The sequence below is a fragment of the Pseudomonas sp. Z1-29 genome (genome assembly GCF_051131995.1).
GTDB lineage: Bacteria > Pseudomonadota > Gammaproteobacteria > Pseudomonadales > Pseudomonadaceae > Aquipseudomonas.
Map to the genome: position 1 here is coordinate 5,358,955 of NZ_CP071645.1, position 55,227 is coordinate 5,414,181.

General features: G+C 62.1%; 56 protein-coding genes (2 of these 56 cut by a window edge). 35 read left to right on the forward strand and 21 right to left on the reverse strand.

Annotation, left to right across the window (positions count from 1 at the left end):
* The 4 genes in view from cobJ to cobG are tightly spaced (each overlapping or abutting the next) and all read right to left on the reverse strand, a layout consistent with a single transcriptional unit that may run on beyond the window.
* On the reverse strand, positions 1–732 hold the 5' portion of the coding sequence (cobJ, locus tag J3P84_RS24430) for a precorrin-3B C(17)-methyltransferase (RefSeq protein ID WP_434626316.1). Its footprint begins 966 nt before the window's first position; only the first 732 of its 1,698 coding nucleotides appear in the window; the start codon lies at positions 730–732; the stop codon falls past the left edge of the window.
* A complete protein-coding gene (locus J3P84_RS24435) occupies positions 729–1,460 on the reverse strand; it encodes a precorrin-2 C(20)-methyltransferase (RefSeq protein WP_305501368.1) in 732 nt (243 codons plus the stop codon). The genes cobJ and J3P84_RS24435 overlap by 4 nt, the downstream gene beginning before the upstream one ends.
* Positions 1,460–2,086, reverse strand: coding sequence for a precorrin-8X methylmutase (locus J3P84_RS24440; RefSeq protein ID WP_434569945.1), 627 nt, complete (start codon positions 2,084–2,086; stop codon positions 1,460–1,462). The genes J3P84_RS24435 and J3P84_RS24440 overlap by 1 nt, the downstream gene beginning before the upstream one ends.
* A complete protein-coding gene (gene cobG / locus J3P84_RS24445; protein ID WP_434626318.1) occupies positions 2,079–3,398 on the reverse strand; it encodes a precorrin-3B synthase in 1,320 nt (439 codons plus the stop codon). The genes J3P84_RS24440 and cobG overlap by 8 nt, the downstream gene beginning before the upstream one ends.
* A gap of 324 nt (positions 3,399–3,722) precedes the next feature.
* Here cobG and cbiE point away from each other — a divergent pair, with 324 nt between their 5' ends.
* The 12 genes from cbiE to J3P84_RS24505 all read left to right on the forward strand — a co-directional run bounded on the left by cbiE (position 3,723) and on the right by J3P84_RS24505 (position 13,542).
* Positions 3,723–4,934: a precorrin-6y C5,15-methyltransferase (decarboxylating) subunit CbiE gene (gene cbiE / locus J3P84_RS24450; protein ID WP_434626319.1), complete on the forward strand. Its 1,212-nt coding sequence runs from the start codon at positions 3,723–3,725 to the stop codon at positions 4,932–4,934.
* Positions 4,927–6,024 (forward strand): cobalt-precorrin-5B (C(1))-methyltransferase, encoded by a 1,098-nt coding sequence (locus J3P84_RS24455; RefSeq protein ID WP_434626320.1) that lies wholly within the window; start codon positions 4,927–4,929, stop codon positions 6,022–6,024. Before cbiE ends, J3P84_RS24455 begins: the two co-directional genes overlap by 8 nt.
* Positions 6,021–6,746 carry a cobalt-precorrin-6A reductase gene (locus tag J3P84_RS24460; protein ID WP_434626321.1) on the forward strand — a complete coding sequence of 242 codons (726 nt, stop codon included), beginning with the start codon at positions 6,021–6,023 and terminating at the stop codon, positions 6,744–6,746. Before J3P84_RS24455 ends, J3P84_RS24460 begins: the two co-directional genes overlap by 4 nt.
* A gap of 56 nt (positions 6,747–6,802) precedes the next feature.
* Positions 6,803–7,138, forward strand: a complete 336-nt coding sequence (locus J3P84_RS24465; protein ID WP_434626322.1) for a type II toxin-antitoxin system RelE/ParE family toxin — start codon at positions 6,803–6,805, stop codon at positions 7,136–7,138.
* 4 nt (positions 7,139–7,142) lie between these two features.
* Positions 7,143–7,466 (forward strand): DNA-binding protein, encoded by a 324-nt coding sequence (locus J3P84_RS24470; RefSeq protein ID WP_434626323.1) that lies wholly within the window; start codon positions 7,143–7,145, stop codon positions 7,464–7,466.
* Positions 7,467–7,661: 195 nt separating this feature from the next.
* Complete coding sequence (locus J3P84_RS24475) at positions 7,662–8,060, forward strand: DUF2946 domain-containing protein (RefSeq protein WP_434569951.1); 399 nt, start codon at positions 7,662–7,664, stop codon at positions 8,058–8,060.
* A gap of 46 nt (positions 8,061–8,106) precedes the next feature.
* Positions 8,107–8,586 (forward strand): copper chaperone PCu(A)C, encoded by a 480-nt coding sequence (locus J3P84_RS24480; RefSeq protein ID WP_434626324.1) that lies wholly within the window; start codon positions 8,107–8,109, stop codon positions 8,584–8,586.
* A gap of 12 nt (positions 8,587–8,598) precedes the next feature.
* Positions 8,599–9,018, forward strand: a complete 420-nt coding sequence (locus J3P84_RS24485) for a DUF2946 domain-containing protein (RefSeq protein WP_434626325.1) — start codon at positions 8,599–8,601, stop codon at positions 9,016–9,018.
* Positions 9,019–9,224: 206 nt separating this feature from the next.
* Positions 9,225–10,604, forward strand: coding sequence for a PepSY-associated TM helix domain-containing protein (locus J3P84_RS24490; protein WP_434626326.1), 1,380 nt, complete (start codon positions 9,225–9,227; stop codon positions 10,602–10,604).
* Positions 10,605–10,802: 198 nt separating this feature from the next.
* Positions 10,803–11,591, forward strand: a complete 789-nt coding sequence (locus tag J3P84_RS24495) for an ABC transporter ATP-binding protein (protein ID WP_434626327.1) — start codon at positions 10,803–10,805, stop codon at positions 11,589–11,591.
* Positions 11,588–12,535 carry an ABC transporter substrate-binding protein gene (locus tag J3P84_RS24500; RefSeq protein ID WP_434626328.1) on the forward strand — a complete coding sequence of 316 codons (948 nt, stop codon included), beginning with the start codon at positions 11,588–11,590 and terminating at the stop codon, positions 12,533–12,535. The genes J3P84_RS24495 and J3P84_RS24500 overlap by 4 nt, the downstream gene beginning before the upstream one ends.
* Positions 12,532–13,542: a FecCD family ABC transporter permease gene (locus J3P84_RS24505; RefSeq protein WP_434626330.1), complete on the forward strand. Its 1,011-nt coding sequence runs from the start codon at positions 12,532–12,534 to the stop codon at positions 13,540–13,542. Before J3P84_RS24500 ends, J3P84_RS24505 begins: the two co-directional genes overlap by 4 nt.
* On the opposite strand, the gene J3P84_RS24510 is transcribed toward J3P84_RS24505, so the two are convergent.
* Complete coding sequence (locus tag J3P84_RS24510) at positions 13,517–15,055, reverse strand: class I SAM-dependent methyltransferase (RefSeq protein WP_434626331.1); 1,539 nt, start codon at positions 15,053–15,055, stop codon at positions 13,517–13,519. The two genes, J3P84_RS24505 and J3P84_RS24510, sit on opposite strands and share 26 nt — an antisense overlap.
* Positions 15,056–15,327: 272 nt before the next feature.
* Here J3P84_RS24510 and urtA point away from each other — a divergent pair, with 272 nt between their 5' ends.
* The 11 genes from urtA (at position 15,328) to ureC (ending at position 25,611) form a co-directional block, all read left to right on the forward strand.
* Positions 15,328–16,593, forward strand: coding sequence for an urea ABC transporter substrate-binding protein (urtA, locus tag J3P84_RS24515; protein WP_025211599.1), 1,266 nt, complete (start codon positions 15,328–15,330; stop codon positions 16,591–16,593).
* A 177-nt stretch (positions 16,594–16,770) separates the two neighbouring features.
* Positions 16,771–18,273, forward strand: coding sequence for an urea ABC transporter permease subunit UrtB (gene urtB / locus J3P84_RS24520; protein WP_434626333.1), 1,503 nt, complete (start codon positions 16,771–16,773; stop codon positions 18,271–18,273).
* Positions 18,273–19,349, forward strand: coding sequence for an urea ABC transporter permease subunit UrtC (gene urtC, locus J3P84_RS24525; protein ID WP_434626335.1), 1,077 nt, complete (start codon positions 18,273–18,275; stop codon positions 19,347–19,349). Before urtB ends, urtC begins: the two co-directional genes overlap by 1 nt.
* Positions 19,349–20,221, forward strand: a complete 873-nt coding sequence (gene urtD / locus J3P84_RS24530; protein WP_434626336.1) for an urea ABC transporter ATP-binding protein UrtD — start codon at positions 19,349–19,351, stop codon at positions 20,219–20,221. The genes urtC and urtD overlap by 1 nt, the downstream gene beginning before the upstream one ends.
* Before the next feature lie 132 nt (positions 20,222–20,353).
* Complete coding sequence (gene urtE, locus J3P84_RS24535; protein WP_434626337.1) at positions 20,354–21,052, forward strand: urea ABC transporter ATP-binding subunit UrtE; 699 nt, start codon at positions 20,354–20,356, stop codon at positions 21,050–21,052.
* A 30-nt stretch (positions 21,053–21,082) separates the two neighbouring features.
* On the forward strand, positions 21,083–21,925 hold the full coding sequence (locus J3P84_RS24540; RefSeq protein ID WP_434626338.1) for an urease accessory protein UreD: 843 nt from the start codon (positions 21,083–21,085) through the stop codon (positions 21,923–21,925).
* 154 nt (positions 21,926–22,079) lie between these two features.
* Positions 22,080–22,382, forward strand: a complete 303-nt coding sequence (gene ureA / locus J3P84_RS24545) for an urease subunit gamma (protein ID WP_003197350.1) — start codon at positions 22,080–22,082, stop codon at positions 22,380–22,382.
* Positions 22,383–22,391: 9 nt separating this feature from the next.
* Entirely contained in the window at positions 22,392–22,925 is a 534-nt protein-coding gene (locus J3P84_RS24550; protein WP_434626339.1) for a GNAT family N-acetyltransferase, read from the forward strand.
* Between the two features lie 5 nt (positions 22,926–22,930).
* Complete coding sequence (locus J3P84_RS24555; RefSeq protein WP_434626340.1) at positions 22,931–23,464, forward strand: GNAT family N-acetyltransferase; 534 nt, start codon at positions 22,931–22,933, stop codon at positions 23,462–23,464.
* Positions 23,461–23,769: an urease subunit beta gene (locus J3P84_RS24560; RefSeq protein ID WP_434569966.1), complete on the forward strand. Its 309-nt coding sequence runs from the start codon at positions 23,461–23,463 to the stop codon at positions 23,767–23,769. The genes J3P84_RS24555 and J3P84_RS24560 overlap by 4 nt, the downstream gene beginning before the upstream one ends.
* A 141-nt stretch (positions 23,770–23,910) precedes the next feature.
* Positions 23,911–25,611, forward strand: coding sequence for an urease subunit alpha (ureC, locus tag J3P84_RS24565; RefSeq protein ID WP_434626341.1), 1,701 nt, complete (start codon positions 23,911–23,913; stop codon positions 25,609–25,611).
* Between the two features lie 143 nt (positions 25,612–25,754).
* Here the strand turns inward: ureC and J3P84_RS24570 are convergent, their stop codons facing one another.
* Both J3P84_RS24570 and J3P84_RS24575 read right to left on the reverse strand, forming a co-directional pair.
* The gene (locus tag J3P84_RS24570; protein ID WP_030140113.1) at positions 25,755–26,054 is read right to left on the reverse strand and encodes a chaperone modulator CbpM; all 300 of its coding nucleotides are present in this window, start codon (positions 26,052–26,054) and stop codon (positions 25,755–25,757) included.
* Positions 26,055–26,105: 51 nt separating this feature from the next.
* On the reverse strand, positions 26,106–27,044 hold the full coding sequence (locus J3P84_RS24575; RefSeq protein WP_434626342.1) for a DnaJ C-terminal domain-containing protein: 939 nt from the start codon (positions 27,042–27,044) through the stop codon (positions 26,106–26,108).
* 292 nt (positions 27,045–27,336) lie between these two features.
* On the opposite strand from J3P84_RS24575, the gene J3P84_RS24580 reads away from it, so the two are divergent.
* Positions 27,337–28,611 (forward strand): Hsp70 family protein, encoded by a 1,275-nt coding sequence (locus J3P84_RS24580; protein ID WP_434626343.1) that lies wholly within the window; start codon positions 27,337–27,339, stop codon positions 28,609–28,611.
* A gap of 132 nt (positions 28,612–28,743) precedes the next feature.
* Here the strand turns inward: J3P84_RS24580 and J3P84_RS24585 are convergent, their stop codons facing one another.
* From J3P84_RS24585 to J3P84_RS24600, 4 genes are all read right to left on the reverse strand, one after another.
* On the reverse strand, positions 28,744–29,757 hold the full coding sequence (locus J3P84_RS24585) for an AI-2E family transporter (RefSeq protein ID WP_305497122.1): 1,014 nt from the start codon (positions 29,755–29,757) through the stop codon (positions 28,744–28,746).
* Between the two features lie 157 nt (positions 29,758–29,914).
* A complete protein-coding gene (locus J3P84_RS24590) occupies positions 29,915–30,211 on the reverse strand; it encodes a PsiF family protein (RefSeq protein WP_305497125.1) in 297 nt (98 codons plus the stop codon).
* 200 nt (positions 30,212–30,411) lie between these two features.
* The gene (locus J3P84_RS24595; RefSeq protein WP_434626344.1) at positions 30,412–31,302 is read right to left on the reverse strand and encodes an alpha/beta fold hydrolase; all 891 of its coding nucleotides are present in this window, start codon (positions 31,300–31,302) and stop codon (positions 30,412–30,414) included.
* Positions 31,303–31,437: 135 nt separating this feature from the next.
* Positions 31,438–32,076: an FMN-dependent NADH-azoreductase gene (locus J3P84_RS24600; protein WP_434626345.1), complete on the reverse strand. Its 639-nt coding sequence runs from the start codon at positions 32,074–32,076 to the stop codon at positions 31,438–31,440.
* 128 nt (positions 32,077–32,204) lie between these two features.
* Between J3P84_RS24600 and J3P84_RS24605 the strand changes: the two genes are divergently transcribed.
* Complete coding sequence (locus J3P84_RS24605; protein ID WP_434626346.1) at positions 32,205–33,173, forward strand: LysR substrate-binding domain-containing protein; 969 nt, start codon at positions 32,205–32,207, stop codon at positions 33,171–33,173.
* Positions 33,174–33,575: 402 nt separating this feature from the next.
* On the opposite strand, the gene J3P84_RS24610 is transcribed toward J3P84_RS24605, so the two are convergent.
* A complete protein-coding gene (locus tag J3P84_RS24610) occupies positions 33,576–35,645 on the reverse strand; it encodes an AsmA family protein (protein ID WP_434626347.1) in 2,070 nt (689 codons plus the stop codon).
* A gap of 389 nt (positions 35,646–36,034) precedes the next feature.
* On the opposite strand from J3P84_RS24610, the gene J3P84_RS24615 reads away from it, so the two are divergent.
* From J3P84_RS24615 to J3P84_RS24645, 7 genes are all read left to right on the forward strand, one after another.
* Complete coding sequence (locus tag J3P84_RS24615) at positions 36,035–36,544, forward strand: hypothetical protein (RefSeq protein ID WP_434626348.1); 510 nt, start codon at positions 36,035–36,037, stop codon at positions 36,542–36,544.
* A gap of 156 nt (positions 36,545–36,700) precedes the next feature.
* A complete protein-coding gene (locus J3P84_RS24620) occupies positions 36,701–37,333 on the forward strand; it encodes a TetR family transcriptional regulator (RefSeq protein ID WP_305497134.1) in 633 nt (210 codons plus the stop codon).
* Positions 37,334–37,610: 277 nt separating this feature from the next.
* Entirely contained in the window at positions 37,611–38,111 is a 501-nt protein-coding gene (ureE, locus tag J3P84_RS24625) for an urease accessory protein UreE (protein ID WP_434626349.1), read from the forward strand.
* A complete protein-coding gene (locus J3P84_RS24630) occupies positions 38,108–38,782 on the forward strand; it encodes an urease accessory protein UreF (protein WP_434626350.1) in 675 nt (224 codons plus the stop codon). The genes ureE and J3P84_RS24630 overlap by 4 nt, the downstream gene beginning before the upstream one ends.
* A 9-nt stretch (positions 38,783–38,791) precedes the next feature.
* Positions 38,792–39,406, forward strand: coding sequence for an urease accessory protein UreG (gene ureG / locus J3P84_RS24635; RefSeq protein ID WP_305497140.1), 615 nt, complete (start codon positions 38,792–38,794; stop codon positions 39,404–39,406).
* A gap of 30 nt (positions 39,407–39,436) precedes the next feature.
* Positions 39,437–40,009: a HupE/UreJ family protein gene (locus J3P84_RS24640; RefSeq protein WP_434626351.1), complete on the forward strand. Its 573-nt coding sequence runs from the start codon at positions 39,437–39,439 to the stop codon at positions 40,007–40,009.
* Positions 40,010–40,237: 228 nt separating this feature from the next.
* A complete protein-coding gene (locus J3P84_RS24645) occupies positions 40,238–41,371 on the forward strand; it encodes an AGE family epimerase/isomerase (RefSeq protein WP_434626352.1) in 1,134 nt (377 codons plus the stop codon).
* 60 nt (positions 41,372–41,431) lie between these two features.
* Here the strand turns inward: J3P84_RS24645 and J3P84_RS24650 are convergent, their stop codons facing one another.
* The 8 genes from J3P84_RS24650 to amaB form a co-directional block, all read right to left on the reverse strand.
* Positions 41,432–42,196 (reverse strand): SDR family oxidoreductase, encoded by a 765-nt coding sequence (locus J3P84_RS24650; RefSeq protein ID WP_434626353.1) that lies wholly within the window; start codon positions 42,194–42,196, stop codon positions 41,432–41,434.
* Between the two features lie 849 nt (positions 42,197–43,045).
* Positions 43,046–43,762, reverse strand: a complete 717-nt coding sequence (locus J3P84_RS24655) for an ABC transporter ATP-binding protein (protein ID WP_305497148.1) — start codon at positions 43,760–43,762, stop codon at positions 43,046–43,048.
* Complete coding sequence (locus J3P84_RS24660) at positions 43,759–44,631, reverse strand: ABC transporter ATP-binding protein (RefSeq protein WP_434569982.1); 873 nt, start codon at positions 44,629–44,631, stop codon at positions 43,759–43,761. Before J3P84_RS24660 ends, J3P84_RS24655 begins: the two co-directional genes overlap by 4 nt.
* On the reverse strand, positions 44,628–45,908 hold the full coding sequence (livM, locus tag J3P84_RS24665; RefSeq protein WP_434569983.1) for a high-affinity branched-chain amino acid ABC transporter permease LivM: 1,281 nt from the start codon (positions 45,906–45,908) through the stop codon (positions 44,628–44,630). Before livM ends, J3P84_RS24660 begins: the two co-directional genes overlap by 4 nt.
* A 2-nt stretch (positions 45,909–45,910) precedes the next feature.
* Positions 45,911–46,825 carry an ABC transporter permease subunit gene (locus tag J3P84_RS24670; RefSeq protein WP_039592565.1) on the reverse strand — a complete coding sequence of 305 codons (915 nt, stop codon included), beginning with the start codon at positions 46,823–46,825 and terminating at the stop codon, positions 45,911–45,913.
* Positions 46,826–46,987: 162 nt separating this feature from the next.
* Positions 46,988–48,124: a branched-chain amino acid ABC transporter substrate-binding protein gene (locus tag J3P84_RS24675; protein ID WP_434626354.1), complete on the reverse strand. Its 1,137-nt coding sequence runs from the start codon at positions 48,122–48,124 to the stop codon at positions 46,988–46,990.
* Positions 48,125–48,494: 370 nt separating this feature from the next.
* A complete protein-coding gene (gene amaA, locus J3P84_RS24680) occupies positions 48,495–49,778 on the reverse strand; it encodes an L-pipecolate oxidase (RefSeq protein WP_434626355.1) in 1,284 nt (427 codons plus the stop codon).
* Between the two features lie 167 nt (positions 49,779–49,945).
* Positions 49,946–51,436, reverse strand: a complete 1,491-nt coding sequence (gene amaB / locus J3P84_RS24685) for an L-piperidine-6-carboxylate dehydrogenase (protein WP_434626356.1) — start codon at positions 51,434–51,436, stop codon at positions 49,946–49,948.
* A 189-nt stretch (positions 51,437–51,625) separates the two neighbouring features.
* Here amaB and J3P84_RS24690 point away from each other — a divergent pair, with 189 nt between their 5' ends.
* The 3 genes from J3P84_RS24690 to nadE all read left to right on the forward strand — a co-directional run bounded on the left by J3P84_RS24690 (position 51,626) and on the right by nadE (position 54,828).
* Positions 51,626–52,534, forward strand: a complete 909-nt coding sequence (locus J3P84_RS24690; RefSeq protein WP_434626357.1) for a LysR family transcriptional regulator — start codon at positions 51,626–51,628, stop codon at positions 52,532–52,534.
* A gap of 235 nt (positions 52,535–52,769) precedes the next feature.
* Positions 52,770–53,996 carry a nicotinate phosphoribosyltransferase gene (gene pncB, locus J3P84_RS24695; RefSeq protein WP_305497159.1) on the forward strand — a complete coding sequence of 409 codons (1,227 nt, stop codon included), beginning with the start codon at positions 52,770–52,772 and terminating at the stop codon, positions 53,994–53,996.
* Between the two features lie 4 nt (positions 53,997–54,000).
* Positions 54,001–54,828 carry an ammonia-dependent NAD(+) synthetase gene (gene nadE / locus J3P84_RS24700; RefSeq protein WP_434626359.1) on the forward strand — a complete coding sequence of 276 codons (828 nt, stop codon included), beginning with the start codon at positions 54,001–54,003 and terminating at the stop codon, positions 54,826–54,828.
* 184 nt (positions 54,829–55,012) lie between these two features.
* On the opposite strand, the gene azu is transcribed toward nadE, so the two are convergent.
* Positions 55,013–55,227 carry the end of an azurin gene (azu, locus tag J3P84_RS24705; protein ID WP_434631516.1) on the reverse strand. Its footprint extends 232 nt past the window's final position, so 215 of the gene's 447 nt are visible here — the last part of the coding sequence; its start codon lies beyond the right edge, outside the window; its stop codon occupies positions 55,013–55,015.

Below are 55,227 nucleotides of genomic sequence, written 5' to 3' on the forward strand. Positions count from 1 at the left end.
GTCCGCCGCCAGCAGGCACGCCAGCGATTGCACGGCGAGGCCGGTTCGGTGCAGCGCGTCGCTGACCGCAGTCGACACGTCCGGCGTGCCGGCACTCACCGCGACCACCACGTTGCGCGGATAGATCCGCAATTCGTCCGGCGCGGGTACACCCGCGGCGCTGTCGATGCGTATCGCCAACCGTGCCTGCGCATCCTGGGGCAATTGCGCCTGGTCCAGCCACGGCGCCGCACCTTCGACCCGCACCGGCTCGCCGGCGAGCAGGTCGGACACGAAGCGCTTGCCCTGTTCCAGGTCGCCGAGGCTGTAGCCGCTCGGTGGATTGAGCAGGCAGGTGCCAAAACGCAACTCGCCGCTGGTGGTGATCGCCGGGGCGACTTGCAGCGCTGTCGCGATTTCCCGGGCCATGACATTCACGCCGCCCAGACCGCCCAGCAGCGGCACCACGGCGCTGCCATCCTCGGCCACCGCCAGCACCGGCGGCTCGACGCCTTTTTCCAGCAACAGCGGCGCGAGGGTGCGAATGACGATGCCCGCCGCGCACAGCGCAATGATCGGCGTGTCCTGTTGATAGAGCTCGCGCAACGTGGTGCCGAACTCAAGGTATTGCCGATCGCCGTCGACCCGCCCGACGAGGCCATGGATCAGCGCATCGGGATAGCACTGCTGGATTCGTCGGGCCGTCGCGAGACTGCCCGGGCCGAGGATGACAATTGCCGCCGGTTTCCTCATCCCTGCCACCGCTCGCCCGGGACGATGATCAGCGAGAAGTACGGCGAAGACATCGGCTCGACTTCATCCAGCGGCACGATTTTCTGGTTGGCCATGGTCGCGCGCTCGACGTACAGCGCCCGCCCGTCCATGCCCAATTCCTCAAGCACCTGCCGAACCTTGGGAAAATTGCGCCCCAGCTTCATGATCACCGCCGCATCGGCATCGGCCAGCCGACGCTTGAGATCGTCGTGGGGCAGGACGCCGGAGAGCACCGACAGGCTCTGGTTGCGATAAACCAGCGGGGCTCCCAGCACCGAGGCACCACCGAGCATCGAACACACGCCGGGAATGACCTCGGCCTCGTAGCGCTCGGCCAGGCGGTCGTGCAAGTACATATAGGAGCCGTAGAAAAACGGATCGCCCTCGCAGATCACCGCCACGTCGCGACCGGCATCCAGGTGCACGGCGAGTTGCTCGGCGGCGGTGTCATAGAAGTCGGCGATTACCTCTTCATAGGACAACGGCGCCGGCAGCACTTCGGTAGTGACCGGGTAGACCAGTGGCAGCAGGGTTTGCGCGTCCTGCAAATGGGCCTCGATGATGCCGAAGGCATTGCCTTTCTTGCCCTTGGCGACGAAGTACGCCACCACCGGCGATTCCCGCAGCAGGCGCAGGGCCTTGACCGTGATCAGTTCCGGGTCACCCGGCCCTACGCCGAGGCCGATCAAGCGTCCAGGCTGCTGCATCATTCAACCTCCGTGGCGAGGGCATTGACGGCGGCGGCGGCCATGGCGCTGCCGCCCAGGCGGCCTTGCATGATCACGAACGGCACGCCACGGCTGTCAGCCGCCAGCGCCGCCTTGGACTCGGCGGCGCCGACAAAACCCACCGGGAAGCCAAGGATCAGGGCCGGTTTCGGCGCGCCGGCATCGAGCATTTCCAGCAGATAGAACAGCGCGGTCGGTGCGTTGCCGATGACCACGACGCTACCTTCCAGGTGTGGACGCCACAGCTCCAGCGCGGCCGCCGAGCGAGTGTTGCCCAGCTCGCGGGCCAACGCTGGCACGCTGTCGTCGCGCAAGGTGCAGATCACCGGATTGTTGGCCGGCAGGCGCGCCCGGGTCACGCCCTCGGACACCATCCGCGCATCACACAGGATCGGCGCACCGGCCGCCAGTGCCTGGCGCCCCGCCGCGCCTGCGCCTGCGGAAAACTGCAGGCCATCGACCGCCTCGACCATGCCGCAGGCGTGGATCACCCGCACCGCTAGTTTTTCCAGATCGGCAGGAATGCGCGCCAGATTGGCCTCGGCGCGGATGATCGCGAAGGAGTTGCGATAGATCTCCTGACCGTCGCGGATGTAATCAAGCATCAAGGGGGCTCCGGGGATGAGCGTCGAGCCAGTGGCCGAGCGCTTCGATTGTCAGATTGTGTGCTTGCAGCGCGCCGAAACCCGGCAACGCGGCATCACGAAAATAGAGGTCATAACGACCGGGGGCGACCGCCAGCAACGTCGCCGGGGCGATGTGGGCCGCCGCGCACGATCGCTGGCAGCCGGACAGATGAATGCTCAAAGCCTGGCCCCGACGTTGCAGCAGATCCGCCAACTGGCGGGCATCGCCCTTGGTATCGGCCAGGCCTTTGCCACAGCCACTGGAGCCGGTGCAGGCGATGAGTTGCGCCAGGCAGTGATCGAGCGAACACAACAGGCCCAGCGCGTCGAGCTGGGTCAACACGGCATCCGCATTTTCGCGGCGCACGTTGGGCAGCAACAGGCTTTGCCAGGGAGTGAAGCGAAGATTGCCGTCGCCCTTCTCCCGCGCCAACTGCGCTGCGCCGCGCAGCATGACCGTATCAAGCCGGCCGAGGGGCGCCGCCGCGCCGACATAGACCCGTTCGTCGTGCTGGGAATGAATACCGATGTGCAGGCCGCCGGGCGACGCACTCCGCCGCCAGTCAAGGCAAGGTTGCAGCGGCACGCGGCCGGCTAACCGGGTCATGAATTCATCCACGGCACATTCAGCCAGCAGTTGGCGCATGCGGTTCTGGTCCGGGCGGGCCAGTTCGAGAAACAGCTCCAGCACCGCTACCACCAGGGCATGCCCTTGGGCCAGGGGCACCTTGCCCGCCGGCGTGTCCAATGGCGAACCGGCCAGGCCAAAGGCAAGCCAGGGCTCGCCGTGCTGGACAAGCGCCGATAGCCACAGGTCATGGTGATGCTCGAGCATCGCCAAGGCTTCGCCACCGTCCAACTGCACGGCGAACTTGGCCGAGAGTTCGTGGAAGCGTTCATGGGTTTGCAGGGTGAAGAGGATCTGCGCGGCCAGCGGACGGGTGTCGAACAGCATCTGCCGGTCGAGCCCCGCAGAGGGGCTGAGCATCAGGTTGCGCACGTCATCGCCGGCCGCCTTGCGCGGGCCAAGCCCGGCGGCCAGCAACGGCTCGATCAACGCATCCGGCTCAGGGCCGATACCGCGGATCTGCAAGTTGCCGCGGTTGGTGGCCTCGATCACGCCCCCGGCGAACTGCTCGGCCACCCACGCGACGGTTTCGGCCTGATCCGCGTGGATGACGCCGCCATCGAGCTTGATTCGGCAGATTCCTCCGTCCAGTGCCTGGACGACACGCAGCAACCCCGGACAACCCGAGGGGCGAATGACGTTGGAAGAGGGACGTTCGTTCAAGGCAGAACCGGTAAATAGAAAACGCCGCAGCGGCGAGGGCCGCCATTATGCCTGCTTTGCCTGCGGTCATGAAAAGCTTGCCGGTCGGATTGCTGACAGCGAGCCCCGACTTCCGCACGCCTGTTATCCAAAACGGTGGGAGCGAGCCTGCTCGCGAATGCGGTCTGCCTGAACAGAAAATGTTGAGTGGACCGACGTCTTCGCGAGCAGGCTCGCTCCCACAGGGGATGGTTCACGTCAGACCTGTCGAGGCACGGTATGATGGCGACCCGGTTCGCGGCGGCAACAAGCCTGGCGATCAACCCATTTATTCGAGGAACAGAGATGACCCCCTGGCTGACCGTAGTGGGCATCGGTGAAGAGGGCTTCAAGGGCCTGGGCCGAACGGCTCGCCATGCATTGCTGCGGGCGTCGCGGATACTGGGCAGCGCCCGTCAGTTGGAACTGCTGCCGCTGTGCATCCGCGGCGAGCGGGTGCTGTGGCCCAGCCCGTTCTCCCTGGAACCGCTGCTGGCTCGACGGGGCGAGCCGGTGTGCGTGCTGGCCAGTGGTGATCCGATGTTCTATGGCGTCGGCGCCAGCCTGGCGAAACAGCTGCCGGCCGAGGAAATGCAGGTCGTCCCCGCGCCGTCCTCCTGCTCACTGGCGGCGGCGCGCATGGGCTGGCCTTTGCAGGACGCGGTCACGCTATCGCTGGTGGCCCGCCCCCTGGCAGCGCTCAATGCGCACTTGTCCAGTGGCGTCAGGCTGTTGCTGCTGAGTAACGACCGCCACAGCCCCAGCGCCGTGGCGATGCTGCTGCGCGAGCGCGGATTCGGCTCGAGCGCCATGACCGTGCTGGAGCATTTGGGCGGTGCGGCAGAACGACGGATCGACGGTTGCGCTGCGCACTGGTCCGATGAAGCGGTCGCCGATCTGAACCTGATCGCCATCGAATGCCGGGCCGATCCGTCGACGCAGCGCCTGTCACGCCTGGCCGGCCTGCCGGACAGCGCTTTCGAGCATGACGGCCAGCTGACCAAGCGCGACGTGCGTGCCGTCACGCTGGCTCGCCTCGCCCCGACCCCCGGCGAGCTGCTCTGGGACGTCGGCGCCGGCAGCGGCTCGATCGGCATCGAATGGATGCGCGCCCACCCCAGTTGTCGAGCCCTGGCCATCGAAGCCGACGAAGGCCGCCAAGCCTTGATCGAACGCAACCGCGACACCCTTGGCGTGCCCGGCCTCCAATTGATTCGCGGCAGCGCCCCGCAGGCGCTGGAGAATCTGGAGCGTCCGGACGCGGTGTTCATCGGTGGCGGCGTCACCCGCGAAGGCGTGCTTGATGCCTGTTGGGCCCGGCTCAAGCCTGGCGGTCGGCTCGTCGCCAATGCCGTGGCCCTGCAAAGCGAGATGACACTGATGAGCTGGCGCGAACGCCACGGCGGTGAGCTGACCCGCATCCATGTCGCCCAGGCCCAGCCTTTGGGCGCATTCGATACCTGGCGCCAAGCCTTGCCCATCACCTTGCTGGACCTGACGAAACCTCTCGATGCGTGACGAAACCGCCGAGCAACCCGCCCCCCTGCGCAGCGGCCTGACCACCGGCAGCTGCGCCACGGCCACCAGCCTGGCGGCGGCGCGACTGCTGCTGTGCGGCACCGAGGCCGATGCCGTGGAAATCGTCCTGCCCAAGGGCAAGCAGGTGCAGATGCGCCTGGAGTTCTGCCGGCTGACCGAACAAGGTGCCGAGGCCGGAACGATCAAGGACGCTGGTGATGACCCGGACGTGACTCATGGCGCGCTGTTGTTTTCCCAGGTGCGCCTGATTGCCGAACCTGGCGTGCGTTTTGTTGCCGGTCGTGGCGTCGGCACGGTGACGCGACCGGGACTGGTCCTGGCTGTCGGTGAGCCAGCGATCAACCCGGTGCCGCGCAAAATGATCAACGATCACCTGGGTCGCCTGGCCGAGGAAAGCGGTTATGCCGGGGGGTTCGAAGTCACAGTCAATGTCGAGGGCGGCGAAGCCCTGGCGCTGAAAACCATGAACCCGCGACTGGGGATCCTCGGCGGTCTGTCGATCCTCGGCACCAGCGGCATCGTCCGGCCGTTTTCCTGCGCAGCCTACATAGCGTCGATCCACCAGGGCATCGACGTGGCGAAAACCAACGGCTACCTGCACATCGCCGCGTGCACCGGCAATGCCAGCGAAGACACCATGCGCCGGGTCTACAACCTGCCGGAAATCGCCCTGATCGAAATGGGCGACTTTGTCGGCGCCGTGCTCAAGCATGTGCGCAAGGTGCCGGTGGAAAAGCTCAGTCTTTGCGGCGGCTTCGGCAAGATCAGCAAACTCGCCGCCGGGCATATGGACCTGCACAGCCGCCACTCAAGCATCGACCTGCCACAACTGGCCAAATGGGCGACGGCAATCGGTGCCGATGAGAAGTTGCAGCACGACATTCGTCAAGCCAACACCAGCCAGCAAGCCCTCGCGATGGCCAGCGCCGTCGGCATCGCCCTCGGTGATGCCGTGTGCGAGCACGCCCTGGCCTTCGCTCGCAGCGTGGTCCCGGCCCAGGTCCAGGTCGAAGTCTTCGCCATCGACCGTCAGGGCGCAATCGTCGGCCACGCTGGAGCCTTTAAATGAAACGCATCCTGCTCCTCGGTGGCGTCACCGAGGCCCTGGCCATCGCTCGCACGCTCGGCCCCGAGCACATCTACAGCTTGGCGGGCATCGGTCGCGTCCCCACCGACCTGACCTGCCAGGTACGTGTCGGCGGCTACGGCGGCGCCGAAGGCCTGGCGCAATTCATTCGCGCCGAGGGCATCGACCTGCTATTGGACGCAACCCACCCCTACGCCGCGCAAATCAGCTACAACGCCGCCCGTGCCGCCCGCGCCTGCGCCATCCCCTGCTGGGCCCTGCGCCGTCCGGCCTGGCGCCCACGGGCCGGCGATGACTGGCGCGAAGTGGCCGACTGGGCCGAACTGATCCAGGCCTTGCAGCCTTTTCGCCGCCCCTTGTTCACGCTGGGCCGGGAGCCGCTGCAGCATCTGCATGAAATCCCCGCCGAACAGTTCTGGACGCTGCGAGCACTGGACGTTTACCCCGGCAACGGACGCTGCGAAGTCATCGGCGCCCGTGGGCCGTTTCACATTGACGGTGAACGCGAACTGTTCGAACGGCGACGAATCGATGTGCTGGTCAGCAAGAACAGCGGCAGCACGGCCACCGAGCCGAAGCTGGAGGTGGCCCGGGAGCGGGGGGTGCCGGTGCTGGTGTTGAAGCGGCCGGTGTTGGCGGGGGTGGATCGGGAGTTTTGGACGCTTGAAGCAACACTTGAGGCGTTGGCGCTTCCGAACGGATGAGACAAGATCGCTGCCTTGCATGAACAGTAACCTATTTGTTACCTTCAGGGCCGCGCATGATCAAACTCGAAGAATATTTGCAAGACAACGACACTAGCCCTTTCAAGCGTTGGTTTTCCAGCCTGGACGCCCAAGCGGCCTTCAAGGTCTCTAACGCATTGATGCGCCTGGAGCTGGGCAACACGTCAAATATCAAGTGGTTCGACGGATTGGGCGAGTTCCGTATCAACTGGGGTCCAGGTTATCGGATTTACCTGATCCAAGAAGGAAAGCGCCTGATCATCCTGTTTGGCGGGGGTGACAAGTCCAGTCAGAAAAAAGACGTCAAGCAGGCGAAAACGCTTGTTGCCGAATTCCAGGTCCGAAAAAAAGCAGAAAGGCACACGAGGTAACGCAATGGCTCTCACACGCAGCTACAAACATACAATTGCCGAACGCGCCCAGCGAGATCCTGAGTTTGCCCAGATCCTGCTGGACGAGGCCGCAACCTTGTTTTTAAACGGAGAACCCGAGATGGCGAGGATGATTCTTCGCGATCTTGTTAACGCCACCGTGGGATTCGAAGAACTGGCAAAGGAAACGTCCAGACCCAGTAAAAGCCTGCACCGGATGCTTTCAGCCAAAGGTAATCCAAGCATGGATAACCTGGCCGCGATATTTGCGGTCATCCGTACCACTTTGGGAGTCGACATGCAGGTACATGCCGTACCGGCGCATTGAGACTGCCCGAACGGGAGGCATCGGGTGTGTCCCAAACCAGAAGCAAGACTACTTATCTAAAAAGCACCCATTTGAAAATCCATTGCTACTGTTAACACCAGCCCTGCGACCCTACACCGCACGTGGCCTTTTTACTTCTGGACACCGATCAGGCTAAATACCGCCACCTGATCGCCCAACCGAGCGGATTGCCCCATGTCCCGACAACGGCTTGCATTTGCCTGGATCGCCTGCTTCGCAGTGCTGTTCAACATGCTTGCCATGCCGCTTTCCAATAGCGCCGGTGCAGCCGCCAGTACGCCAGCGGAACAAATGCTGTGGGGCAGTTTCTGCTCATCCAGCGGCACGAAGATGCTGGCGGTTTCCCTCGGCAAGCTGGAACAAGGCACGCCACAGAAAGACAATCACTCGACGATGCAGCATTGCTGGTGCTGCTCAGGCCCGGCACCGCTGATGGCGCTCGCCGGGCACGCCCCGCAGTTGTATCTGGACGCACAACGGGCCGATCGCGGTACGGCCCACGCAAAGCTCGACAGCCCGACCCCGCGCCAGCAATGGCCCAGCCTCAATCCCCGTGCTTCGCCTCTGGCCTGATTCTTCCCGCATGAAACTGCGTCCTGAATCGTTCCGGAGAATTGCCATGTTGAACAGACTCATCCTGCTGGCCGCCCTGCTGCTCCCGGTTGGCTTCGCCCAGGCTCACCAGTACAAGGCCGCCGAGCTTGAGATCGCCCACCCGTGGTCCCAGGAGTTGCCGCCCAACGCGCCAACCGTGGCCGCGTACTTCGTGATTCACAACGGCGGCGCCACCGCCGACAAACTGCTCGGCGTCGACTCGCCGATTGCCGGCAAGGCCGAGCTCCATGAGCATGTGATGCAAAACGACCTGATGAAAATGCAAGCGGTGCCCGTCGTCGCCATCGCCCCCGGTGCGACCGTCACCTTCGCGCCGATGGCCTATCACGTGATGTTGCTGGACCTGAAGGACCGCAGCTTGCTCAGCGACGGCAAACGTTTCCCCATGACCCTGCATTTCGAAAAGGCCGGGGACGTGACGGTGGATGTCGCGGTGCAGAAAAAAGCACCCGACGGCACCAAGACACACCAGCACGCCCAGTAGACGTAGCCGCCCATGCAACCTCGTCGCGCCAGCCCGTCCAGGCACCGCCGTCAGCCCATGAGCCTGACACGCGGCAGTTGGATCAGCCTGTTCGCCATGCTGATGATCTTTATCGGACCACTGGTTTCCCAGTTGATGCCGATGGATCAGCGCATGTCCATGCCTGTGTCCATGAGCATGGATATGGATATGAGCATGGACATGCCGGCGCAAGAACACTGCGCGCCCCAGAGCGAACACCACGCGTTATGGGAAAAATGCGGTTATTGCAGCCTGCTGTTCAACTGCCCGGCGCTGCCCGGCGGCCACACATTCGCCGTCTTCGACACCCCTCCCAGCCACACCTACACCAGCCCTTCCCCGCGCCTGGGTCATGCCCGGACGGCGTTCTTTCCGGGCGCCCGCACCCGCGCACCGCCACTCGACGCGTAAGCCCGCACCTGCTCACCCGGTCGCAAAGGACAGCCCAACGCTGCCCTGGACACGGATGAGTGCCTGACATCTGGGTCGAAGCAAACATAAAACCCGTGGGAGCGAGCCTGCTCGCGAAAGCTTTCGCGAGCAGGCTCGCTCCCACAGAGGTTGCATCGCTCAGCCGATATTTGAAGAACCGAATTTGCCCTGCGGAGCGCTTTGCAATGAGCCAACCGAAACCCAATTTCTACAACCTGGCCTGGCGCTGGCATTTTTATGCCGGGCTGTTCGTGGCGCCGTTCATGGTGATGCTGGCCCTGACCGGGATCATCTACCTGTTCAAGCCGCAACTCGATCCATTGATGTACGGCAACCTGCTGAACGTACCGGCCGGGCATCACACCCTGGCGGCGGACGACCTGCTCAAGCAGGTCCGCCAGGCCTACCCCGAAGGCCAGGTCAAACAGTACCTGCCGCCGATCAACGCCGAGCGCAGCGCGCAATTCGTGGTGATCGACAAGGGTCGGGAGCTGAATGTGTTCATCGACCCGTACCACGGCGACGTGCTCGGCGAGCAGGACGCGAAAGACAACCTGCAAGCCATGGCCCGGGCGATTCACGGTGAATTGCTGATCGGCACCGTCGGTGACCGGCTGGTGGAAATGGCTGCCGGTTGGGGCGTGGTGCTGGTGGTTTCCGGATTGTACCTGTGGTGGCCGCGCGGGCAATCCTCGGCCGGTGTGCTGTGGCCGCGCTGGAGCGCTCGCGGTCGGGTGTTCTGGCGCGACTTGCACATCGTTGTCGGTTTCTGGGGCGCGGCGTTCCTGTTGGTGATGCTGCTCAGCGGCATGACCTGGACCGGCTTCTGGGGCAAGCAGTACGCGGACCTGTGGAACCGCTTTCCGGCGGCGATGTGGAACGACGTACCGAAGTCCGACATCGAGGCCGGCAGCCTCAACAATGCCCATCGCCAGACCGTGCCCTGGGCGGTAGAGAACACGCCAATGCCGATGTCCGGCGACCACGCCGAACACATGGCCCACGGCGGCATGCACGAAGGCCCCGCCGCGCCGACCGTCAGTTTGCAAGCGGTGCAGGACATCGCCACCGAGCGCAAGGTCGAGCCCGGCTACAGCATCACCCTGCCAACGACCGCCTCGGGCGTATTCACCATCGCCGTGTTTGCCGATGACCCGCGCAACGACGCGACCTTGCACGTGGACCAGTACACCGGAAAAGTCCTGGCCGACGTGCGCTGGGAGCACTACAACCTCGTTGCCCGCGCCACTGAAACCGGGGTGATGCTGCACGAAGGCAAGATGTTCGGTCCGGTGAACCAGATCATCGTCCTGCTGATCTGCCTGATGATCCTGCTCAGCGCCGTGAGCGGAATGGTGATCTGGTGGAAACGCCGGCCCCAGGGCAAGTTCGGCGTGCCGCCACTGCGCCACGACCTGCCGACGTGGAAGACCGGTGTGTTCATCATGTTGGCCCTGGCGGTGGTGTTCCCGTTGGTGGGGGCGTCGCTGGTGGTGGTGTGGCTGTTGGACCGGCTTGTTACCCGGTTCAATCGCCAGCCTGAGGCCGCTTCATCTTCAAGCTGAGAATTGCGCGTTAACGGAAAGCGGCGCGAAAGCTCTACAATCGCGCCCGCCTTCCAAACCTAAACACCATCCCTGTGGGAGCGAGCTTGCTCGCGATGGCGGCAGTACTTCAACAATGATGCAAGCTGAACCACCGCTATCGCGAGCAAGCTCGCTCCCACAAGGGACCCGCGCGCCGCCCATGATTCGAGTAAATGCATGACCTCGCTAACCCTCTCCCACCTCGCCTGGACCCCGCTGGGCCATGGCCACTGCCATCACCAGTTCCAACTGCGTGATGCCACGTTGCAGGTGGCGACCGGGGAGTTTGTCGGGTTGATCGGGCCCAACGGCAGCGGCAAGACCAGCCTGTTGCGCTGCGCCTACCGCTTCAGCCGGCCAGAAAGCGGTGAGGTCAGACTCGAACACCACAACGTCTGGAAACAGCCCTCGCGCTGGTGCGCCCAACGCATCGCCGTGGTGCTGCAAGAGTTTCCCGACGCCTTCGGCCTGACGGTGGATGAGGTGGTCGCGATGGGGCGCACGCCGCACAAGGGTCTGTTCGATGGTGACAATCAGGAAGATCGCCGACTGGTGCTCCAGGCATTGGAGTCGGCCGGGCTTGCAGGCTTTGGCGACCATGCATTCGCCACGCTCTCGGGCGGTGAGAAGCAACGGGTGATCCTCGCACGCGCCCTGGCCCAGCAGCCGCAGTTGCTGATCCTCGACGAACCGACCAATCACCTCGACCCGCGCTATCAATTGCAGTTGCTGCAACTGATCAAGGGCCTGGGCATCGGCACCCTCGCCAGCATTCATGACCTGAACCTTGCCGCCGCGTTCTGCGACCGCCTGTACGTGATCGAACACGGGCGCATCGTCGCCAGCGGCACGCCCAGGGACGTCCTCACTGTCGACCTGTTGCGCGAAGTGTTCGGCGTCGCGGCCCTGGTGGACGAACACCCGCTGGCCGGCTACCCACGAATCACCTGGATAACCCAACCATGATCCTGCGTCCCCTGCTGTTGCTTCCGTTATTGCTGGCAAGTTTGCATGTCCAGGCCGAGGCCAGCCGCTACCCGCTGACGATCCAGAGCTGCAACCGCCAAGTGGTGTTCAACGAGGCCCCTCGGCACGCCCTCAGCCATGACATCAACATGACCCAGATGATGCTGGCCCTGGGGCTAAAGCCACGCATGGTTGGCTACAGCGGCATCAGCGGCTGGAAATCGGTGACGCCGGACATGGCCAAGATCCTCGATGGCCTGCCGGAGCTGGCCGCCAAATATCCCTCGGTGGAAACCCTGCTCGACGCCAACGTCGATTTCTTCTTCGCCGGTTGGGACTACGGCATGCGCGTCGGCGGCGACCTGACTCCGCAGACCCTGCAACCGCTGGGCATCAACGTCTACGAACTGACCGAGTCCTGCGCGTTCGTGATGAAACGCCCGGCGGCCTCGCTGGAGGACACCTACAACGACCTGCGCAACCTTGGGAAAATCTTCGACGTGCAGGATCGCGCCAACGCGCTGATCGCCACGATGCAGGCCCAGGTGGCCGAAGTGCGCAAGCACCTGCCAACCCGACAACCGCGGGTATTCCTGTATGACAGCGGCGAAGACCGGGCCATGACCTCCGGCCGCCTGGGCATGCCCGAGGCCCTGATCGACGCGGCCGGCGGGCGCAACATTCTGGATGACGTGGATACCAGTTGGACCCGCGTCAACTGGGAGAACGTGGTAGAGCGCAATCCCCAGGTCATCGTGATCGTCGATTACGGCGAAGTCAGTGCCGAGCAGAAACAGCAATTCCTGTTGAACAACCCGGCCCTGCAATCAGTCGATGCGATCAAGCACCGGCGCTTCGTCGTGATCCCTTACGTGCAGGCCACGCCGGGTATCGATAACGTGCTGGCGGTGCAAACCCTGGCGCGGGGTTTCCACGGCCAATGAACGATCGTCGCTATGGTGCACTGCTGCTACTGCTCGGCGCGCTGCTACTGGTGTCGTGCGTGGTGTCGCTGGGTTTCGGGCCGGCACGGATTCCAGTGGCGGTGGTCTGGGATCTGCTGCTGCACAAGGCCTTCGGTGTCGGCGAGGTGCATTGGACAGCCGGCCAGGAGCATATCGTCTGGCTGATCCGCGTCCCGCGCCTGCTGCTCGGGGCGCTGGTAGGCGCAGGGTTGGCGTTGATCGGCGCGGTGCTGCAAGCGGTGACACGCAACCCGCTGGCCGATCCGCACCTGCTTGGCGTCACCTCCGGCGCCACCCTCGGGGCGGTCATCGTGGTGTTGCATGTCGGCGAGATCATCGGCGTGCTGACCCTGCCGCTGGCCGCCTTCATCGGCGCGCTGTCGAGTATGTTGCTGGTGCTGGCCATCGCTGCCCGCCAGGGCCGCCTGGAGAGCGATCGCCTGCTGCTCTGCGGCGTAGCGGTGTCGTTCGTGATGATGGCGGCGGCCAACCTGCTGCTGTTCCTCGGTGACCATCGCGCCAGTTCGGCGGTGATGTTCTGGATGCTCGGCGGCCTGGGCCTGGCACGCTGGGAACTGCTCGCGGTGCCAGCCGCCAGTGTATTGCTGGGGCTGGTGTTGCTGCTGGGCATGGCCCGGCCGTTGAACGCGCTGATGGCCGGGGAGCAGACCGCCGTGACCCTGGGGCTGAACGCGGCAAAGGTGCGATTATGGATCTTCCTGATTGCGTCGCTGATGACCGGCGTACTGGTGTCCATCAGCGGCTCGATCGGTTTTGTCGGGCTGATGGTGCCCCACATCGCGCGACGCCTGGTGGGCGCCGAGCATCGTCGGCTGCTGCCGGCCTGCGTGCTGCTGGGCAGCCTGTTCCTGGTATGGGTGGACGTGGCGGCTCGCACGCTGATCGCGCCGGAGGATTTGCCGATCGGGGTCGCTACAGCCGCTATCGGTGGGCTGTTCTTTATTGGTCTGATGCGCCGTCGCTGAAAAGATGCTTCCTCTTGTACACGCCGAATAGCTCGGTACCAAGGCCGCCATTTCGAAAATGCTCCAGCTCCGCTCGAACCATATCAATGACCAACGCCCGGTCCTCGGCCTTTGCAAGATTAAAATTTCCACTGTAGGCGAGATTGACCATTCGCCAGAGGAAGCAGTTGGTACGGTAAACATCTACCGGCTTGAGCCAACGTTCGAGGAGCGCGGTAATTTCCTCACTTCGAATACCCTCGAAGCACCCGATCGAGTGGTCCTTGTCTGGAATGACAGCATCGACAACCCGGGTGTCGGCGTTCAGCCGGTAGCGTGCCGGCAATGCCGAGAACGCGGCATCAGCCGCAATTATTGCCTCAGGCCACAAGCGATTGCCATTGCGCCCCACGGCCTCACCCACACTCCAGAACTCGCCATCGTTTTTCAAACTATGGGAGATAAAGAGCATCACTTTTTCCAGCTCGATCAAATGGTGCAATGCCGAGACGCAGATAATAACGTCCCACTGCTCACCGGTAGGCACCAGGTTATTCGCATCGGCCACGATCAGATCGAGGCCGACCCCTGAAGAAAACTGCTTCGCCGCGATGTGAAGCAGGTCTTCATTGATATCCAGCAGTGACCATTCCACGCCTTCCGGAACAGCGGCCGACAGACCTGCTTCTATCCGCGCGGCACCACTGCAGATCGACAGGACTTTTATTGCACCGTGATCCCTGACTTTCCGACGTAGCCTTGCTTGAAAGTCGGGCGGCGTTTGCGGGACGTTCGCCCTCAGCATACGAGTGGCATAGGAGTAGGCGACCTCTCCTTCAAACGGTTCCAGAATCACCATCTCGGACTGGGCACCCTGCCCTTGCGCTGGAGCCAGTCCATTCAATCGGCGAACGTTGCGAGCTACGCCCATGGCCGCTTCACTCTGTCGCTCCTGAACGCTCGAGTAAAACTCGTTCCGGTAGACGCTACTGAAGTGTGCTATCTCGTTTTTCACGCGCATCTGATGGTGTGTTTTCGCCAGGAGAAGCTTCATCACTCCTTCCCTGGCAACGCACAAGTCAGCTATCGCCAACCAGTCGGCTGTAGGGTCATTTTTGGCCCCTGGCCCGCACGTTACCAAGAGACGGCCACGTTTCCCCGCCAACCAAGCCAGATCCAGATCGACCGACCGCCATTCCGACGGCGTAGATCCTCCGCAAATATGAAAGATCCCGAGTGGGAATTTGGTTTGACCTGGATCATCGACAAAAACAACTGAACACGTGAGCCCGTCGACACTGATGCCTGGCAGCGCTGCCGAAAAACGAATGTAGAGTCTGGAATCGGAAAACACATCCAGCTGGCTACTTCGCAGATGTTCCCCGGCGGTGAGAATCAGCGAATATCTCGCTTCTCGCAAATGCGTCACGTGCATCCATTGCGGATGCCCGGCCGGTTTGACTTCAGGCAACACGGCGAATGCTGCCGTCTCGTCGAGAAGAAAATAACTTGCAGCGCCAGAGTCAGTATTCAAACGGCTTTCCTTACTTCGCAATGGCAGAAGAGTCAGCATAGTCGGGCGGGCGATAATTTCACCTTGGGTCAACCTCATCCGCGCCCCAATGCGGAGCGCCATCCTGCACCAGCATCAGCGATGTGGTCGCTGATGGTGCATCGTCACTTCCCTCTCTCGCCGTCGAGCCCGCATTTCAAAGCTTTCCCCCGACCGGGCACACCCCTTGCAAAAGCGCTTTAAGCGTTTGCATCTGCCATCCAGAAAAACATAAAGACCACGGAGATCGCACAATGAAGCGTCGTAGCTTGATCAAGGCTTTTACACTCTCGGCAAGCATTGCCGCGATGGGCATGGCCTGGACCGTCCAGGCCGCCGAGACCATCAAGGTCGGCATCCTGCATTCGTTGTCCGGGACCATGGCGATCTCCGAAACGTCCCTCAAGGACATGGCGTTGATGACCATTGACGAGATCAACGCCAAGGGTGGCGTGAACGGCAAGAAGCTTGAAGCGGTGGTCGTGGACCCGGCATCGAATTGGCCGCTGTTCGCTGAAAAGGGCCGCCAGTTGCTGACCCAGGACAAGGTCGCCGTGGTGTTCGGCTGCTGGACCTCGGTGTCGCGCAAATCCGTGTTGCCGGTGTTCGAAGAACTCAACGGCCTGCTGTTCTACCCAGTGCAGTACGAAGGCGAAGAGATGTCGCCGAACGTGTTCTACACCGGCGCAGCGCCAAACCAGCAGGCAATTCCGGCGGTGGAGTACCTGATGAGCGAAGAAGGCGGCAGCGCCAAGCGCTACTTCCTGCTGGGCACCGACTACGTCTACCCGCGCACCACCAACAAGATCCTGCGTTCGTTCCTGCATTCCAAAGGCGTGGCGGACAAGGATATCGAAGAGGTCTACACCCCGTTCGGCCACAGCGATTACCAGACCATCGTCGCCAACATCAAGAAATTCTCTGCCGGCGGCAAGACAGCCGTCATCTCCACGGTCAATGGCGATTCCAACGTACCGTTTTATAAAGAGCTGGCGAACCAGGGCTTGAAAGCCACCGATGTACCGGTCGTGGCCTTCTCGGTGGGCGAAGAGGAGCTGCGCGGCATCGACACCAAACCGCTGGTGGGTAACCTGGCGGCGTGGAACTACTTCGAATCCGTGGATAACCCGGCGAACAAGAAGTTCGTCGATTCGTGGAAAGCCTACGCCAAGGCCAAGAACCTGCCGGGCGCCGACAAAGCGGTAACCAACGACCCGATGGAAGCCACCTACGTCGGCATCCACATGTGGGCGCAAGCGGTGGAAAAAGCCAAGTCCACCGATGTCGACAAAGTCCGCGAAGCCCTGGCCGGCCAGACCTTCGCCGCGCCGTCTGGCTACACCCTGACCATGGACAAGACCAACCATCACCTGCACAAGCCGGTGATGATCGGCGAGATCCAGGCCGACGGTCAGTTCAACGTGGTCTGGCAGACCGAAGGGCCGATCCGCGCGCAACCGTGGAGCCCGTTCATCGCCGGCAACGACAAGAAGCCTGACTATGCGGTGAAGAGCAACTGAGCCCATGGGTGTCGGCCCTGAATCTAGGGGTCAACACCCATCCCTTGTGGGAGCGAGCCTGCTCGCGAATACGGAGGGTCAGCCAGCACTCATGTCGCTGATACACCGCATTCGTCGGATCGCCGCCCGGAGCAGGCTCGCTCCCACAGAGAAAGAAGTTCGCGCAAGGCCTAGCATATGCCCACCGTCCTCCACCGCTTGATCCTCGCCATCGCACTGTTACTGCCGATGGCCTCATACGCCGGCGAAGCCGAAGACTTCGTCGCCGCCAACCCGACCCAGCAGGCCAAGTTCCTGGAAGCCTGGGCCGCGCAGCCCGACCCGGCACGCGTCGAATTGATCAATGCCCTGCAGCAAGGCCAATTGACCATCGACGGCCAGCCAAAGACCCTGCGCCTGAACAACCGCTTGCGAGGGCTGATCGAAACCGCTCTCGCCAGCCACCAGCTACTCGCCGCGGACGCCCGTGTGCGCCTGGCCGCCGCGCAGCAATTGCAAAAAAGTGCCCGCCCCGCGCAACTGGCGTTCCTTGATCGGCAACTGGCCGGCGAGCAGGACGAAGACGTGCATGCCGCCCTGAGCCTGGCCCTGGCGAACCTGCAACTGGTGGATGCCAATCCTGCCGTGCGCCTGGCCGCCGTCCGCCTGTTGGGGGAAACCGGCGACCCGCTGGCCCGCACCCGCCTGGAAACTCTGCTCGAACCCGGCGTCGAAACCGATGCCGCCGTGCGCACCGCCGCTGAAACCAGCCTCGGCCAGGTCAAGCGCAAACTGCTTATCGGCGAGTTGCTGGGCCAGGCCTTCAGCGGCATGTCCCTGGGCTCGATCCTGCTGCTCGCCGCCCTCGGCCTGGCAATCACCTTCGGCCTGCTCGGGGTGATCAACATGGCCCACGGCGAGATGCTGATGCTCGGCGCCTACTCCACGTATGTGGTGCAGATGCTGTTCCAGCGCTTCGCCCCGAACGCCATCGAGTTCTACCCGCTGATCGCCCTGCCGGTGGCGTTTTTCATCACCGCGGCCATCGGCATGGCCCTGGAGCGCACGGTGATCCGCCACCTCTACGGGCGCCCGCTGGAAACCCTGCTCGCTACCTGGGGCATCAGCCTGATGCTGATTCAGCTGGTGCGCCTGGTGTTCGGCGCGCAGAACGTCGAAGTCGCCAACCCGGCCTGGCTCTCGGGTGGGATCCAGGTGCTGCCGAACCTGGTGCTGCCGTACAACCGCATCGTGATCATCGCCTTCGCGCTGTTCGTGGTGGTCCTGACCTGGCTGTTGCTGAACAAGACGCGCCTGGGCCTGAACGTGCGCGCCGTGACCCAGAACCGCAACATGGCCGCCTGCTGCGGCGTGCCCACCGGGCGGGTCGACATGCTCGCTTTCGGCCTCGGCTCGGGCATCGCCGGGCTCGGCGGCGTGGCTTTGAGCCAGATCGGCAACGTCGGCCCGGACCTGGGCCAGAGCTACATCATCGACTCGTTCCTGGTGGTTGTACTCGGCGGCGTCGGCCAACTGGCCGGCAGCGTGTTCGCCGCGTTCGGCCTGGGCATCGCCAACAAGATCCTCGAACCGCAGATCGGCGCCGTGCTCGGCAAGATCCTGATCCTTGCGCTGATCATTCTGTTCATCCAGAAGCGTCCGCAAGGTCTCTTCGCGCTTAAAGGACGGGTAATCGACTGATGAACCAGCCCCTGATGCTCACGGCCACACAAAAGGCCGGTCCCAAACTCACCGTTGCCGTCGGCGCGGTGATCCTCGCCGTGCTGCTGAGCCTGCCGTTGCTGTCGTTGCTGGCGGCGGACAATCCGCTGCACATCTCGGCCTACACGCTGACCCTGGTGGGCAAGATCCTCTGCTATGCCATCGTCGCCCTGGCGCTGGACCTGGTCTGGGGCTACGCCGGCCTGCTCTCCCTCGGCCACGGCCTGTTCTTCGCCCTGGGCGGCTACGCCATGGGCATGTACCTGATGCGCCAGGCCGCCGGTGACGGCCTTCCGGCATTCATGACGTTTTTGTCGTGGACCGAACTGCCCTGGTACTGGGCCGGGACCGACAGTTTCCTCTGGGCGCTGTGCCTGGTGGTGCTGGCACCGGGTTTGCTGGCACTGGTTTTCGGCTTCTTCGCGTTTCGCTCGCGGATCAAGGGCGTGTATTTCTCGATCATGACCCAGGCCCTTACCTTCGCCGGGATGCTGCTGTTTTTCCGCAACGAGACGGGTTTTGGCGGCAATAACGGCTTCACCAATTTCCGTTCGATCCTGGGCTTTGGCATCACCGAGCCGGGCACCCGCGCGGTGCTGTTTTTTGCCACGGTGCTGTTGCTGGTGGCGAGCCTGTTCATCGGTTGGCGCCTGGCCCGCAGCAAGTTCGGACGGGTGCTGACGGCCCTGCGCGATGCGGAAAACCGCCTGATGTTCTGCGGCTACGATCCCCGTGGTTTCAAGCTGTTCGTCTGGGTGCTGAGCGCAGTGTTGTGCGGCCTGGCGGGGGCGCTGTACGTGCCGCAGGTGGGCATTATCAACCCCAGCGAAATGTCGCCAACCAACTCAATCGAAGCTGCCGTGTGGGTGGCCCTTGGCGGGCGCGGCACGCTAATCGGACCGCTGCTGGGCGCTGGCGTGGTCAATGGCATGAAGAGCTGGTTCACCGTGGCGTTTCCTGAGTACTGGCTGTTCTTCCTCGGCGCGTTGTTCATTGTCGTGACGCTGTATCTGCCCAAGGGCGTGATCGGCTTGCTGAAGAAAAGGGGCGAATGATGCGAATCACACCCACGGCGGACTTCATGCTCGAACCGATTATCGAGCCCCCTGTCGATGCCAATCGGGACCAAGGCAGCAGCCGCGATGCGATCGGCCTCGGCCAAGCCGCTGGCGTGGGCCTGGACACCCGCCACGGCACCATCCTGACCCTGGAAGACATCAGCGTCAGCTTCGACGGCTTCAAGGCGCTCAACGATCTGAACCTGTACATCGGCGTCGGCGAATTGCGCTGCATCATCGGCCCCAACGGTGCCGGCAAGACCACCTTGATGGACGTCATTACCGGCAAGACCCGACCCAGCCACGGCAAGGCCTGGTTTGGCGAAACCCTGGACCTGACCAGCATGAGCGAAGTGCAGATTGCCCAGGCCGGTATCGGCCGCAAGTTCCAGAAGCCGACGGTGTTCGAAGCCCTGAGCGTGTTCGAAAATCTGGAGCTGGCGCTCAAGACCGACAAATCGGTATGGGCCAGCCTGCGGGCGAAACTGACCGGCGAGCAACATGACCGTATCGGCGAAGTGCTCGAAACCATCCGCCTCACCGCCTCGGTCAATCGCGCCGCCGGGTTGCTGTCTCACGGGCAGAAGCAATTTCTCGAGATCGGCATGCTGCTGGTCCAGGACCCGCAACTGCTGCTGCTCGACGAACCGGTGGCGGGCATGACCGACGCCGAAACCGACTTCACCGCCGAGCTGTTCAAGTCCCTGGCCGGCAAACATTCGCTGATGGTGGTGGAACACGACATGGGCTTCGTCGGCGCGATCGCTGATCACGTCACCGTGCTGCACCAGGGCAGTGTGCTGGCCGAAGGGTCGCTGGGGCAGGTGCAGGCCGATGAGCGGGTGATCGAGGTGTATCTCGGTCGATGAGGCGATAGAAGTTGCTTTCCTGTGGGAGCGAGCCTGCTCGCGAAGCAACGGAACATTCAACACGAATATCGACTGACACATCGCTTTCGCGAGCAGGCTCGCTCCCACAGGGGGCATAAGGGGATTCAAACAATGCTGCAAGTCGACAAGCTGCACCAGTACTACGGCGGTAGCCACATCCTGCGGGGCCTGTCGTTCGACGTGAAGGTCGGCGAGGTGACGTGCCTGCTGGGCCGCAACGGTGTGGGCAAGACCACCCTGCTCAAATGCCTGATGGGCCTGCTGCCGGCCAAGGAAGGCGTGGTGAACTGGGAAGGCAAGGCCATCACCACCTTCAAGCCGCACCAGCGGGTGCATGCCGGCATCGCTTACGTGCCCCAGGGCCGGGAGATTTTCGCTCGGCTGACGGTGGAAGAAAACCTGCTGATGGGCCTGTCGCGTTTTCCCGGTTCCGAAGCCAAGGAGGTGCCGGCCTTTATCTATGAACTGTTCCCGGTGCTGCTACAGATGAAACAACGCCGCGGCGGTGACCTGTCTGGTGGCCAGCAACAGCAGCTCGCCATTGGCCGGGCCCTGGCCAGCCGTCCGCGCCTGCTGATTCTCGACGAGCCCACCGAAGGCATCCAGCCGTCGGTGATCAAGGAGATTGGCGCGGTCATCAAGAAACTCGCGGCGCGGGGCGACATGGCGATCTTGCTGGTGGAGCAGTTCTACGACTTCGCCGCCGAGCTGGCCGATCAGTACCTGGTGATGTCCCGGGGCGAAATTGTCCAGCAGGGTCGCGGCGAAAATATGGAGGCAGAGGGTGTGCGCGGGCTGGTAACGATCTAGTCTTGGCGTCCCGACGATAATCAGAAAATCATGAATCTACCTGTATCGCCCTCCGCCCTGTTCACCCCCAGCTGGCATGCCGAGCTGGACTTGGGCTATGCCCGATTCGGCGACTGCACGCGTCCGGTCCAGCGTCGCCACAAAGGTCCGCTGCGGGTGCAGAAACACCTGTACGCCGAAGGTCCCGAAGTCTGCCAGCACATCATCGTCCACCCGCCCGGCGGGATTGCCGGCGGTGATCGGCTGGACATCTCGGCTCACGTCGGCCCCGGTGCCTGGGCGCAACTGACCAGCCCCGGCGCGGCCAAGTGGTACCGCGCGGCCGGCCCGGCGTACCAGCAACTGAAACTGAGCGTGGCTGGCGGTGCGACCCTGGAATGGCTGCCTCAGGAAACCATCGTGTTCAGCGCGGCCCAGGCCGAACTCAGCACCTGCATCGATCTGCAGGGCGACGCCCGGCTGTTCTACTGGGACATGGTTGCCCTCGGCCGACCGGCCAGCGGCGAACGCTTCGACCTCGGCCACTTTCAATCGCGGCTGGACATTCGCCGCGACGGCCAGTTGTTGTGGCATGAACGCCAGCGCATTGTCGGCGGTGACGGCTTGCTCGATTCCCCCATCGGGCTGGGCGGTGATCCGGTGTTTGCGACGTTGCTGGTAACCGGCGAGATCGACAGCGAGCTGCTGGAGCGCTGCCGATCCCTCGGCCATGCCGTGCGCGGCGACCTGACCCAGTTGCCCGGCCTGGTCGTCGCCCGCTGCCTGGCGAGCGAGGCATTACTGGCGCGCGGGTGGCTGATTGAATTATGGCGCTTGCTCAGGCCCGCATTGCTCGGACGAGAGGCCATTCCACCGAGAATCTGGAGTACCTGAATTTGCTTTTACCTGTGGGAGCGAGCTTGCTCGCGATAGCGGTGTATCAGCCAACCATTATGTTGAATGTTCGATTGCCATCGCGAGCAAGCTCGCTCCCACAAGGGATCGGTGTTTACTGCGAAAAAAATTATCTGCCCTTACTGGACTGCACATGGACCTGACCCCACGCGAAAAAGACAAGCTGCTGATCTTCACCGCCGGCCTCGTCGCCGAGCGGCGCCTGGCTCGTGGCCTGAAGCTCAACTATCCGGAAGCCATGGCCTACATTTCCGCCGCGCTGCTGGAAGGCGCTCGTGACGGCCAGACCGTGGCCGAGCTGATGCACTACGGCACAACGCTGCTGAGCCGCGAGCAGGTGATGGAAGGCATTCCGGAAATGATCCCCGAGATCCAGGTCGAGGCGACATTCCCCGACGGCACCAAACTGGTCACCGTCCACCAGCCCATCGCCTGAGGTCGCGGCATGACTTATCAGATTCGTGACGCCCGCCCTGCCGACCTGCCGGCGATCCGTGACATCTACAACGATGCGGTCCTCAACACCACGGCGATCTGGAACGAACAGGCTGTGGACCTGGGCAATCGCCAGGCCTGGTTCAGCGCCCGGCAAACCCAGGGTTATCCGGTGCTGGTGATCAGCGACGCCGAAGATGACGTGCTCGGCTACGCTTCATTCGGCGACTGGCGGCCGTTCGACGGTTTCCGCCACACCGTGGAGCATTCGGTGTACGTACGCAGCGATCAACGTGGCAATGGGCTCGGCCCGTTGCTGATGGGTGCGCTGATCGAGCGCGCCAGGGTTGGCGGCAAACACGTGATGGTTGCAGCCATCGAGAGCGGCAACGCGGCGTCGATTCGCCTGCACGAGCGGGCCGGTTTTGCCATCACCGGGCAGATGCCCCAGGTGGGCACCAAGTTTGGTCGCTGGCTGGACCTGACCTTCATGCAGTTGGTCCTCAATCCCGGGGCGCCACCGCCCACCATCGACAAGGAGTGATACCGATGAACGCCGCCCAGTTGCGCCGAGTCCACGCTGAAAGCTTCGCGCATTACCGCCAGGGCTTGATTGATCTGCTGCTCGACGCCGTGGGCTATGGCGCCAGCGTGGGGTTCATGGCTGACCTCGATGCCGTCCAGGCCCGCGCCTATTTCGATGAGGTCCAGGCCAGCCTCAACCAGGGCCATCTGCTGCTGTGGGTGGTGGTCAAGGACGAGCAGGTGCAAGCCAGCGTCCAGCTCGCGCTGTGCCAGAAGCCCAACGGCCTCAACCGCGCCGAAGTGCAAAAGCTGCTGGTGCGCGGCGATGCCCGCCGCCGCGGCCTCGGCCAGCAGTTGATGAATGCCTTGGAGCTCGGTGCGCGCCAGCACCAGCGCGGCCTGCTGTACCTCGACACCGAGGCCGGTTCCGAAGCCGAGGCGTTCTACCGCGCCATGGGCTACACCCGCGTCGGCGAACTGCCCGACTACTGCCAGAGCCCGGACGGGACCTACAGCCCGACCGCCATTTACTACAAGACTTTGGGGCAACCGCAATGATTCCAGGCCAGTACCAGGTCCAGCCCGGCGACATCGAGCTCAACGTCGGCCGCCGTACCCTCAAGCTGAACGTCGCCAACAGCGGCGATCGGCCGATCCAGGTCGGCTCGCACTTTCATTTTTTCGAAACCAACGATGCCCTGGCCTTCGACCGCGCCGCCAGCCGTGGCATGCGCCTGAACATCCCGGCCGGCACGGCGGTGCGCTTCGAACCGGGCCAGAGCCGCGAGGTGGAACTGGTGGACCTGGCCGGGCATCGGCGGGTGTTCGGGTTTGCCGGGCGGGTCATGGGCGATCTGGACTGAAGCGCCTTTGTGGCGAGGGAGCTTGCTCCCGCTCGGTTGCGCAGCAACCGCAAAAAAGCGAGGGCCACTACGTAGCCCAGCGGGAGCAAGCTCCCTCGCCACAATGGACTGCATACGACTTAAGAACCTCAAGGCGAGCACATGAAGATTTCGAGACAAGCCTACGCCGACATGTTCGGCCCCACCGTCGGCGACAAGGTTCGCCTGGCCGATACCGAGTTGTGGATCGAAGTGGAAAAGGACTTCACCACCTACGGCGAAGAAGTGAAGTTCGGCGGCGGCAAGGTGATTCGCGATGGCATGGGCCAGAGCCAACTGCTGGCCGCCGAGGTGGTCGACACGTTGATCACCAACGCACTGATCATTGACCACTGGGGCATCGTCAAGGCCGATGTCGGCCTCAAGGACGGGCGCATCGCGGCGATTGGCAAGGCCGGCAACCCGGACATCCAGCCCGACGTGACCATCGCCATCGGCGCGAGCACCGAAGTGATCGCCGGCGAAGGCATGATCCTCACCGCCGGCGGCATCGACACCCACATCCACTTCATCTGCCCGCAGCAGATCGAAGAAGCGCTGATGAGCGGTGTCACCACCATGATCGGCGGCGGCACGGGCCCGGCTACCGGGACCAACGCCACCACCTGCACCTCCGGGCCGTGGCACCTGGCGCGCATGCTCCAGGCCGCCGACGCGTTCCCGATGAACATCGGTTTCACCGGCAAGGGCAACGCCAGCCTGCCGGAGCCGTTGGTCGAGCAGGTCAAGGCCGGGGCCATCGGCCTGAAACTGCATGAAGACTGGGGCACCACCCCGGCGGCCATCGACAACTGCCTGAGCGTGGCCGACCAGTACGATGTGCAGGTGGCGATCCACACCGACACCCTCAACGAATCCGGCTTCGTCGAAACCACCCTGGCGGCGTTCAAGGGCCGCACCATCCACACCTACCACACCGAAGGTGCTGGTGGCGGTCATGCGCCGGACATCATCAAGGCCTGCGGTTTTCCTAACGTGTTGCCCAGCTCCACCAACCCGACCCGGCCGTTCACCCGCAACACCATCGACGAGCATCTCGACATGCTGATGGTCTGCCACCACCTGGACCCGAGCATAGCCGAAGACGTGGCCTTCGCCGAAAGCCGCATCCGCCGTGAAACCATCGCTGCCGAAGACATTCTCCATGACCTCGGCGCGTTCTCGATGATCAGCTCCGACAGCCAGGCCATGGGCCGCGTCGGCGAGGTTATCACCCGCACCTGGCAAACCGCCGACAAGATGAAAAAGCAGCGCGGCGCGCTGCCCGGCGATGGCGCCGGTAACGACAATTTCCGCATCAAGCGCTACATCGCCAAGTACACCATCAACCCGGCGATCACCCATGGCATCAGCCATGAGGTGGGCTCCATCGAAGTCGGCAAATGGGCCGACCTGGTGTTGTGGCGCCCGGCGTTCTTCGGCGTCAAACCGACCTTGATTCTCAAGGGCGGGGCGATTGCCGCCAGCCTGATGGGCGATGCCAACGCCTCGATTCCGACACCGCAACCGGTGCACTACCGGCCGATGTTCGCCAGCTACGGCGGCTCGCGACACGCCACCAGCCTGACCTTCATCAGCCAGGCCGCTGCCGAGGCGGGCCTGCCGGAGCAATTGGGCTTGAAGAAACGGATCGCCGTGGTGAAAGGTTGTCGCGATGTGCAGAAGACCGACCTGATCCACAACGACTACCTGCCAAGCATCGACGTCGACCCGCAAACCTATCAGGTCAAGGCCGATGGCGTGCTGTTGTGGTGTGAACCGGCGGATGTGCTGCCGATGGCGCAGCGGTATTTTCTGTTTTGAGCGGATAACTGGCCGAACGCAAACTCCGTGGCGAGGGAGCTTGCTCCCGCTGGTGTGCAAAGCAGCCCTCGCTTTTTGGCGGTTGCTGCGCAACCGAGCGGGAGCAAGCTCCCTCGCCACAAGGTTTTATGTCCGGGCCTGCCTCATTCGACCAACCGCCCCAGCCGCTGCTTGAGCATGCGGTTTTCGCTGCGCAGCTGCTGCACCTCTTCCAGCAGGTCCAGCGCCAGGGCGACGCCTTCCCATTCCAGCTCCAACTCGCGGCGCAGCTTCGCTGCACGCCGGGCCAGGACCAGTTCGTAATCAGTGAAACGCCAGTCCGTGGGGGCCGTGCCGTGAGGTTCGAGAATGCCGTGTTCGACGATTTCAATCACATGGACATCGGCCAACGCAGCAGCCTCACAGAATTCCATCAGGTTCAGTTCAATGATCGGGTTGTTCATGGTCTGCTTCTCCCAATGCTTCAACTGTCGAGTCTAGCCATGATCCTCGGTTCAGAAGTTCTCCCGTGGATCAAATGCGGCTTTCTTCGCCAGCTCCGCCCACAGCGCCTTGACCGATTCGTCGCTGGCCTTGGGCATCACGGCCTTGAGCTGCACGAACAGGTAACCGCGCTCGCCGGCCTTGTTGCGCAGGCCGTGGCCCTTGGCGCGCATGCGCTGGCCGTTCTGGCTGCCGGCCGGCACTTTGAGGTTGATCTTGCCGGTGAGGGTCGGCACCGCCACCTCGGTGCCCAACGCCAGTTCCCACGGCGCCAGGGGCAAAGTGATGATCAGGTCCTGGCCCTCGACATCGAACTTGGGGTGCGGGGCGAAACGAATGGTCAGGTACAAGTCGCCATTGGCGCCGCCACCGATGCCGGGCGCGCCCTGGCCCTTGAGGCGGATGCGCTCGCCATCGGTCACTCCCAGCGGGATCTTCACGTTCAGGCTTCTGCTGGCATTGCTCACATGCTGGCCCGCGGCGTTGTACTGCGGCACCTGGAAGCTGACCTTCTTCGATTCGTTCGACAGGGTCTCTTCCAGGAAGATCGGTAATTCCATTTCCACGTCTTGCCCCCGACGGCCGGCGCTGCGACCCGATTGTCCGCCACCGAAACCCGGCCCGCGATTGCCAAAGATCGAACTGAAGAAATCCGAGAAATCGCCAGTGTCCTGCCCGCCAAAACCACCACGGCTCTGCCACCCCGGCGGTCCCTGGAACGGCTGGCCGTGCTGGCCATAGCGGCGCAAGTCATCGTATTCGGCGCGTTTGTCCGCACTCTTCAGCGCTTCATACGCCTCTGAGACGTCCTTGAACTTTGTCTCCGCGTCTTTCTCTTTGCTTACATCCGGGTGGTATTTGCGCGCCAGTTTGCGATAGGCGGCCTTGATCGTGGCGTCGTCGGCCGTCGGCTCCACACCCAGGATCTTGTAATAGTCTTTGAAATCCATCTAAGCATCACCATCCGTTATCGATGTCGCACCGCCACGCACGGCATGCCCGGATGACCGGACAGCGGGTTGACCGGCCTCAAGATTGTGACCGGACGGTGCATCAGAAGTTTATCGGCAGCTGGCGGCGGATCTTGTACCGCCCTGTGCCACCAGACCCATGCCAGCAAGTTTGGGGGGCCGACGCGGTCTTTCAAGGCCGGGGTTTGCGAATTAGTGGACAACCGGCCTTCGAATCCGCGTCGCACTGGCATACACTGCGCGGCCGTTTTTACGACCGGAACTGAAAGACATGAAAAACCCATCCCCGGCGCGTGCCTGCGGTATCGACTTCGGCACGTCCAACTCCACCGTCGGCTGGCTGCGCCCCGGCATGGAAACGTTGATCGCGCTGGAGGACGACAAGATCACCTTGCCCTCGGTGGTCTTTTTCAATCTTGAGGAACGTCGCCCGGTCTACGGTCGCCTGGCACTGCACGAATACCTGGAAGGCTACGAAGGCCGGCTGATGCGCTCGCTAAAGAGCCTGCTGGGTTCCAAGCTGATCAAGCACGATACCAGCGTGCTCGGCACGGCAATGCCGTTCAAGGATCTGCTGGGGTTGTTCATCGGCCAGTTGAAGAAGCGTGCCGAAGCCACCGCCGGGCGGGAGTTCGAAGAAGTGGTGCTGGGGCGTCCGGTGTTTTTCGTTGATGACGATGAAATGGCCGACCAGGAAGCCGAGAACACTTTGGTGGACGTGGCGCGGGCCATCGGTTTCAAGGAAGTCTCCTTCCAGTACGAACCCATTGCGGCGGCATTCGATTATGAATCGACCATCAAAAAAGAAGAGCTGGTGCTGATCGTCGACATCGGCGGCGGTACTTCGGACTTCTCCCTGGTGCGCCTGTCTCCCGAGCGCCGCATGCACGACAACCGTCACGCCGACATCCTCGCCACCGGCGGCGTGCACATCGGCGGCACCGATTTCGACAAGCAGCTCAGCCTGCAAGGCCTGATGCCGCTGTTCGGCTACGGCAGCCGGATGAAAAGCGGCGCCTACATGCCCACCAGCCATCACATGAACCTGGCGACCTGGCACACCATCAACGCGGTGTATTCGCAAAAGTCCACGTTGGCCCTGGGCAGCATGCGCTACGACATCGAAGACACCGGCGGTATCGACCGGCTGTTCAAGCTGATCGAACAGCGTGCCGGGCATTGGCTGGCGATGGAAGTGGAGGAAACCAAGATTCAGCTGACCCACGCCGACCAGCGCCACGTGGCCCTGGACCGGATCGAGCCGGGCCTGAGCGTGGACCTGAGCCGCGCCTTGTTCGAATCGGCGATCGACGGCCTGCTGGAGCGAGTGCGCAACAGCGTCACGCAACTGCTCAACGATGCCAACGTGCGGGTTGATCAAGTCGACACGGTGTTTTTCACCGGCGGCTCCAGCGGCATTCCGGCGCTGCGCAACAGCGTCGCGGCGATGCTGCCCCAGGCGCGCCATGTAGAAGGTAATATCTTCGGCAGCATCGGCAGCGGGTTGGCGATCGAGGCGATGAAGCGGTATGGCAGCCAGGTCTGATCTGAGACCGAGGCGCCTGAATCGCGAGCAAGCTCGCTCCCACACTTGACCGCATCCTCCTGAAAAAACCCGGTTAACTGTGGGAGCGAGCTTGCTCGCGATGGCGCCAGATCAGACAGCACATCCTTTGGATCAAACCATCCCCACCTGCTTCAACTCGCTCTTGAGATACGCATAGTAGATCGGCCCCGCCACCACACCCGGCAGGCCGAACGCGGCTTCGAACACCAGCATTGCCATGAGCAGTTCCCACGACTTGGCACTGATCTGCCCGCCGACGATGCGGGCGTTGAGGAAGTATTCGAGCTTGTGGATCACGATCAGGTAACCCAGCGCCGCCACGGCCACCCAGATCGACAGCGACAGGGCGACGATGGTGATCAGGGTGTTCGACATCAGGTTGCCGATCACCGGCAACAGCCCCAGCAGGAACGTCATCACGATCAGGGTCTTGGTCAACGGCAGTTGAATGCCGAACAGCGGCAGCACCACCGCCAGGAAAATCCCGGTGAAGAAGGTGTTGAGCAGGGAAATCTTGATCTGGGCAAAAACGATGTTGCGAAACGCCTTCACCAGCAGGTTCAGGCGGTCGAACAGCGCGGCGGCCAGGGGCTTGCGCTTGGTCAGGTCGGGGATGCGCTGCAAGGCGATGATGGCGCCCAGCACCATGCCGATCAGCAACGTCACGAACATGTGCGCCGCGTCCTTTCCCACCAGCTGCAGGTCGCTCAGGTGCTTGCTCACCCAGTCGCCGATCGCCACCCGGAACTCGGCGGCGCTGGCCGGCAGGTAGGCGTCGATGAACGGCGGCAATTGCCCACGGGCGCGGTCGACCACGCCCATGAATTTATCCAGGGATGCGCCCGGGTTTTCCGCTTCGTGCAGCAGGAAACTGAAGGCCCCGGCGAAAATCAGGCTCAGCACACTGACCACCAGCGTGCCCAACAATGCTACCGCCAGCCAGCGGGCACGCCGGCCTTCGATCAGTCGTTGCAACTGCGGGGTGAGCATGTTGACCAGCTCGAACACCAGCAGCCCGGCCAACAGGCTCGGCAACAGGCGCAGCGGCAACACCAGCAACAACCCACCAAAAATGATCACCCAACTGATCACCAACAACACATGACGCTGAGAAAACGTTGGCATACAGCCCCAGGACAAAAACGGCATGAAAGGATCGGCAGTCTGCCAGCGTTCCGCTGGCAGCACTAGGGATTGTATCGGCCGATCCTGGCCGGGGTTCAGACGTTTTTTGGTTTCTTGCTCGCGATGGGGCCCTGGAGGGGCAGAAAAATCCCGGTGCTTACTTTTTCTTCAGGCAATCACTCATGAACGCCTTGCGCGCATCGCCCTTCAAGGCCTGGGTCGTCGCCGTGGCGTTGCAGGTCTTCATGCGTTCCTGCGGTGTACTGGGTTCAGCGGCGGCCGGAGTGGCCTTCAGGCAGTTGCTCATGAAAGCCTTGCGTTCGTCACCCTTGAGGGCCTTGGCGGTGGCGTCGGCGTTGCAGGTGGTCATCTTGGTCTGTTGGGCGGTGGCGGCGAAGCCCTGGGAACACAGCAGCAGGCCGATCATCAACAAAGGGACACGCAGCATCTTCATGGTGTTTCTCCTGGTTGCCGCCCGAGAAGGACGGCGATGAAGTGCAGTGTAGACAAAGCCTGTTACACCTTCATCGCCAGATCTTCATTGCTTGATCTACCGCTTTCGCGAGCAGGCTCGCCCCCACAAGGGGCACGGCGCAGAGCCACTGTAGGAGCGAGCCTGCTCGCGAAGAACCATAACGCGGTCCAACTGATGCGCTACACCCCGGCATCCTTCAACCGCTGCGCATGCTCGACAAACAGCCGGATCGGCTCCGCTCCCCTGCCCACCAGTCCCAGCGACTGATTGACCACGTCGAAATGGTCCAGCGGATAATCATCACGAATCACCGTGCCCAGGTGCGAGCTGTAGCGCCCGACCATGCCGTCGCACTGCCCGGCTTCGCGCACGAAGGTGCGCGCGAACAGCCGGCAGCTGCGATTGGTGCCGTCGAGCAGGTTGCGGCCCCTGTCGGTCTTGCCCGGCTGCAGAGTCCCGGACCACGAGTAATAACGCACCCCATTGACTTCTTCCGGCCCCTGCCCGCCCCAGGTCTGCGGCAGGCCTTGTGGATAACGCTCGTTGAACAACGCCACGCCGGCAGTCGTCAGCGAGGCGTGGGAGGCGCGGATGTCCACTGGCAATTTCGGTCCGTGATAGCCGGTGTCGAGCAGGCTCATCAACGCGTTGATCAGCCACAGCAAAGCGCTGAGCAACCGCCCTTTGGCGCTGTCGGCCGGATAATGACTTTGCAGGTAATCGGCCAGTTCGGACCCGTGGTTGGTGCCGGCCACCGATGTGACCGAGGCGACCAGATCCGGGCGCAGGGCGGCTGCGTAGCGGGCAGTGAGAGCGCCCTGGCTGTGGCCGATCAGGTTGACCTTTTGCGCGCCGGTTTCCCTGAGAATCTCCTCGATCCGTGCCAGCAATTGCTCGCCGCGAACTTCGGACGAATGCAATGGCGAAACCTTCACCGCGACCACCACGGCTCCACCCCGGCGCAACGCCTCGACGATGCCATACCAATACGGATACAACACCAGGCGAATGAACCCAAGCATGCCCGGGACCAGCACCAGCGGGTAGCGAGTGGCGCAGCGTTGCGACATGGCGACGTCCTTGTGATCAAGAGGTGGTCAGCATCGGTACCGATGATGACCAGTCTATGACACACCCGCCACTTCGGCCCGCGTCGTCAATCGAAGGCGCCGACGCCAGCCCCCGTTGAACCGATCGAGCCCCGTTCAGAATGTTCGCGCCAGCGCCAGCAAGCGCCGCTCGGCCTCGGCATAGGACCGCGCGAAGCTGTGCTCTGCCGACTCCTCTCCTTCAGCGGCCACCACCGTCACGTCGCTGATGCCGATAAATCCCAGGACCGTGCGCAGCAGCGTATCGGCGTGGTTCATGGATTCCAGCGAGCCTCCAGGGCCGAAGCCGAAATCGCCACGGCTGGTCACGATCAGGGCCTTCTTGCCCAGCACCAACGGCTGATATTGCGAGACACCGTTATCCAGGCTGTGGTTGAACGTCACGCCAATGCGCACGATCTGGTCGATCCAGGCCTTCACGCCGCTGGGCACGCCGAAATTATGCATGGGTGCGGAAATCACCAGCCGGTCATGGGCCTGCAGCTCCGCCACCAACGCATCGCTCAAGGCCAGGTCGGCCTGCATGGTCAACGGCCTTGCCTGAGGCTCGGGGTGGAACGCCGCGGCGATGAAGGCTTCGTTGACCGGAGGAATAACGGTCCGGCCGACCTCGCGGCGGGTCGGTTGGGTATGTGGATTGGCAGCCTGCCAAGCCGCTATGAAAGCCTCCGTCAGACGCCGGGAATGGGAACGCTCGCCGCGAGGGCTGCCGTGTACCACAAGAATATTGCTCATCTGAAACTCCTGGACTGTGACTACACTGGGAACCACGTATGGCTCTCAGACTGAGACCTAAGCCTGCATCAGCTCAAATGAGCGTTAGTTGACCGGGATGAGCTGTTCTCATCCATTGGAGATTCCAGATGTTTGCTGCCCTGCCACTCAATGCATTGCGTGCCTTCGAATCCGCTGCACGATTGCTCAGTTTCAAGGCCGCGGCGGCTGAGCTGTCGGTAACGCCCACGGCGATTTCCCATCAGATCCGCTCACTGGAAACCTGGCTGGGTGTGCAACTCTTTGAGCGCCTGCCTCGCCAGGTGCGGCTGACCGAAGGTGGCCAACGCTTGTTCCACAGCCTGCACGGTGCCTTGCTGGAAGTGGCGCAAAGCGTCGATACCCTGCGCCCGCAACGCAGTACCGCGCACCTGACGATTTCCACCACCGCAGCGTTCGCGGCGCTTTGGCTGGTGCCGCGCCTGGGTCGGTTCTACGCGCGCCATCCCACCATCAATGTCCGCCTGGACACGCACTGCGAAGTGATCGACCTGCACCAGGACGCCAGCGTGGACATGGTGGTGCGCTATAGCCTGGAGAACTACCCGAACCTGTATGGCATGTGCCTGTTCGATGAGTACTTCGGCGTATACGGGTCACCGGAGCAAATAGCCGCTCTGGCGACCCGACAACCGACGACGTTGATCAGTGTGCGGTGGCACAACACCAAGCTTTATGCCCATGGCTGGGACGCCTGGTGCGCGCGGGCGGGAGAAACCTGGCTGACCCGTCAGCCCTGCATACGCGAATACGACGAGGAGCATTACGCCCTGCAAGCGGCAATTGCCGGGCAAGGCCTGGTCCTGGCGAGCAACGTGCTGGCCTCCGAAAGCGTCGCCAGCGGCCTACTGGTCGCTTACCACCCGCACGTCCAGGTCAACGGCGCGGGCTACAGCGCCTTATGCGTTCCGGGCCGGGAACGCCATCCGCCAGTACGAGCGTTCTTCAAATGGCTGGAGGAAGAAGCGCGGCAGTCCGGGCATGCACTGACGAGCTCGATGAAACTGTTCCAGGACCGTGTCAGCCAGAACCAGAGCAATCATGCTGGCAAAACATGAGGCTCCGGAATACTCGCTGGAGGAAGCTCGACAATCAATGAGTCCGCGTTGGCCGGTAGGCCGCGCCGCACCTTTTGTTCAATACCGTTTCTTTCGTAACGGGCTGAACTGAGTTGCCTTGTGGAAACATTCACACTGACCTGTCCCACTACATGCTTGCCCGTGAAACGCTGCTTGAAAAAAAGCTCATCAATACATCGCGAGGTCCGAAACCTCATAGATACATCCATGACCGCTTATTACCACCATCCAAGCGGCCTCATGCAACCCTGTCCGATTCGTTAAAAACCAAGACGGCGTTACAATTCGACCAATAACACTAACCAACTCAGAAACTAATAGAACAGACAGCCCATTAACTTTCTGCTACCCAGCAAACATCCGCCCACTTCGCAAACGCGATCAGTCCTTTACCGTCTTCGGCGCCTTGCCGGCCTTCATCTGTTCAAGCAACGGTGCACACTGGTTCGGCTCGCCGCCGCTGGGAGCGACCAACGCGAGCAACCCCGCCGCCGGCGCGGCGATGACACCCAGCGCGACCATTCCGGCCCCACGCAACATCAGCGGCACGGCCTTCACCCCGGCGGCGGGCTTGGCGAAGGTGCCTCGTACGTACAGCGGCGAACGCAGGGAAATCAATCGCCAGCCCTTGGACTCCGGGGTAACAGTCAGGTCCAGTTGTTCAGTGGCCATATTCGCCGTGCCATCGATATAGATGATCGCGTTCTCGGTATCGAATACAAACAGGCGAGTGGTCGCCAGGCCGGTCTTGATGCCGAAATCAGCCGCCGCGCAATTGATCTTCACTTCCTTGTCGCCGAAGATTTTTCCTACCACATAGTTGCCAACGTTCAACCCTGCCAGCTCCATCAACTCCCGACTGATAGCGCCGTCGTTGATGAGCATCTTCAAGTTGCCATTGGCGGTGCCCAGCAACGCCGCTACCGAATTACCTCGGCCGGACAGATCGGCATCGCCATTGAGCTCGCCGAAACTGGTTTTCATCGGTTCGAAACCCGGGAAAAGCTGCTTGAGCTTGAAGCCTCGCGCGGTCAGTTTCGCCTGGCCTTCGAGGGGCCGAGTCTGTCCATTGAGGCGAATCTGCGCATCGAGACGGCCACCGGCCACGCCAAAGCGCAAGGGCTCAAGGCTCAACTGGCCATTGTTCAGCAGCAAATGAGTGTAGAGGTCGGTGAAGGGCAATTGCTCGCTATGGACGATGCGCTTGCCGGTGAACTCCACGTCGGCATCCATTACGCTCCAGCGCTCAGTGCGGAATTCTTCCACCGGCAAGACCTTGTCGGACGGTTGTTTGCTGGCACCGCCGCGCGCCTTCTGTTGCGTGTTGGAGTCGGCGCCGATAAGCGGCGCCAGGTCGCTGAACAACAGCTGATCGGATACCAGCGCGCCAGTGAGTTTCGGTCTCGGCTGGCTGGAAACATAAGCCAGGTCGCCGTGAATATCGCTTTCGCCAATCTTGCCGTTGAACGCCTCGTAGCGGAACTGCGCCCCCTCCGGTTCGTGGAGCTTGGCGATCAGGCGACCATCAGTGGCATAGGGCGGCGAATCCGGCAGCGTCACGCCAGTCAACGGGTAAAGATTGGCCAGGCTTTTACCGGCCAGTTTCAGACGCAGGTCCAGGGCGCCAAGGTTCTTCGGGTCGGTAAGGGTGCCGGCCAGCTCGATGCGGGTGTCGGCAATCTTCGCCTGGGCCTGCAGGGGAAAGGGTTGCGATGCATCCTGCAAGGCCAGCAAGCCACCGACCTTGCCGGAACCGCTCAGGTTCTGTCCTTGATACTGCCCGTCAGCCTTGAAAGCAAAGGCGTAGTCCTGTGGTGCCGCACCTTGTTCCCGGGCTTTGTTCGCAGTCTTTTCACCGACGATATCGCTGAACGGAATGGGTTTGCCCAACGGGTCGATCAACACTTCGAGCCTGGTCTTGAGCGTCTGGTCATCCAGCGTGACATGCCCCTTGTCAAAGCCGATGGCACCGATATCGACCGACCAACTGGACGGTTCGGCGTCCGGGTCCTTCGGATCGAACTGGAAGGTCCAGTTGGCGCGGCCATCAGCCAGGCGCTGCAGGCTGGCGTTGGGTTCGGTCAGGTCGATGCGCGGGATCGCCACCCGCCGGGCCAACAGGGCCAAGGGCGAAATACGTAGCTCGACGCGCTTTAGCGTGACCATTTGCGGGGTTTTCGACCAGTCCGGGTTTCCCAGGCTCAAATCTTCGGCCACGACATGGGGCCACGGCACAAAGGCGCGCCACCCGCCTTCCTGCGGTTCGCGCTGCCAGATCACCGCCAGGTTGCCATTGATTGCGAATGGACGATGCAACTCCTCGGAAACCTTCGCGTTGAGCGTGGGCTTGAGGCGGTTCCAGTCGAAGAAAGCGATGACCAGCACAAGCGCGGCCAGCAATGCGATGAGGCAGGCAAAGCCCCAGGCGAAAATTTTTGAGGTGCGCGTCATGCACAAGGCTCCTGACAAATTTGGCGTGCGGACCGCGACGCCTGAGGCAAGGCGAACCGCTACTGGCTCACTGCCGATAAACGATTGGACTGCCGAAACGGCCGACAGGTTTACCACCAAGCGCGACGACCGGCACGAAAAAACGTCTCGGAACCTGACCGTTTCGACAGCTACCTGTTACCGCGCCCGCACTTTTGCGGGGCGCGAGTGGGTACAAACTACCCACTCCAGGGCAAAACTGCCCCTCTGAAAGGCCCGTTCTAGAGCCTTCCCGCAGAACAATCAATTCCGTTGATTATTACCATTGTGTTTATGAACTTTTATATCGACTTATCGAGAGTAGCATTGCCCTCGTACCCACTTTTCAGCCCTCTCGAGGAGCAACGATCATGAAACGCCAACTACTGATGAGTCTTTCCCTTTCCCTGCTGGCCTCTACCGCTTTCGCCTTGCCAGCTTCCGAACAGGCCACGCCGCAAGTCAAGGACAGCCATTCTGTCTATAGCCAGACCGTAGCCGAAGGTGGCCGTGACCGCCTGGAAGAGAAAGGCCTGGTCGAAGGTGGTTCCGACCGCACTCCACAAGGCCAGACCCTGGCGGCTGACGGTTCCGACCGCACCCCACAAGGCCAGACCCTGGCGGCTGACGGCTCCGACCGCACTCCACAAGGCCAGACCCTGGCGGCTGACGGCTCCGACCGCACTCCACAAGGCCAGACCCTGGCATCTGACGGCTCCGACCGCACCCCACTGGGCGAAACCCTGGCGGCTGACGGTTCCGACCGCACCCCACTGGGCGAAACCCTGGCCGCTGACGGTTCCGATCGCACTCCACAAGGCCAGACCCTTGCCGAAGGCGGTGGTGACCGCGTAATCGAACGCAACAGTGCAGTGAGCTGAGCCCATGGTGGCCCGTAAAAAAGCCCGATTCCCTGAATCGGGCTTTTGACTTTTCAAGCCCCTCGTTTTCCCGACTGATCCGTCCCTACCGTTCGACGCCGCCAAAGACGATTTGCTAGAGTGCATCGCTCCCATGACCTGGAAGTCAGCCCTGCAATGCTTCCCCGCGCCGAACAGAAACAACAGACCCGAAATGCCCTGATGGATGCAGCGCGCCATTTGATGGAGTGCGGCAGGGGATTCGGCAGCCTGAGCCTGCGCGAAGTCGCCAAGACAGCCGGCATCGTACCCACCGGGTTCTATCGACATTTCGACGACATGGACCAGCTTGGCCTGGCGCTCGTCAGCGAAGTGGGGCAGACGTTTCGCGAAACCATCCGGCTGGTGCGCCACAATGAATTTGTCATGGGCGGCATCATCGATGCGTCTGTGCGGATTTTTCTCGACGTGGTGCATGCCAACCGATCGCAGTTTCTGTTCCTGGCCCGCGAGCAGTACGGCGGCTCCCTGCCGGTACGCCAGGCTATCGCGAAGCTGCGCGAAGACATCAGCTCGGACCTCGCCGCCGACCTGGCATTGATGCCCAAGTTGCAACACCTGGACCTTGCGGGACTGAGCGTGATGGCCGACCTCGTAGTCAAGAGTGTCTTCGCCACCCTGCCGGATATCATCGACCCGCCCGCCAAAGCGCTTCCCGAACATCTCACCCCCCAGGCGAAGATTACCCAGCAACTACGGTTCATCTTCATCGGCCTCAAGCATTGGCACGGGTTGGGTAGCACCGAGTAACTGCCTGCCCCCCCAACCCTCCATGTGGGAGCGAGCCTGCTCGCGAAAGCGCCGGGTCAGCCAGCATTGATTTTCCTTATGCACCGCTTCGCGAGCAGGCTCGCTCCCACAATGTCTCGCGTGCGATTCAAAGTGGTGCAAGCTTTCCCGAAGCGCACCATAACGGCACGAAGCCCGCCCCATCCAGGAACGCCATCCCCCGCCATTTCCTACATCCCCTTCGATTGGCAAGGCCCTTGCTCTAAACACAGCACCGTTCATTGCTGGAAGCACTCCGATGCTGGTTATCCACCGCAGAATCGACACTCAACCGCGCTGGGACGCCGAGCTACACCTGATCTTTGACGCCCGCAGCAAAAGCCGTCTGCGCTGTTTCAGTGCCGAGGGTGAAGACGTGGGATTGTTCTTGGAGCGAGGCCAGCCGCCGCTGTACGACGGTGAATGCCTTCAGGCCGAAGATGGGCGCATCGTGCGTGTCTGCGCCCGCCCTGAACAATTGCTCCACGTTACCTGCGCCAATGCGTTCGAACTGACCCGTGCTGCCTACCACTTGGGCAATCGCCACGTTGCCCTGCAGGTGGGCGATGGCTGGTTGCGCCTGCTGGATGATTACGTGCTCAAGGCGATGCTTGAGCAACTGGGCGCCAGCGCCGAATCCATTGAAGCGCCGTTCCAGCCGGAACACGGCGCCTACGGCGGCGGCCATCATCATTCCCGGCACGGCGACGAAGATTTCAATTACGCACCGCGCCTGCACCAGTTCGGCGTGCGTTCATGAACCCGGCCTGGGCACTGCTGCGCCTGGCCAGTCCGCAACTGCCGATTGGCGGCTACAGCTACTCCCAGGGCCTGGAAATGGCTGTGGACAAAGGCTTGGTCAAAACGCCCGACGACGCACGCCGCTGGATCAGCGATCAGATGCTACTGAACCTGGCGCGTTTCGAAGCGCCCTTGCTGCTGGCTCATTGCAGGGCGGCCGCTGCCGACGATTGGCACGCGCTGCTGGAGCTTTGTGAACAACACCGTGCCAGCCGGGAAACCCGCGAGCTGTACCAGGAGAGCCGGCAGATGGGCTACTCGCTGCAACAATTGCTGGCGGGCCTGCCGGAGCTCGACAGCGCCGCCCGCAGCTTCCTTGAACAGCGTAGCGAACCGCACCTGGCGCTGGGCTGGGCCCTGGCGGCCCGTGCCTGGGATATCAAGCCAGAGGATGCCCTCGCCGCCTGGTTGTGGAGCTGGCTGGAAAACCAACTGGCGGTGCTGATGAAAACCCTGCCCTTGGGCCAGCAAGCCGCGCAGAGGTTGACCAGCGAGCTGCTGCCATTGCTGCAACAGGCCCAGCAGATCGCCTCGAACCTCGACCCCGACCATTACGGCAGCGCCGCGTTTGGCCTGTCCCTGGCGTGCATGGCCCATGAGCGCCAGTACAGCCGCCTGTTCCGTTCCTAGGAGAGACACATGAATACACAACCTTTGCGCGTCGGTATTGGCGGCCCGGTAGGCTCCGGCAAGACCGCACTGACCCTGGCTCTCTGCCTGGCCTTGCGCGAGCGCTACAACCTGGCCGTGGTCACCAACGATATCTACACCCGTGAAGACGCTGATTTCCTGGTGCGCAACGAAGCCCTGGCGCCGGAGCGGATCATCGGCGTGGAAACCGGTGGGTGCCCGCACACGGCGATTCGCGAAGACGCCTCGATCAACCTTGAAGCGGTGGACCAGTTGAACCGGCGGTTCCCGGGCCTCGACCTGATCCTGGTCGAGTCCGGTGGCGACAACCTGTCCGCGACCTTCAGCCCCGAGCTGTCGGACCTGACCATCTACGTGATCGACGTATCGGCTGGCGACAAGCTGCCGCGCAAGGGCGGGCCGGGCATCTGCAAATCCGACCTGCTGGTGATCAACAAGATTGACCTGGCGCCACTGGTGGGTGCCTCCCTGGAACTGATGAACAGCGATACCCAGCGGATGCGCAACGGCAAGCCCTTCGTGTTCAGCAACCAGAAGACCGGCCAGGGCCTGGACGACATCATCGCCTTCATCGAGCGCCAGGGCCTGCTGAGCGCGGCGTGACTTTCCCCATTCGAACAAGGAAGCTTATCCATGACATTCAAACGTATCCTCGGAACCCTCGCCTTGCTGCTGACCCCAGCTCTGGCCTTTGCCCACCCCGGTCACGGCGATAACGGCCTGATCGCCGGCCTGGGCCACCCCATCGGCGGGCTCGACCATCTGCTCGCGATGTTGGCGGTCGGCTTGTGGGCGGCCCAACAACAAGGCGCCGCGCGCTGGGCACTGCCATGCACTTTCGTTGGGACGATGCTGCTCGGTGGTTTGCTGGGCTTCGAAGGCCTGGACCTGCCTGCGCTGGAAAGCGGCATCGCCGCCTCGGTGCTGGCCCTGGGCCTGGCGGTGGCGCTGGCGGTGCGTCCGCCGCTAAGCCTGGCAGTCGGTGCGACCGCGCTATTTGCGCTATTCCATGGCGTCGCCCATGGCTTGGAGCTGCCGGACATGTCGAGTCCGTGGGCCTATGCGGTGGGGTTCGTCGCCGCAACGGCGGCGCTGCACGGCGCGGGCTTTGCGCTGGTTCGTGTGTTGCCACGCGCGGCGGCGCCGGTGATCAGGTTGGCCGGGGCTGCTTCGGCGGCGGCTGGGGTCTGGTTGTTGGCTAGCTGAATCTCTGTCGCCCGCACGGGCCTCATCGCGAGCAAGCTCGCTCCCACAGTTTGATCGGTGTACCCCGCCTCCTGTGTTGGAGCCTGCCCCCACAGTTTGATCGGTGTGCACCGGCCCTTGTGAGAGCGAGCTTGCTCGCGATGACGGACTTACAGGCGCCATCTATCTAGAGTCGGTCACTCTGCTACCATGTCGCGCAAACGCCCCCCGCCGTGACGACGTCCGCCAATGCCTGAAGCCTCCCGCTCCGCCCTTCTACCCGAATTGACCACGCTGTTCGCCACGGTGCATCAGCAGTTTCACGATGTAATCGTGCCGATGTGGCAAGGTCCGGGCTGGAATGCCGAACTGGCGTTGCCCTACGAGTCCCTGGATACCCAGCACAAGCCGCTGCCGCCCCAGCGCTATCGCGCCATGGCCTGTGCGCGGCAGTTGTATGTGTTCGCCAGCCTGATCGGCGAAGTGCCGCAGGCCGAGGAACGGGCCGCCGCGCTATTTCGCTCGCTGCAACGGCACTTCCACGATGCCGAACATGGCGGCTGGTTCTACAGCATCGACCCGCAGGGGATACCGCTGGATACCGGCAAGGATCTGTACACCCACGCCTTCATCCTGTTCGCCTGCGCCCATTACTGGGGCAAGGTTCGCGAACCGCTGGTGGAGTCGGTGCTCAACGCGGCCCTGGAAATCATCGCGCGACGCTTCGCCACTGGCGACGGTCTCTACGAAGCCAGCCTCGGCCGCGACTGGTCGACAGCCGAGACCGGCCCGCTGCAGAACCCGCTGATGCATCTGGCAGAAGCTTTTCTCGCGGCCCTTGCGGTTCGCGACGATGCCGCTGTTCGCCAAGCGTTGCTGAGCCTGTGCGAGGGGATGTTCAAGTGCTTCGTTGATCCGCAACGACAAGTCATGATGGAGAAACCGCTCAAGGCTGTGGATAACTGGTTCGAGCCGGGGCATCAGTTCGAGTGGTATTTCCTGCTGGCCTCATCGCCCTTGTTGCGTGACGGCAAACTGCACCTGGCCCTGGAACGCAGCTTCGGCGATACCGAACAACAAGGCGTCGATCCGGATACCGCTGGCGTTTGCGCCATGCTGGCCCTTGAGCCGCAGACGGCTCCGCGCGATGCAACCCCACGCATCTGGGCCCAGGCGGAATACCTGCGGGCACTCACGTTGCGCCCTGGCAGCGAAGGGACGTTGCTGCGCCAGCTACAGGCGCTGCAGCAACATTTCCTGCATCCCCTGGGCTGGAACGAATGCCTTGATGCCAACGGCAATGTCAGCCGCCGGGACATGCCGTCCACTACGCCCTATCACCTGCTGACCTGCTATCGCGGGCTGGCCGAATATCTGTCCTGACACACCTTTGTGGTGAGGGAGCAACTCCCACACCACAAAAAGCTCATCTCGAAGACCCCGTCAGGCCTTGTTGCGCTCGATGGCGAAGCCGGCCCAGGTCTGGCTCACCGGCATCAGCTCCAGGCTGTTGATGTTGATGTGCGCCGGGGTGTTGAGCACCCAGAAGATGGTGTCGGCGATGTCCTGCGGCTGGATCGGCTCGGCGCCGGCGTAAGTCGCGTTGTAGCGCTCCTGATCACCACCGAAGCGCACCAGGGAAAATTCGCTCTCGCACAGCCCCGGCTCGATATTGCTCACCCGCACGCCGGTGCCCTGCAGGTCACAGCGCAGGTTCAGCGAGAACTGTTTGACGAACGCCTTGCTCGCGCCATACACGTGGCTGCCCGGATACGGATAGTTGCCGGCGATGGAGCCCAGGTTGACGATCCCGGCGCCGCGACCATGGGCAATCAGCCGCGGCAACAGCAGGCGGGTGCTGTAGATCAGGCCCTTCACATTGGTGTCGACCATGGTGTCCCAGTCATCGAGGTCGCACTTGGGCGCGGGGTCGACGCCCAGGGCCAGGCCGGCGTTATTGATCAGCCCGCGCAATTTGGCGAACGAAGGCGGCAGGCTGGCGACGGCCTCTTCCATGGCCTTGCGATCACGCACGTCCAGAACCAGGCCATGGACCTCGGTCTGCTTCGATAACTCGGCACAGAGGGCGCTGAGGCGCTCTTCACGACGACCGGTCAGCACCAGTTTCCAACCGGCCTCGGCAAAACGACGGGCACAGGCTTCACCAAAACCGGACGTAGCGCCGGTGATAAACAGGGTGTCGGACATCGTGTTCTCCTTGCTTGGGCTTCAAACCATTAATGGAAATCGGTCCACAGCATGCCCGCCCTGACACGCCGCGGGCAAGGCTTGAGGACGCGTTTTTGCCTGCACGGCTGCTCATAAAACAACCAATCGAACCCAGGCCTTGCCAAACAAGGGCTGCAGAGGGTTGCGCGCATCTTATCCACAGGCACGTCCACAATAATCGGGGGCAAGTACAAACACTGGAAGCCGCTGTGTATAAGGCTTTGCGGGACATTTGGAAATTTTTTTCGCTTGACCCACCAAGTGAGGTTGTGCAGCAGAAGTTATCTGCTATAAGCCGAGGCCAGATAGACGATGGCGCCAAGCCAGCAACGACGCTGCTCCGCGCGGTCTTTCCAGAGTTTAGTCACAGACTTATCCACAGGCTTGCTCACCGTTTTCCGAACGCCAATGACGCTCAAAAAACTGTTGACAACTGCCACATCCGAATGACCAAAACCGCCTGATCAAAAAACACTCACCACGCTGAAAGCCACGCAATCAAAGGGTTCCAGCCAAGTACACCCACGTTACCCACAGCCAGTTCCACAGCAAACGGGGACAAGTCAAAACCGTGACAAAACAACTGTTTGCGGCGACTTTATGTCGCGGTTTCGCAGGGCTTCGAGATTGTTGTCCACAATTCTGAAAACTCTATATATCCCCCTGTGGGAGCGAGCCTGCTCGCGAAGGCGGCGTGTCAAATACGTGGGCGACAACTGATCCGCCGCATTCGCGAGCGGGCTCGCTCCCACAGGGATAAGGGTGGCGATGTGAAGAGATAAAAAAACCGGCGATCGCTCGCCGGTTTTTTTCATTGCAGCTGCCGCCTCAATGCCCGCCAAGATACGCGTTGCGCACCTCTTCGTTGGCGAGCAGTTCCTTGCCGCTGCCGGTCAGGCGGATTTCTCCGTTGACCATCACATAGGCCCGGTCCGACAGCTTGAGCGCATGGTTGGCGTTCTGCTCCACCAGAAAGATAGTCATGCCGGTGGACGCCAGTTCCCGCAGGGTGGCGAAGATCTGCTTCACCACGATCGGCGCCAGCCCCAGGCTCGGCTCGTCGAGCAGCAACAACTTCGGCCGGCTCATCAAGGCCCGGGCGATGGCGAGCATTTGCTGCTCGCCGCCGGACATGGTCATGGCTCGCTGGTTGCGGCGCTCCTTGAGCCGCGGAAACAGCTCGAACATGCGCTGCATGTCTTCGCTGGCGTATTTGTCACCGATAGGAATGGTGCCCATCAGCAGGTTTTCCTCAACGGTCATGTCGGGGAACACCCGGCGCCCTTCCGGCGATTGAGCGATGCCGTTGGAGGCGATGTAGTGCGACGACTTGTGGGTGATGTCCACGCCCTGGTAGATGATCTGCCCACCCGCAGCGCGGGGCTGGCCGAAGATCGACATCAGCAGCGTGGACTTGCCGGCACCGTTGGAGCCGATCAGGCTCACGGTTTCGCCTTCGCCGATGTGCATCGAGACTTTCTTCAGGGCCTGGATCGGCCCGTAGAACACGTCCAGCTCCTTGAGTTCGAGGATAGGCCCACTCATACCAATTCCTCTTCATCGGCGCCCAGGTAAGCCGCGATCACCTTCGGATCGTTGCGAATCGCCTCGGGACCGCCCTCGGCAATCACGTTGCCGTGATCCAGCACTACGATGTGATCGGAAATACTCATCACCATGCCCATGTCGTGTTCGATCAGCACCACGGTCAGATCGTGCTCGTCGCGCAGCAGCCGGATCATCGCGCTCAGCGCTTCGGTTTCCTGAGGGTTGAGGCCGGCGGCCGGTTCATCGAGACAGATGATCTGCGGACGCGTGCACATCGCCCGAGCGATTTCCAGGCGGCGCTGCTGGCCGTAGGAAAGCTCACCGGCCAGGCGGTTGGCGCAGTCCACCAGGTCCACAACTTCCAGCCAGTAGAAGGCGTGGTCCAGGGCATCGCTTTCCGCCTGACGATAACCCTTGGTGTTGAGGATGCCCGCCACCAGGCTGCGATTGACCCACATGTGCTGGGCCACCAGCAGGTTCTCCAGCACCGACATTTCCTTGAACAGGCGAATGTTCTGGAACGTTCGCGCCAGGCCGGCGCGGTTTACCAGGTGGGTGCCGCCGAACATCTTGTAGTACAGCCGGCTGGCGAAAGACTTTGGCGAGACAAAGTCCGTCGGGCGGAACGCTTCGCCCAACAACTTGATCACGTTGGTCTGCTCGCCACGCACGTTGAGTTCGATCTTGCCGCCCGAAGCCTTGTAGAAACCGGTCAGGCAGTTGAACACCGTGGTCTTGCCCGCGCCGTTGGGGCCGATCAGGGCGAAGATCGAGTTGCGCTTGACTTGCAGGCTGACGTCGCTGAGGGCCTTGATGCCACCGAACTGCATCATCAGGTTTTCGACTTTGAGTACGACTTCGCTCATGGCGCTACCCCCTTGCGCGGCGTCACACCGGTACGGCTGATGCGGATCAGGCCGCGTGGGCGCCAGATCATCATCAATACCATCAACACGCCGAACAGCAGCACGCGGTACTCGGAGAAACTGCGCAGCAGCTCCGGCGCCACGGTGAGCACGAATGCCGCGATCACCACGCCAACCGTCGAGCCCATGCCACCCAGCACGACGATCGCCAGGATCAACGCCGACTCGAAGAAGGTGAAAGAGGACGGATTGACGAAACCCTGGTAACTGGCAAAAAACACTCCCGCCAGGCCAGCGGTGGAAGCACCGATGGTGAACGCAGAAAGCTTGACCAGCACATGGTTCAAGCCCATGGAGCGACAGGCGATTTCGTCCTCGCGCAGGGCCTCCCAGGCGCGGCCGACCGGCATGCGGGTCAGGCGATGCTTGACGTAGAGCACCAGCAATACGGTGATGAACAACACGATGTAGATGAACAGGAATTTGATGTTGGGGTTGTAGTCGATGCCGAAAAACTCATGGAACGGCACCCCGCCGTCCTTCGCTCGCCTGCCGAACTCCAGGCCCAGGAAGGTTGGTGCAGGAACCGGCATGCCATTCGGCCCGCCAGTGAACGACAACCAGTTGTTCAGCACCAGCCGGATGATCTCGCCGAAGCCCAGGGTCACGATGGCCAGGTAGTCACCGTGCATTCGCAACACGGGGAATCCTAAAATACACCCGGCCATCGCCGCTGCGATGGCCGCCAGCGGCAGCACAGTCCAGAAACCCAGCCCCAGGTACTGGTAACCCAGCGCCAGACCGTAGGCGCCGATGGCATAGAACGCCACGTAACCCAGATCGAGCAACCCGGCCAGGCCGACCACAATATTCAGGCCCAGGCCCAGCAGCACGTAGATCAGCCCGAGGATGACTACGGTAAGCACGTACTTGTTGGCGAAGAACGGGAACACGATGGCAATCACGATCAGGGCCGGGATGATCCAGCGCAGCCGCGATTTGTAGTCGGGTGGCAGCACATGCACGCCGGAGCCAGTGCTCTCGAACCCCTGGAGGATCTTCAGCCCCTTCGGGGTTTGCAGGAACAGGCTCAGGGCAAAGCGCCCGACCATCACGATCGCCACCAGCCAGCCGACGCGGGCCGGTTGCAGGTTGAAGCTGTAGCCGTCGAGCACTACGCCGACGATCGGCCCGAATACGATCAGCGAGATCAGGCCGGCCAGGATCGCGTCGATGACGCTCTTTTTGATATCAAGCGGTTTATTGGCAGCAGACATACTTATACCTTCGCCACGAGTGGGCGACCCAACAGGCCTTGGGGACGGAAAATCAGAATCAGCACCAGCAGCGAGAAACTGAACACGTCTTTGTAGTCGGAGTTGATCAGACCGGCGAACAGCGACTCGGAGATCCCGAGGATGATCCCGCCGAGCATTGCCCCAGGCAGGGAGCCGATGCCGCCGAGTACCGCCGCGGTGAACGCCTTGATGCCGATGATGAAGCCGGCATAGAAGTCGAAGGTGCCGTAGTTCATGGTAATCAGCACACCGGCCAGGGCCGCCATGGCCGCACCGATGATGAACACATAGGAAATCACCCGGTCGGTGTTGATGCCAAGGATGGAGGCCATCTTGCGGTCTTGCTGGGTGGCACGGCACATGCGGCCGAGCTTGGTGTATTTGATGATGTAGGTCAGCAGCGCCATGCCGGCGAATGCGGCAATCAGGATGAATATCTTGGTGTAGGTGAGCTGCACGAAGCCGGTCCCGATGTCGACGCGCATGGCGCCTTCGAGCAGTGTCGGCACACCCTGTTGGCGGGCGCCCTGGCTGATCTGCGCGTAGTTCTGCAGGATCAGCGAGATGCCGATGGCGCTGATCAGCGGTGCCAGTCGGGTGGAGTTGCGCAGGGGTTTGTAGGCGACGCGTTCGATGACCCAGCCGTATACCCCGGTGACCACGATCGTGAACACCAGAGTGCCAAGGATCATCAGCGGAAAGGATTCGATACCGAAGTAAGCCAGCAGAGCCAGACTGATTGCCGCGAGGTAAGCGGAAATCATGTAAACCTCGCCGTGGGCGAAGTTGATCATGCCGATGATGCCATAGACCATTGTGTAGCCGATGGCGATCAGACCATAGACCGACCCGAGGGTCAGGCCATTGATCAGTTGCTGCAGGAAAATACCATCCATAACGCAATCTCACGCAGTGAGAACCTGCACACCCAAGGTGTGCGGTTCTTCTAAGGAAAATACAGATTTACGTCGGAGCAATGTCAGGCGCGACCAGCACGCACCTTCTGGAAACCGGAGCTTGGCCGGCTTCCAGAAGGGCCTGGACGGTCGCTTCAGCCCTTACTTCTGTTTTTCCAACTGGTGGTATTTGCCATCCTTGTCCCACTGGTAGACCACGTAGTCGGAGACTTTCAGGTCGCCTTTGGTGTCCCAGGCTTTTTCGCCCATGACGGTTTTCACCGGGTTGGCTTTCAGCCACTTGGCGGCGTCTTCGCCCTTGTTGGACTTGGCACCATTGAAACCGGCGGCCAGCGCCTGGACCGAGGCATAGGCGTACAGAGTGTAGCCCTCAGGCTCGACGCCCTGGGCACGGAAAGCGTCCACCACGGCCTTGCTGTCCGGCAGCAGGCGCGGGTCGGCGCCGAAGGTCATGTACACGCCATCGACGTATTGCGCGCCACCAGCGGTAGTGACCAGTTCATCGGTGACGATGCCATCGTCGGACATGAACTTGACGTCCTTGAGGCCTTGCTCACGCAGCTGGCGAACCAGCGGGCCGGCTTCCGGGTGCAGGCCGCCGAAGTAGACCACGTCGGCACCGGCCGAACGGATCTTGGTCACCACGGCGCTGAAGTCTTTTTCGCCACGGGTCAGGCCTTCGTACAACACAGGGGTCACGCCACGCTTGGCCAGTTGTGCCTTGGTAGCATCCGCCAGGCCTTGGCCGTAGGTGTCCTTGTCGTGCAGGACGACGACTTTCTTGCCCTTGAGCACGTCGACGATGTAGTCGCCAGCCACGATGCCTTGCTGGTCGTCACGACCACACATGCGGAACATCGCGCTCAGGCCACGTTCGGTAACGGCCGGGTTGGTCGAGCCTGGGGTGATGGCAATGATGCCTGCTTCGTCATAGACCTCGGAGGCCGGGATGGTGTTGGACGAGCAGAAGTGCCCGACCACGCCGATCACTTTGTCCTGGTCAACCAGTCGGTTGGCCACGGCCACGGCCTGCTTCGGTTCGCAGGCGTCGTCACCGGCGACCAGGACGATTTTTTCGCCATTGACGCCACCTGCCTTGTTGATGACATCGGCCGCGGCCTGCGCACCTTTCATGTACTGCTCGCCAAACGCGGCGTTGGCGCCGGTCATCGGCCCCGCCACACCAAATTTCACATCAGCCTGGGCAAACGCAGAAACACCCAGCGCAGCTGCCACTGCGAGGGCCAGAAAGCCTTTCTTGTAAAACGTCTGGGACATGAGGTGGTGCTCCAAGGTTTTTTTTAGTTGGCACTGCGACTTCACTTCACTGAAAAGCTAAGAGCAAGGGCCGTGCCATCGGTTTTTTATTCTTAAAAAAGTCGCTGCTTTATTGTTATTTCGACTGTTTCGGGCCCTTTTTCACAGGGCGTGCAACCGTCTAAACCGGACGAGGTGCAACCGTTTTTACAAGTAGGTGAAACCCTCCATGAGCCATCATTGCAACCGCCATACGAAACGGCGTGCAACCACTGTGTAACAACCTGCGTCACCTAACTGCACACTACCAGTGCGCGGCTGCTACAGCCCGCACCATAACAGGCTAGCCGCTGTGTTGAAAAACGCCGCTGCTCGTAACACTTTTCAACAATCAGATGACGATCCGCAGGCACTGGCCCGCGTGATACAGGGAAAAGCCCGCCTCATACAGGCAACTGCGCAGGCCCACGCCGGCCAAGGGTTGCATGGGCGCGAAAGGGATCGGCAATGCCTTGGCATCGCCGTGGCACAGATAGTCGGCGAATGCCTTGCCGACCACGGTGCCGGTGGTCACGCCTCGACCGTTGTAGCCGGTGACTGCCACCAGGCCTGGCGCCGGCTCGAACAGGCGCATCAGATGATCGGGCGTGAACGCAATGCAACCGGTCCAGGTGCACTCCCACTCCACAGGCTTGAGGTAAGGGAAATAATGCTGCTGGACGCGGTCCGCCCAGGCCTTGAGAAACCAGGTTGGCTTACGGTTGCCATTGCCCAGGCTGCCGAGCAGCAAGCGACCGTCCTTGTCCCGGCGGATGCTGCTCAATACCTGGCGAGTATCCCAGGAACCTTGCCCACCCGGCAGAATTCGGTGGGCGGCCGCGTCGGTCAGTGGGACCGAAGCGACCTGATAGTAATATCCGGGAAAGAAATTGCGCCGCAGTTCGGTCCAGTCGCCTTCGGTATAGGCGTTGGACGCGATCACGACTTGCTCGGCCAGCACCGAGCCCTGGGCAGTCTGCACTGACCAGCGCTGGCCTTGGCGTTCCAGGCGCGTGACCGGCGAATGATCGAACAACTGGCCGCCAAGGTCCTTGGCCGCCTTGGCCAGCCCGCTGGTGTAGGCCATCGGGTTGAGCGTGCCGGCGCGGCGATCGAGCAATGCCGCGGCGATCCTGTCGGTGCCGGTAGCCTCGGCACAGGCTTGGCCGGTCAGCAGTTCCACCGGCGCGCCACGGCGTTTCCATTGTTCTTCGCGGCTGCGCAGGTCCGCCTCGCCCCGGGCGTTGTGGGCCATATGCAGGGTGCCTTCGCGGCGCAGCTGGCAATCGATGTTGTATTTGTCGACGAGGCTGAACACCAAGGCCGGCGCGGCCCCGAGCATGCGGTTGAGCTGGCTGCCCACCGCCTCGCCAAAACCGGCCTCGATATCATCCGGCGGGATCCACAGGCCGGCGTTCACCAGCCCGACGTTACGCCCCGAGCCGCCATGTCCGGCCCGATGGGCTTCCAGCACTGCCACGCGTTTGCCCTGCTCGAGCAAGTGCACCGCCGCTGACAGACCGGTGAAACCGGCGCCGATGACGCAGACATCCACCGTCACCTCGCCTGTGAGCACGGTGTTTTCGGGCCGTTGTGGCGTCAGCTTTTCCCACAGACATTCTTCGCGTAACGGCATTGCCAGACTCCAACAGAAACCTAACAAACACAGAATTCAATGTGGGAGCGAGCCTGCTCGCGAAGCGGTTCATCTGCCAACCTTCATATTGGCTGATCCGGCGCTTTCGCAAGCAGGCTCGCTCCCACAGGGGACTATTTCCACAGAGAGCTTTCGCTGACCGGTTCTCAGTCGAAAGTAATCCCCTGGGCCAAAGGCAGTTCCAGCGAATAATTCACAGTATTGGTCTGACGACGCATATAGCCGCGCCATGCATCGGAGCCGGACTCGCGACCGCCGCCGGTTTCCTTTTCGCCACCAAAGGCACCGCCGATCTCCGCGCCGCTCGGGCCGATGTTGACGTTGGCGATGCCGCAATCGCTGCCCACCGCCGACATGAACTGCTCGGCCTCACGCACATCAGTGGTGAAGATGCACGACGACAGGCCTTGGGGCACGGAATTGTTCAAATCCAGTGCTTCAGCAAAATCCTGGTAACCGACCACGTAGAGGATCGGCGCGAACGTTTCGTGACGCACCACGTCACTTTGCTCCGGCATTTCGACGATGGCCGGCGAAACGTAGTAGGCGTTCGGGAACTGCTCTTCGAGCTGGCGCTTGCCACCAAACACCCGGCCGCCTTCGCTGAGGGCCTGCTCCAGCGCATCCTGCATGTTGTCGAAGCTCTGCTTGTCGATCAGCGGCCCTACCAGGTTGCCTTCCAGCGGATGACCGATGCGCACTTTCGAGTAGGCGGCCTTGAGGCGGGTGACGATCTCCTCCTTCACCGATTCATGGGCGATCAAACGGCGCAGGGTGGTGCAGCGCTGGCCGGCGGTGCCGACGGCGCTGAACAGGATCGCCCGCACTGCCATGTCCAGGTCGGCGCTCGGGGCCAGGATCATGGCGTTGTTGCCACCCAGTTCGAGGATACTGCGGGCAAAACGCGCCGCGACTTTTGGTGCGACTTCGCGCCCCATCCGGGTGCTGCCGGTGGCGCTGATCAACGCCACGCGCGGGTCATCCACCAGGGCTTCGCCGGCATCGCGACCACCGATGATCACTTGGCTCAGGTACGGCGGCGCATCACTGAAATTCTCCAGTACGCGCTCGAACAATGCCTGGCAGGCCAGGGCGGTCAGCGGGGTTTTCTCCGACGGTTTCCAGATCACCGAATTGCCGCACACCAGGGCCAGCGTGGTGTTCCAGGCCCACACCGCCACCGGGAAGTTGAAGGCGCTGATCACCCCGACCACCCCCAGCGGGTGCCAGGTTTCCCGCATGTGATGGCCCGGTCGCTCGGAGGCGATGGTCAGGCCATACAACTGGCGGGATAGACCGACGGCGAAATCACAGATGTCGATCATCTCCTGCACTTCACCCAGGCCTTCCTGAGTGATCTTGCCGGCTTCCCACGACACCAGTTCGCCGAGGTCGGCCTTGTATTCACGCAGCAGGTCGCCAAACTGACGCACCAGCTCGCCGCGACGGGGCGCCGGCACCTTGCGCCACAAATCGAAGGCATGTTCGGCACGGCTGACCTGTTGCTCGACTTCGGCGGCGCCTTCCCAGTTCACCGCGCCGATGCGGCTGCCGTCGATGGGCGAATGCACGGGCTGTTTGCCGTTCTGGTACAGGGCCGGGTTGACGCCCAGACGATCAAGCAATGCAGCAACCATGGGTAATTCCTCATGCGAAAGACAAAGATGTGGCAGCCGGGCAATCACGGCTGATCAGACCTGTAGTTGTAGCTGGCCCGAGACTTGCCAACAAACGACCTTTAAGCGAGATATCATTCCGTTTATTCATGCTGCCACTCAAGCAGACTCTTCAGCATAAAAGCAGAGCGACAAAAATAAGGCTCCATCATGCTCAATAAGCGCTATTTGCCGTCTATCACCGCGCTGCAGTGCTTCGAAGCGGTGACCCGTCACCTGAGCTTCACCCGCGCCGCCGAAGAATTGAACCTGACCCAGAGCGCCGTCAGCAAACAGGTCGCGCAGCTTGAAGAGTTGCTGCAACACCTGCTGTTTCGCCGCGTTCGCCGACGCTTGCAGCTGACGCCCGCCGGGGATCTGTATCTGGGGGAGGTGCGAAAAATCCTTTCCCAGGTAGAGATGTCGACCCATTACCTGCGTTCCTACGGTGGCGACACCGAAGTCCTGCGAGTCTCTACGCCTCCGACCTTCGGCGCCCGCTGGCTGGTCCCGCGGCTCAAGGGCTGGCGCCTGCGCCATCCCAGCATTCATCTGGACCTGTGCAGCGAGCAGGAGGCCGACGACCTGCAGCAGGGACGCAGTGACCTGGCGTTCTATTTTGGCCAGGGATCGCGGCCGGGCACCGAATCCCTGAAGCTGTTCGGCGAAGAACTGGTGCCGGTCTGCGCCCCGGGCAGCTTGCCGGACGAGCCTTTTACCGACCCCACGCAACTGACCGGGCTGGTGCTGCTGCAGAACGCCTCCCGGCCCCAGGCATGGCATGACTGGTTCGACCATCAGGGTTATCACACCGAACACAGCTACCACGGGCCACGCTTCGAGACGTTTTACATGTGCATCCGCGCCGCCCAGGTCGGCTGTGGCGTGGCCCTGTTGCCAAGATTCCTGGTGGAGGAAGAACTGGCTGACGGCAAGCTGGTCATCCCTTGGCAACATCCGATGCCCAGTACCAATGCCTACTACCTGGCGTACCCGGAACATTCGGCGGAAGTGCCCAAGGTGCGGTTGTTCGTGGAATGGATGCTGGAGCAGATCGATAGCCCTGATGCGCCGCCATAGCGACAGTTGCCCCCCGTGGCGAGGGAGCTTGCTCCCGCTGGGCTGCGCAGCGGCCCTAAAAATCTGTCAGATGAAAAACTCTGCGTCTGCTTCGCAGCCGAGCGGGAGCAAGCTCCCTCGCCACAAAAAGATCTGCGGACGCTAAAAATACTGGCAATAATCATCACGGTTATGCGCCACTAGACCTTTCAACACGACTGCCGCACGCCGCAGCACCCGTCTGGAGATTCCCATTATGAGCGAGAGCGTGTTTGCCGATCGCATCGTGCAGAACCTGCTCGACACCGACTTCTACAAGCTGACGATGATGCAGGCGGTGCTGCACAACTACCCCAACGTCGAAGTGGAATGGGAGTTTCGTTGCCGCAACAGCGAAGACCTGCGCCCTTACCTCGCGGAAATTCGTTTCCAGATCGAACGCCTCGCCGAGTTGAGCCTGAGCGCCGACCAGCTGGGTTTCCTTGAGCGCATCAGCTTCCTCAAGCCGGATTTCCTGCGCTTCCTGGGCTTGTTTCGCTTCAACCTGCGCTATGTGCACACCGGCATCGATAACGGCGAGCTGTTTATCCGTCTGCGCGGGCCCTGGCTGCACGTCATCCTGTTCGAAGTACCGCTGCTGGCCATCGTCAGCGAGGTGCGCAACCGTTATCGCTACCGTGAAGTCGTCCTGGAACAGGCGCGAGAGCAGCTTTATCGCAAGTTCGACTGGCTGACGGCCAACGCCAGTGCCGACGAATTGTCCGAACTGCAAGTGGCCGACTTCGGTACTCGCCGCCGGTTTTCCTACCGTGTCCAGGAAGAAGTGGTGAACGTGCTCAAGCACGACTTCCCCGGCCGCTTCGTCGGCACCAGCAATGTGCACCTGTCCCGAGAGCTGGACATGAAGCCCTTGGGCACCATGGCCCACGAATGGATCATGGCCCACCAGCAGCTGGGTCCGCGACTGATCGACAGCCAGATCGCCGCGCTCGATTGCTGGGTTCGTGAATACCGAGGCCTGCTGGGCATCGCGCTGACCGACTGCATCACCATGGATGCGTTCCTCAAGGACTTCGATCTGTTCTTCGCCAAGCTGTTCGACGGTTTGCGCCATGATTCGGGGGATCCGGTCATCTGGGCTGAAAAGGCCATTGCCCACTACCACAAACTGGGCATCGACCCGATGAGCAAGACCCTGGTGTTCTCCGACAGCCTGACATTGCCCAAATGCCTGGATATTTTCCGCGCCTTGCGTGGTCGCATTAATGTGAGCTTCGGTATCGGGACCAACCTGACCTGCGACATTCCAGGCGTGGAGCCGATGAGCATCGTGCTTAAAATGATCAGCTGTGACGGGCAACCCGTGGCCAAGATTTCCGACGAGCCCGGCAAGACCCACTGCAAGGACCCGAATTTCGTCGCCTATATGCGACATGTTTTCCAAGTACCTGCCGCCCTTTCCGGCACATCAAGCAAGGAGTGAATTCATGCAAGCCGTACAGCGTGAGATTGCTGAACAGCTCAAGGTCCAGCCACCGTTCGCCGATGACGCCGCCCTCAAGGCCGAAATCGCGCGCCGGGTGAGCTTCATTCAGGACTGCCTCGTCAACTCGGGTCTCAAGAGCCTGGTGCTGGGAATCAGCGGTGGGGTCGACTCGTTGACCGCCGGCCTGCTGGCCCAACGTGCCGTGCGCGAGCTGCGGGAAAAAACCGGCAATTCGGCGTACCGGTTCATCGCCGTGCGCCTGCCGTACGAAACCCAGTTCGATGAGCACGAAGCCCAGGCCTGCGTCGATTTCATCGAGCCGGACGAGCGCCATACCGTCAACATCGGTCCGGCGGTCAAGGCATTGGCGAAGGAAGTCCTGGCATTCGAAGGCAAGGCGCCGGGTTCGCGGGATTTCGTGTTGGGCAATACCAAGGCGCGGATGCGCATGGTGGCGCAATACACCATCGCCGGCGCGGAGCAAGGCCTGGTGATCGGCACCGATCACGCGGCCGAAGCGGTCATGGGTTTCTTCACCAAGTTCGGTGACGGCGCCTGTGACCTGGCCCCGCTGAGCGGCCTGGTGAAAAACCAGGTCCGGGCCATCGCCCGGGATTTCGGCGCGCCGGAGTCGCTGGTGGAAAAAGTCCCCACCGCTGATCTGGAAGACCTGTCGCCGGGCAAGCCGGATGAAGCCGCCCATGGTGTGACCTACGGCGAGATCGACGCCTTCCTGCATGGCCAACCGATTCGCGAAGAGGCGGCCAGGATCATTTGCGAAACCTACCGCAAGACCGAGCACAAGCGAGTGATGCCGTACGCTCCGTGATCACCGCGGTGGTCTGATATCACCTGTGGGAGCGAGCCTGCTCGCGAAGGCGTCGCATCAGCTACATCAATGCTGACTGACACACCGCTTTCGCGAGCAGGCTCGCTCCCACAGGGGTCGGGTATTTACCAGGTATAAAAAAAGCGCCCTGCACGGGGGCGCTTTTTTTGTGCCGGAAATTTGATTACTTCAGAGTGACCGTGCCTTTCATCATCGAGATGTGGCCCGGGAACGAGCAGAAGAAACCGTACTTCTCGGAAGCACTCAATTTCGAAACATCAAAGGTCACCGAGTCGGTTTCCTTGGCGCCGATGATTTTGGTGTGGGCGATGATGCGAGCATCACCTTCCTTCAGGTAATCCTTGTCAATGCCAGCGGCCAGACCGTCGGTGGCGATCG

What these genes read in the sequence shown, in the direction of transcription:
- J3P84_RS24435 (WP_305501368.1), bottom strand. Translation starts at nt 1,460, where the DNA reads ATGCAGCAGCCTGGACGCTTGATCGGCCTCGGCGTAGGGCCGGGTGAC.
- J3P84_RS24440 (WP_434569945.1), bottom strand. Translation starts at nt 2,086, where the DNA reads ATGCTTGATTACATCCGCGACGGTCAGGAGATCTATCGCAACTCCTTC.
- cbiE (WP_434626319.1), top strand. Translation starts at nt 3,723, where the DNA reads ATGACCCCCTGGCTGACCGTAGTGGGCATCGGTGAAGAGGGCTTCAAG.
- J3P84_RS24455 (WP_434626320.1), top strand. Translation starts at nt 4,927, where the DNA reads ATGCGTGACGAAACCGCCGAGCAACCCGCCCCCCTGCGCAGCGGCCTG.
- J3P84_RS24460 (WP_434626321.1), top strand. Translation starts at nt 6,021, where the DNA reads ATGAAACGCATCCTGCTCCTCGGTGGCGTCACCGAGGCCCTGGCCATC.
- J3P84_RS24465 (WP_434626322.1), top strand. Translation starts at nt 6,803, where the DNA reads ATGATCAAACTCGAAGAATATTTGCAAGACAACGACACTAGCCCTTTC.
- J3P84_RS24470 (WP_434626323.1), top strand. Translation starts at nt 7,143, where the DNA reads ATGGCTCTCACACGCAGCTACAAACATACAATTGCCGAACGCGCCCAG.
- J3P84_RS24475 (WP_434569951.1), top strand. Translation starts at nt 7,662, where the DNA reads ATGTCCCGACAACGGCTTGCATTTGCCTGGATCGCCTGCTTCGCAGTG.
- J3P84_RS24480 (WP_434626324.1), top strand. Translation starts at nt 8,107, where the DNA reads ATGTTGAACAGACTCATCCTGCTGGCCGCCCTGCTGCTCCCGGTTGGC.
- J3P84_RS24485 (WP_434626325.1), top strand. Translation starts at nt 8,599, where the DNA reads ATGCAACCTCGTCGCGCCAGCCCGTCCAGGCACCGCCGTCAGCCCATG.
- J3P84_RS24490 (WP_434626326.1), top strand. Translation starts at nt 9,225, where the DNA reads ATGAGCCAACCGAAACCCAATTTCTACAACCTGGCCTGGCGCTGGCAT.
- J3P84_RS24495 (WP_434626327.1), top strand. Translation starts at nt 10,803, where the DNA reads ATGACCTCGCTAACCCTCTCCCACCTCGCCTGGACCCCGCTGGGCCAT.
- J3P84_RS24500 (WP_434626328.1), top strand. Translation starts at nt 11,588, where the DNA reads ATGATCCTGCGTCCCCTGCTGTTGCTTCCGTTATTGCTGGCAAGTTTG.
- J3P84_RS24505 (WP_434626330.1), top strand. Translation starts at nt 12,532, where the DNA reads ATGAACGATCGTCGCTATGGTGCACTGCTGCTACTGCTCGGCGCGCTG.
- urtA (WP_025211599.1), top strand. Translation starts at nt 15,328, where the DNA reads ATGAAGCGTCGTAGCTTGATCAAGGCTTTTACACTCTCGGCAAGCATT.
- urtB (WP_434626333.1), top strand. Translation starts at nt 16,771, where the DNA reads ATGCCCACCGTCCTCCACCGCTTGATCCTCGCCATCGCACTGTTACTG.
- urtC (WP_434626335.1), top strand. Translation starts at nt 18,273, where the DNA reads ATGAACCAGCCCCTGATGCTCACGGCCACACAAAAGGCCGGTCCCAAA.
- urtD (WP_434626336.1), top strand. Translation starts at nt 19,349, where the DNA reads ATGCGAATCACACCCACGGCGGACTTCATGCTCGAACCGATTATCGAG.
- urtE (WP_434626337.1), top strand. Translation starts at nt 20,354, where the DNA reads ATGCTGCAAGTCGACAAGCTGCACCAGTACTACGGCGGTAGCCACATC.
- J3P84_RS24540 (WP_434626338.1), top strand. Translation starts at nt 21,083, where the DNA reads ATGAATCTACCTGTATCGCCCTCCGCCCTGTTCACCCCCAGCTGGCAT.
- ureA (WP_003197350.1), top strand. Translation starts at nt 22,080, where the DNA reads ATGGACCTGACCCCACGCGAAAAAGACAAGCTGCTGATCTTCACCGCC.
- J3P84_RS24550 (WP_434626339.1), top strand. Translation starts at nt 22,392, where the DNA reads ATGACTTATCAGATTCGTGACGCCCGCCCTGCCGACCTGCCGGCGATC.
- J3P84_RS24555 (WP_434626340.1), top strand. Translation starts at nt 22,931, where the DNA reads ATGAACGCCGCCCAGTTGCGCCGAGTCCACGCTGAAAGCTTCGCGCAT.
- J3P84_RS24560 (WP_434569966.1), top strand. Translation starts at nt 23,461, where the DNA reads ATGATTCCAGGCCAGTACCAGGTCCAGCCCGGCGACATCGAGCTCAAC.
- ureC (WP_434626341.1), top strand. Translation starts at nt 23,911, where the DNA reads ATGAAGATTTCGAGACAAGCCTACGCCGACATGTTCGGCCCCACCGTC.
- J3P84_RS24570 (WP_030140113.1), bottom strand. Translation starts at nt 26,054, where the DNA reads ATGAACAACCCGATCATTGAACTGAACCTGATGGAATTCTGTGAGGCT.
- J3P84_RS24575 (WP_434626342.1), bottom strand. Translation starts at nt 27,044, where the DNA reads ATGGATTTCAAAGACTATTACAAGATCCTGGGTGTGGAGCCGACGGCC.
- J3P84_RS24580 (WP_434626343.1), top strand. Translation starts at nt 27,337, where the DNA reads ATGAAAAACCCATCCCCGGCGCGTGCCTGCGGTATCGACTTCGGCACG.
- J3P84_RS24585 (WP_305497122.1), bottom strand. Translation starts at nt 29,757, where the DNA reads ATGCCAACGTTTTCTCAGCGTCATGTGTTGTTGGTGATCAGTTGGGTG.
- J3P84_RS24590 (WP_305497125.1), bottom strand. Translation starts at nt 30,211, where the DNA reads ATGAAGATGCTGCGTGTCCCTTTGTTGATGATCGGCCTGCTGCTGTGT.
- J3P84_RS24595 (WP_434626344.1), bottom strand. Translation starts at nt 31,302, where the DNA reads ATGTCGCAACGCTGCGCCACTCGCTACCCGCTGGTGCTGGTCCCGGGC.
- J3P84_RS24600 (WP_434626345.1), bottom strand. Translation starts at nt 32,076, where the DNA reads ATGAGCAATATTCTTGTGGTACACGGCAGCCCTCGCGGCGAGCGTTCC.
- J3P84_RS24605 (WP_434626346.1), top strand. Translation starts at nt 32,205, where the DNA reads ATGTTTGCTGCCCTGCCACTCAATGCATTGCGTGCCTTCGAATCCGCT.
- J3P84_RS24610 (WP_434626347.1), bottom strand. Translation starts at nt 35,645, where the DNA reads ATGACGCGCACCTCAAAAATTTTCGCCTGGGGCTTTGCCTGCCTCATC.
- J3P84_RS24615 (WP_434626348.1), top strand. Translation starts at nt 36,035, where the DNA reads ATGAAACGCCAACTACTGATGAGTCTTTCCCTTTCCCTGCTGGCCTCT.
- J3P84_RS24620 (WP_305497134.1), top strand. Translation starts at nt 36,701, where the DNA reads ATGCTTCCCCGCGCCGAACAGAAACAACAGACCCGAAATGCCCTGATG.
- ureE (WP_434626349.1), top strand. Translation starts at nt 37,611, where the DNA reads ATGCTGGTTATCCACCGCAGAATCGACACTCAACCGCGCTGGGACGCC.
- J3P84_RS24630 (WP_434626350.1), top strand. Translation starts at nt 38,108, where the DNA reads ATGAACCCGGCCTGGGCACTGCTGCGCCTGGCCAGTCCGCAACTGCCG.
- ureG (WP_305497140.1), top strand. Translation starts at nt 38,792, where the DNA reads ATGAATACACAACCTTTGCGCGTCGGTATTGGCGGCCCGGTAGGCTCC.
- J3P84_RS24640 (WP_434626351.1), top strand. Translation starts at nt 39,437, where the DNA reads ATGACATTCAAACGTATCCTCGGAACCCTCGCCTTGCTGCTGACCCCA.
- J3P84_RS24645 (WP_434626352.1), top strand. Translation starts at nt 40,238, where the DNA reads ATGCCTGAAGCCTCCCGCTCCGCCCTTCTACCCGAATTGACCACGCTG.
- J3P84_RS24650 (WP_434626353.1), bottom strand. Translation starts at nt 42,196, where the DNA reads ATGTCCGACACCCTGTTTATCACCGGCGCTACGTCCGGTTTTGGTGAA.
- J3P84_RS24655 (WP_305497148.1), bottom strand. Translation starts at nt 43,762, where the DNA reads ATGAGTGGGCCTATCCTCGAACTCAAGGAGCTGGACGTGTTCTACGGG.
- J3P84_RS24660 (WP_434569982.1), bottom strand. Translation starts at nt 44,631, where the DNA reads ATGAGCGAAGTCGTACTCAAAGTCGAAAACCTGATGATGCAGTTCGGT.
- livM (WP_434569983.1), bottom strand. Translation starts at nt 45,908, where the DNA reads ATGTCTGCTGCCAATAAACCGCTTGATATCAAAAAGAGCGTCATCGAC.
- J3P84_RS24670 (WP_039592565.1), bottom strand. Translation starts at nt 46,825, where the DNA reads ATGGATGGTATTTTCCTGCAGCAACTGATCAATGGCCTGACCCTCGGG.
- J3P84_RS24675 (WP_434626354.1), bottom strand. Translation starts at nt 48,124, where the DNA reads ATGTCCCAGACGTTTTACAAGAAAGGCTTTCTGGCCCTCGCAGTGGCA.
- amaA (WP_434626355.1), bottom strand. Translation starts at nt 49,778, where the DNA reads ATGCCGTTACGCGAAGAATGTCTGTGGGAAAAGCTGACGCCACAACGG.
- amaB (WP_434626356.1), bottom strand. Translation starts at nt 51,436, where the DNA reads ATGGTTGCTGCATTGCTTGATCGTCTGGGCGTCAACCCGGCCCTGTAC.
- J3P84_RS24690 (WP_434626357.1), top strand. Translation starts at nt 51,626, where the DNA reads ATGCTCAATAAGCGCTATTTGCCGTCTATCACCGCGCTGCAGTGCTTC.
- pncB (WP_305497159.1), top strand. Translation starts at nt 52,770, where the DNA reads ATGAGCGAGAGCGTGTTTGCCGATCGCATCGTGCAGAACCTGCTCGAC.
- nadE (WP_434626359.1), top strand. Translation starts at nt 54,001, where the DNA reads ATGCAAGCCGTACAGCGTGAGATTGCTGAACAGCTCAAGGTCCAGCCA.